The following is a 42,121-nucleotide window of genomic DNA, read 5'->3' on the forward strand; positions in this document are numbered from 1 at the left end:
GTAAAATTTTACGGAAACTTCGGGTTGATCATTCAGAACGCCTCTTAGATATGGCTAAGAAATTAGACATATCTGTAGCATTTTTATCTTCTGTCGAGATTGGCAAAAAATCTGTTCCTGTAGGACAAAAGATAATTGAACTCTATGCTTTAGATCAAGAGAAGGCTTTACTCTTAAGAAAAGCAGCTTATGCTTGTCGCAAAAGTTTTACAATCAAGACTTCTGATCCGTTGAGGCGTGAAGCTGTTGGCATGTTTTCTAGATTTATAGATATTTTTACACAAGAGGATTTAGAAAAATTCAAACAAATACCAGAAGTAATTCGCGAATCAAACAGAGAGAAAAATGCTACCTTTGTAGAGAAATGTTAAAAAACCCTATTCCTCTAACTTTATTCAGACATTCCTCACCGTAAAAAAGATGTATAAATACAGCAAGTTATAGGATAAGAAAAAGAATCTGGTGGGCGTGACAGGGATTGAACCTGTGACCCCTACGATGTCAACGTAGTGCTCTCCCGCTGAGCTACACGCCCATTCATTGATGTTGCATACACCATATAGAATGACAAACGTCAATGCCTAATTTCGTTTTCTCTTTCAACAGATGCAAATAACTTAAAAAATACTTTTTAAGCAGCGATAAGGATCTTTTCAACCTCATTGACGAGTTCACGTAAGTGAAATGGCTTAGAGAGAACCTTTGCATCAGGAGGGGCATCACTATTTGAATTGAGTGCTACCGCTGCAAAACCTGTAATGAACATTACTCGTAAATCGGGGTCAATCTCAGTAGCACGTCGTGCGAGTTCGATTCCGTCCATCTCTGGCATCACAATATCAGTCAGGAGAAGGGAAAATGGCTCTTCTTGTAAACGTTCATACGCGCTAATACCATTATCGAAATCGGCGACTTCGTAGCCTGCACGTTCTAAGGCTTTTACGAGAAAGCGACGCATATCGTTATCATCTTCTGCGAGCAGGATTCGTTTCATGATTATGTTCCAATGGCTCCATTTGTCAGAGTTTTGCCGCATCAATTATACAATATAGAGTATTTATAAAAAAGACGGTAAAATGCTCATAATTGAAATGAATGGCAAAATGGTTAATTCTTACATTCTTATTCAGAATACAGCATATTCGTTGTGAGTTGGTTAAATTCAAAATATATGTGATTTTGAAAAAAGAAGGGGTTCTCTAGAACTTTTAAGGTGATTCATTCTATATCGAGAAATTAGAAGAATATTATGTTAATTTATTGTTTTTAAAAAGTTCTCCTAAAAATAGAAATTTTATAGTTATTTGTTTTTATAGAGATTTGTAATAAATATTATAAATGCGCTTTATTTTCAGTTTTTTTTCCTTAAATAGATAAAAACTATTATTTTTCTAAATATAATATTAAATTAACACTTAATAATATATCAAAAATAGTATTTTGATGATTTATTTATAAATATGTATCATGCTATATTAAGATAGATTTATTATCTTCATTTTTATTAATTATACAAAATATTTTTATTTATATAATAGTTTTTATTAGAATGCCTGGTGAAATATTTAGGTCATGGCTTGCCTGTAGAGGCTAGAAAACGAATCATATGAGTGGTTGGAAAGTAAAATCCGTTGTATTAAGAAGTGTTTGTAGATCCAACACTCGTAGAAATTTTTTATGGGGCGGAGTGGAAATTAAGATTTAGTGTTATTTTACAGATACATTATCGGGAATAAATGCATCAAATGCAGCCCAAAATTGCTTTTTATAATTTTCATTAACCATGATTGTGTCCAGTTCAGCGCCTGTAATAGTAATACTTTCTGTCAGGTGTGTGTGTTGGCATAATTGCCGCACTTCAATGTTATTTGCAATATTGTTTTGATTGGCAAGAATAAAGAGTGTTGGAATTCGTAAATCTCCGTGGAGTACATTTCTTTTCATAGAATCGATCGCATTAAATACCGATGCCATCCATTGGGATGTTGGGGGCTTAATGGAATGGAACGGCACTTTATGCATGTGTCCCAATTGTATATTGTTTTGTTTTGTTTTGTTTAATTTTTTCCCATCTTTCGCTGGTATAAAGCCAAGACCTATATCAGAAAGAAATTGTGTTAATTTATGTTGAAAACCATTCGTTTTATTACCGAATGGAGCAAAAAGGGGAGAAACACAGAGCAATTTATTAAACCGATGATTAATGAGATCTAATCCGCTAAGTGCCATCAATCCACCTATACCATAGGCGAGCATAGAGTAAGGAGGCGGACAATTAGGATAAACAATATTTTTAAGAAATTCATATAAGTCATTAATATCAATATTTATATCAAAACAATGATGTCGGCTTTGTTTTCTTATCTTGAAGGATTTTTTTTCTTGATCAAACCAGTCAAATATTGCTGTATGAAAACCGCGGTTAGAAATTTCATTTATTAATAAAAAATATTTTTCTAAAGTACTTGCGTAGCTTTTGAGAATAACAATTGTTCCCTTAGATTTTTCCACCTCAGGATATGTTATCGCAAAACGAATTTCGTGATCTATTGCTATTTTAAGAGTACCATGATGGATATTAGGAGGAGTGGAAGCCCAGTCTATGGGATAAATAGGTGTTTCCAATTGAAATCCTTTACAGTGTATTTGCCGCTTAGTGCAACGTGAGATAATGAGAGGACTTTGACATTTATGTAATGAAGAAAAAGGATTTTAAAAGGGGTATATTGCTTTTTAGATAGTTTTTATCAATTTAGGTTCCAAAGAGTTGAAATAAAGAAAAACAATTACCAGATAATATAGTGTGGTTGCCATGATGGGGCCGCAGGTTCACAAGTAAGTTTGCCATTTGGGAACTTTGTGAATTGATTGTTAAATTATAGTCGCTCTAGAGGAGGGCAATATTATGCGTCAGGTAGATTTTTCACCATTTTATCGTTCCACAGTAGGTTTTGATCATCTTTTTAACTGGTTTGATTCTAGAACACAACCAAATGAAGTTTCTTCTTATCCCCCTTATAATATCGAGCGTTTAACTGAAGATTCTTATAGAATTTCTATGGCTGTTGCTGGTTTCTCTCAAGATGAAATTGATATTGAAACGCATTGTAACCAGCTGATCGTTAAGGGAGACAGAAAGTCTGAAAATGATGATGAAGAGCGAGAATTCCTTTATCGAGGCATTGCTTCGCGTGCTTTTGAACGGCGTTTTCATTTGGCTGATCATGTTAAGGTTATTGGAGCAGAACTTGGAGATGGGCTTCTTCATATTCAGCTTAAAAGGGAAATGCCAGCTGAATTAAAACCCAAAAAAATAACCGTACAGATGTCACCATCCATTACAAAAAATGATAACAGTGATATTGTCGTGTAGGAAAATTTAGAAAATATGAGACCGAATAATTATAAATTTTTCTGAAGAATAAAAAACGCGAGGCAAAAGGTCTCGCGTTTTGTGTGTGTTCTCCTCAGAACGAAGCTTATTTTAATAAAACCGCTTATTTCGAGTTTATGATAAAATGTTATTGAACATTATTCTACGTTGAAGAAAAAATCCATGTATGTGCTAATTGAAATGCATGATAATCCACTTTTTAAGTAAGCTTATTTTTTTATTTTATAGCATTTAAAAAATGGTCGGAGCGGCGGGATTTGAACCCACGACCCCTTGACCCCCAGTCAAGTGCGCTACCAAGCTGCGCTACGCTCCGAGTTTGTGTAAAACGATTAAATGACTGTTTCTTTAAAGGCAAGAGAAAAAATAAACAGAATAAAATCTAAAATGCTCTTGCACTTAGAGCTTTTGAAAGTAAAAATTTTAGACATCACTATTTTGTTATCAATTCAAGATACATAACGAATCTGTAAAATTCTTTGTAATCATTAAATTTTTAGCTCTATAGTTAATAGATCTATGCATTTAATTACTTTTGCAGATTGTGAAGGGTAAGATTGGTGGCTTTAGGGGTATGAATTGGAGAAGGGGGGAGCAAATGAGTACGGGAGGTATATTTTTTCCTTATCTAATCGTTACTTTTCTAAAAAGATAAAGATTTTCAAAAGGAGAGGAGGGAATGTATGGTATTGAAACGTTTTCCTTTGTTTAGAGTTTTTATAGACGAGGTATTTTGCGTTTTATGTGGACAAAAAATTGTAAGTTCTGGATTGTATAATCATAAATCTCATTTTACGGGTACGCGTTTTTATCCAAATAAACAAGGTCAGAATACTTTAATTTATGTTTTGTTGTTTTTTTCTAAAATACTATAGAGGAAAAACTTTCAAAGTGTCTATTGAACTAAGAAAAGAGTAAATGATGAGCCGTTTTTCGGTAATAAATTTGACAGAAGCAGCAGTGGATCGTGTTAAAGCGATTATGGATGCAAAAGATGCACAGGGTATTCTTGTTGGTATCAAAAAAGGTGGTTGTGCAGGGATGGAGTATACAATTACTCTTGTCAAAGAAAAGGGGATAGATGCGGATGTTGTTGAAGTGAATGGTGCCCGTGTTTTCGTAGCACATGATGCGGTGTTATTTTTATTAGGGACGCAGATGGATTATGAAGTGACAACGCTTCGTTCTGGTTTTGTCTTTAAAAATCCTAATCAAGTTTCAGCATGTGGGTGTGGCGAATCGGTGGAACTTCGTCCTGCTACGCAGGATCAATATAAAACAAATTGAGCTGAGCTGAATTATAATTCAGTAATTTTAGAGGAACTTGTTCTTTGAGGTAGAAGAAATCTAGTATTTTTTATTGTTCATTTTTAGCTTGCTTCCAAAGCGCTTCCATTTCATTCAGGGATGCGTCAGTGAGTGTTTTAGATTGAGTGGATAGCTTTTCTTCAATATAGGCAAAACGGTTTCGAAATTTTATATTCGTTTTTTTTAATGCTTTTTGTGAATCTATCCCTAAGTGGCGTGCGAGATTAAGGAGAATAAAGTAGAGATCTCCAAACTCTTCTTCTATCTCTGAATTTTGTTTATTTTTGATGGCTTCTTTAAGCTCTTCGAGTTCTTCTTCTATTTTTTCAAAAACTTTATCACTTTTTTTCCAATCAAAACCTACTTTAGCTGCTGCTTCTTGTAAAGAAAGTGCCTCTTGGTTTGCTGGCTGGATTTGTTTTACTTGTGCGAGTATGCTTGTGGAGGAATTGTTGTTTTTTTCTTCGCACAAACTTTTTTGTTCAACCTGTTCTCTTTTTTTTATATATTCCCACTCCTCTTTTATAAATCCTCGTTTTTTTTGCTCGGCATTTCCAAAAACGTGAGAATGGCGTCGAATCATTTTTGCCGTGATTGCATAAACAACATCTTCAAAAGTAAAGCTGCCTTCTTCTTGTGCAATGGTAGCATGATAGATAACTTGTAAAAGGAGATCTCCAAGTTCTTCACAGAGATCCTTTCGGTTTTTTCGTTCAATGGCATCGATGACTTCGTAAACTTCTTCGAGCATATAGGGTATGAGGGATTCAAAAGTTTGTTTTTTATGCCAGATACAACCGCTATCAGAATTTCGTAATGCAGTGATAATTGCAACGAGATCTTTGATGTCTTTTGAGGCTAACATTTGCACTTCCTTTGTAAGCAATAGAGCCTTATGTTAGATGTCCCAACGTCTATGTAACCACATCCATTGTCCAGGATATTCACGGACCCAAGATTCAACAATATCATTTAATTTTTGCGTAGAAGCAGCTATATCGATATCATTTTTTTCATCACGTGGAAGTTCTATATGTTCATATAATTCTAAACGATGACGTCCATTGGGCAAACGAATACAACGTGCTGGATAAATATCACAGTCATATTGTCGAGCAAGTTTTATAATTAAGGGATTTGTTTTAAGAGGTCTGTTAAAAAATGTTCCCATGATACCGCGGCGAAATTTTTGATCAACGAGCATACCAACATTTTCACCTTCTTCTAATTTGGCTGCTAGTGCCCATGCTGCACCGGCCTTGGAGGGAATAAGATGCCCCATAGAAGTTTGTCGTGCTTTAAGGACTCGTTTGGCAACATAGGGATTATTGGGTGGTCTAAATAATACCGTAACATTAAGATCAAAACTTTGTGCACAAATAGGCAGAAGTTCAAAATTTCCAGTATGTGCGGTGAAAAAAATATGTGGTTTTTTTTCATTTTTTAATCGCTCAAATATTTCAACGCCTTTAACTTCAATGAAACCTGGCTCGTCCGCATGAGGATCAAAATCAAAAATTTTATCAAGAAAAATATATTCGGCTAGGAAACGTCCTATATTTTCCCACATTTCTATTGCAATCGCATGGAGTTCTTGCTCTGTTTTTTCTGGATATGCACCTCTAAGATTTGTAAGTGTGATTTGATGACGATGTAAAAGGGGACCAATTTTTTTTACCAACCAAGAAAAAAAAGAGACTCCCATTTTGGCAGGAAAGCATTTTAGAATAAATAAAGAACCAAAGAGCAGATACGCCCATAACAAGTAGGATATTTTTTTAGCTATAATTTTAATAAGATATATGAGATTTTTAAGAGAAAGCTTCATCATGATTTAATCGACTTTAAGGATAATTTTACCAAAAACATCACGACTCTCCATTCGTTTTAAAGCTGTATCAATTTCATCCAGCCCAACAATTGTATCAATGACAGGGTGTACGGCTTTTTGTGCCATTTTTTGCATGGCATTTTTCATATTTTCCATACGGCAGCCAAATGAACCGAATATCTTAAGCTGTTGCTGGAATAATTGCATGAGATTTATTGGTGCTGAAACACCAGAGGTAGAACCGCAAGTCACTAAGCGTGCTCCTTTTTTCATACATAACAAAGAACCGTTCCATGTATCTACACCAACATGCTCAAAAACAACGTCAACACCTTTTTTTTGGGTTAATTTACGCACTATACCTTCAAAACGATCTTTACGATAATTAATCACATGATCTGCTCCAAGAGAGTGTGCTTTTGCAATTTTTTTATCTGAACCTACAGTTGTGATAACTGTACAGCCCATGTGTTTTGCAAGTTGAATGGCTGCAGAGCCAATACCTGAACCACCAGCCTGTATCAGGATTGTTTCTCCTGCTTGTAGTTTTGCGTTATCGAAAAGCATATGTTCTACGGTACCAAAAGTAATTGGAGCAACCGCTGCCTGCAATTCATCACATTGAGGAGGTGATGGAACTAATAAACGTGCTGGCAAATTGACAAGCTCACACGCAAATCCATCAAGGTGAAAACCGTAGACTCCCTTTACATGGCTGCAAAGATTATCCCGTCCTTCATGACAAGCTTGGCATACTCCGCAGGTTTGTGCACCATAAATTGAGACAATCTGTCCAAGTTGGAGATGTTCAACGCCATCTCCTATTTGTATAACCTCACCAGAGGCTTCTGCACCAATGATGAGTGGCATTTTTCTTTTCGCAAAAGCCATGCCACGCCATCCCCATACATCAATATGATTAAGAGCAACGGCTTTTATCCGCACAGTTACTTCACCTAGACTAGGTGAAGATGGCGGGGAAATATTAGTGATTTCAAGCCGACGATCATCGAAGAGCTGCAGTGCACGCATTACCATCCCCTTTAAATATGTTATTAGGTTAGCGTTATAAAATTTTATTATTAAAGGATTATCCTTTATATGCAGTGATGACAAGACTCATATTTTGACCACCAAATCCAAATGAGTTGGACAAAACCGCATTGACACAGGCTTTACGGCTATGATGAGGAACAACATCTAAAGGGATAGCAGGGTCAGGATTATCATAATTTATTGTAGGTGGAAGTATCCCCGATTGAATGGTTAAAAGCGAAAAAACCGCTTCTATTGCACCAGCAGCAGTTAATGTATGCCCAATCATTGATTTATTAGAAGAGACTGGAATATGCTCTAAAAGATCACCGAATACTGTTGATAATGCAAGATATTCCATTTTCTCATTTTCAGGTGTTGAAGTTCCATGTGCATTAATATAATCAATTTCATTGATGGTTATTTTTGCATCGTCTAAAGCTTTGCGAACGGATTCAATTGCTGGTGATGCATCGGGTTTTGAACGTGTACGGTGGAAATCATCGGCTGTTTCTCCACAGCCAGCTAAAATTCCTAAAACTGTAGCATTACGGTTTAATGCGCTTTGAAGAGATTCAAGAACAAAAGCACCTGAGCCTTCTGCCATAACAAATCCATCTCGATCACGGCTAAAGGGTTTTGCTGCTTTTTCAGCAGGATCATTTTGGGTTGAAAGAGCGGATAGTAACGAAAAACGGATGAGAGATTCTGCTGAAACTGATCCATCTGTCGCAATTATGAGAGCTCGATTTGTCTCTCCCCGTCTAATAGACTCAACACCTAATTGAATTGCTGTTGCACCAGATGCACAAGCAGTGGAAAGTGTAACAGGAAGTCCTTTTGTGCCAAATGTTTTTTGAAGTTTTTCTGCAATTGCACCAAATTGTGTGGTTTCAAAAAGCGTTTCATGGAGTTTATCCTTACAGACTTTAAGAAGATGTGCATAAGAAGGTTCATTATTGAATTCTTGCTCTTGATCAAGACTAAAACGTGCGGTCCATTCAAGTTCAACAGGAGGAGCTGCTAGAAAGAGTGGTCCATTAAAATTTTTTATATCAATAGCAGCTTGTTCCAAAGCTTCTTCAGCAGCAAGATGTGCAAGCTTCTCAGAAAGAGCTGAAGCACCAAGTGTACTTTCTTTGAGAAAATCAATTGTTCCAGCAATATATGTATTTAATCCCTCAACGGGAAAACGTGTTATTTTGTGGATACCGCTTATACCGCTTGTTAATTTTTGCCAATTTTCATGTTTCCCTTGTCCCAGTGATGTGACAATGCCTGCCCCAGTTATTGCGACAAGTGGACGCCCAAAATGATCATGATATTTCACGATAGAAATCCCCTTCAAACAGCTGTAAGACGCACAATACCTTCAGCTCTTTTTATGCCAATAGTTGTAACAAATATTTCACGTACTTCTTTAGAAAAAGGTTTTTCATGAGGACTTAACGCTGGAAAACAGTGGTTTTTTTCAATTGAAAGTGCTGCAAGAGCTAGAGCTAGAGGAAATTGTGCTTCCCGCATATAACCAAATAATGTTGTAATGCCACGGTAAGATAGATCAGCATCATCAAGAGCATTTTGTTCTGCTTTTGTTGCTTCGTGAGCTCCTGAGGCTGCTGAAATGGCTAGGGCAGATTTAGCACTCGCAGTTTTTAACATTGTTGCAATTGATTCTCTAAGTGGAATTTTGGTTCTATCTGTTTGGTCTGTAATAATTTGGCTAATTTCAGCATAAGCACGTGCGTTGCGCTTTTCTGCATGTTCTCCACTTTCAAGAACTAGGAAGATACCACCAGAACCGGCTATAATACCGCCGCCGGGGTGGATTTCACGATTCCACACTGGGCTCCATCCATTATGGGTTAAAAGACCACCAAGCTCATGCGCCAACAACATATCATAACTTTGTGCATTATAGGAACCTCCTACAAGAGCATGGGTACTTTGACCTGATTTAATACGAGCTACAGCAATTTGAAGCGCAGAAAGCCCACTACCTTCTTCTCCCATAAATGTACGAGATGATCCAGTGACTTTATGAACAATTGAAATGTTTCCTGCCAAAAGGTTTGAAAGTTGTGCTAAAAATAATGTTGGACGAAGTTCGGTTGAAAGAGCAACATTTAACATAGAAGCATGATCGGCAACTGTGCGCGCTTTAGAAAGAATATGTGTATCAACAGTAATATCACGCTCTCCTCCACTTGCTGCTACGATCATATCCATTGTTGAAGTGAGTTGTTCATTATTTTTCATGCCAGCATCATCAAGAGCAAGACCAGCCGCATAGGTACCAAGACGCTGCCATGTTCCCATTTGCCGTTGATCACTTTTTTTAGGAATTTGTAAACTCCAATCAATTTCGGGCAATTTATGAACCGTGTAGGGTAAAAAAGTTGTATAATCTAGGTTTGGTGTACGGATTGGATCATTTAAGAGATTCCAATGTTGATCAGTTCCTTCCCCCAGAGAGCTTATGATTCCTATGCCAGTGATGAATACAGATTGATCATGCATGGTGAAAAAACTATTCCGCCTGTTTTAAGGCAACGAGATCATCAATTTTTGCACAAAGGTTTTTAAGAACAAAGTATTCTTCTGTTGCAACAGTACCTTCGTTGACTTCTTGTGTCCATTGTTCTAGAGGGACTTTTATTCCGAAAGCTTTATCAATAGCGAAAACAATATCAAGAAAATCAAGACTGTCGATTCCTAGATCGTCAATTGTATGACTTTCAGGTGTAATAGTATTGCGATCAATTTCACTGATTTCTGCAATGATATCAGCAACTTTATCAAACGTGGAAGGCAATGTACGGATTCCTTATTATAGAGTTAGTAAATTCAAAATACATTTAATATTGTTCTTCTAGCCTTTTTTTTATTTTAAAAAAAGACTTAATCCAGAATATAGCTGTCTTTATCTATAGAGATAAGAGGTTTACAGTACATGAAACACTATATCTCAATTTTTAAAAAACTTTGAAATTTTATTGCGCATTTATTTTACGAGACTATTTTTTCTATTGGCCGCAAGGACAGCAAGGGCTGTTATATTAACAACTCCCCGTGAAGTTACTGAAGGCGTTAAGATATGGGCGGGACGTGCTGCCCCGATTAGAATAGGACCAACATGGAGTGCATTTGTGAGGCTTTTAACAGTGTTGAGCGTGATATTGGCTGCATCAAGTGTTGGAAAGACAAGCAAATTAGCTTCACTTTTAAGACGAGAATCAGGAAAAACACGATCACGAAAAACTTTGGAAAGAGCAGTATCACCATGCATTTCACCATCTGCTTCTAATTCAGGGTGTAATTTGGCAAGAATTTCTGTTGCACGTCGCATTTTACGCGCACTTTCTGTGTTTTTAGAACCAAAGTTTGAGTGTGATAATAAGGCTGCTTTTGGTGTTATTCCAAATGCTTCAACTTCTTGAGCTGCCAATACAGTCATTTCAGCGATTTCTTCTGCAGAAGGATTTTCATTGACGTAAGTATCTGTGAGGAAAAGAGTACGTTGTTGAGAGATAAGCAAACTCATAGCAGAAAAACGGTGAACATTAGGATCAAGACCAATAATTTGTTCAATTAATTCAAGTTGACGTTCAAAACGTCCTTCTAAGCCGCAAATCATTGCATCTGCTTCTTCACGCATGACAGCAAGGGCAGCAATAGCCGTTGTTGATGTTCTCACTACTGTTTTTGCCATTTCAGGCGTAACACCACGTCTTCCTGTATAATGAAAAAATAAATTAACATAATCACGAAAACGTGGATCATCTTCAGGGTTTGTTAATTCAAAATCTATACCAGGACGAATTCTTAAACCAAAGCGTTTTAATCTTGCTTCTACGACATGTGGACGGCCGATAAGGAGAGGCGTTGCTGTTTGTTCTTCAATGACAACTTGTGCTGCACGAAGGACGCGTTCATCTTCACCATTCGCATAGATGACGCGTTTACGTTTTGCTGTTTTTGCTGCAGCAAAAACAGGTTTCATTGTTAAACCAGAAAGAAAGACAAATCGATTGAGGATATCATAGTAGGCTTCCATATCTTCAATGGGACGAATGGCGACACCAGTTGCCATTGCTGCTTTAGCAACAGCGGGAGCAATACGCAGTATTAAACGCGGATCAAAAGGAGAGGGGATCAGATAGTCTGGTCCAAAATTGGGTGGTTCTTTTGAGTATGCACGTGCTACAACATCTGAAGTTTCTTCACGTGCAAGGGCAGCAATCGCATGAACAGCGGCCATTTTCATTTCTTCATTAATTGCACTAGCACCTACGTCTAATGCACCACGGAAGATATAGGGAAAACAAAGGACATTATTAACTTGATTGGGATAATCAGAGCGTCCTGTACAGATCATTGCGTCTGGTCGTATAGAGCGTGCTTCTTCAGGCATAATTTCTGGTACTGGATTAGCCAGTGCTAAAATGAGTGGATTTTGAGCCATTCTTTTAAGATATTCAGGCTTTAAAACACCACCCGCAGATAGGCCTAGAAAAATATCTGCATCATCAATAATATCAGATAAAGTTCGTGCGTCTGTTTTTTGTGCGTAATTGATTTTCCAACGATCCATAAGGGTCTTGCGATCTTCATAAACAACTCCCTCTAAGTCACTAAGCCAAATATTTTCAACTTTCGCCCCAAGACGAACCAAAAGATTAAGACAAGCTAGGGCAGCAGCACCTGCACCTGAGGTAACTATTTTTGCATTTTCAATTTTTTTTCCTGAAAGATTTAAGGCATTTAATACAGCCGCAGAAACAATAATGGCAGTTCCATGTTGGTCATCATGAAAAACTGGAATATTCATTTTAGCACGAAGCTTTTCTTCGATGTCAAAACATTCAGGAGCCTTAATGTCTTCAAGATTAATACCACCAAATGTAGGTTCTAAGGTCGATATTGTTTGCACCATTTGTTCTATATCGGATGCATCAATTTCAATATCAAAAACATCAATATTCGCAAATTTTTTAAATAAAACTGCTTTGCCTTCCATAACTGGCTTTGACGCCAGTGGACCAATGTTTCCTAAACCAAGAACAGCAGTTCCATTGGATATAACAGCGACTAAATTAGCACGGGAGGTATATTGAGCAGCAAGATTGGGATCTTCATGAATCGCAAGACATGGTGCTGCAACGCCTGGAGAGTAAGCAAGAGCTAAATCACGTTGATTATCAAGAGGTTTTGTTGCTTGTATTTCCAATTTTCCAGGTTTTGGGTATTGGTGATAAAAAAGTGCGGCACTGTCAAGTTCAGCTTTTGGTGAACTGAAATCACTATTTCGTTCTCTAGGCATTTTTATGATATCCAAGTTAGCGTATGTGTATATGAAATGTTCCATCTACGATAAGGTTTTGTCCACTAATAGATCCTCATTTCTCTGAATATCAAAATGCATGAGCATGAGCAAACTCTTCTGGATCGTAAAACCAGTTTGATGATTCTTTTTGTTTGTGTGCATGAATAATTTCATTGATAGCAGCACTTTTCTTTCTCTCTCCTTAATAAAACTCATAAAAATTGATTAGTTTACAAAAAAATAAAATATTTTCTAACGATTACATTATCAAGCCATTATTTTTTTGCAATGTTTACAAAATAAGGAAAGAACAGAAGAACATTTCCTATCAATTTCATCCATTTTTTATAAAATATATATTTTATTTAAAGTTTCATACGGAGGTACAAGAAATTTTAAATAACAATTTGTAATTTATAAATTGTTTATTCAGCTATTTTAAAGGAGACTGGAATGTTGAAAATGGAAGTGGTGTTGTTCATTGTTTAATTGGATTCTTAATAGTGAAAGCTGTATTTTTTATATACTAACAATTATGTGTTTTAATAAACAAAGATGTGGCTGAAATGGCTGTAATTGCGGATTTTATAACATGAAAATCATATATTTTCCATAACGCTTTTCTTTATAATTTATAATGCATCATTTCGTATGTTGGATGGGAAATTTGAATACAATAAGATTCTTTTATTTAAAATTCACCTAATATAATAAAAAATATTTACTTACATAATTCAAACGAGAGTAATGTGTGGATAAAAAACATTAAAAAAATAAATAGAAATGTTTCTATGAGCTATTTTAATGTAAAAGCACGGAATTTTTTCACAATTAGCAAAAATAATTATTACCTATTTTGTACCTTTATGAAACTATGAAAAATAAAGGAGTTAAGAAAAAGATAAGGAAATAGAAAATATGCTTTATCATTCTTAGAATGATATGTTGTTTTATAAGTCATTACGCTTCTTTAGGGTTATTGCTTAGGATATCACAGAAGACCGCACGCCAATTATCCCAGCCTTTGAAGTACAAAGCTGCAGTTAAAAGCAAAGTACTCTACAATGAGCCATTAAAACAACTGGAGAGGAAAAAAGTGGAAAAAATATCTTTTTCCACTTTTTTTATTTTTTATTGGATTCGACCACTTGCATGAGCAAGCATAGTATAAACTTTTCCGGTATCTGATATCAGGTATTTGCGAACTGAGCTGGAAGAACCAGAACTGCGCGATATATCACGTAAGAGTTTTTCAAAATCTGTAACATATTGATTCACTGAACGTTTAAACTCAAAATCGCTCATATATTTTCTCTTAATCATTTCAAATATTTTTTGTCCATTTAAGGTATAAAGGCGTTCTGTTACGATGTTTTTTTGTCCACGTTGATAATGATCCCATAGCTCAACAATGGCATTGTGATTAATAGCTTGCACTATACCAGAAGCTAATGAATTAAGAGAGCAGTTTGCAGGAGATGGTTTTGTTTGCACTGATGTTAAAACATCATCACTAGGGGGAGCATCATAAAACGTTTCTTCACGTGAAGCTCTTTCTAAGAGATTTGACACCCATTTATTTGGTCTTTTTTTGCTTTGATCTTGTTGCAGAATAGGCTTAGGTGGTACGATCTTTTTAACGGACTCAGTGGAATTGTCACTTCTTTGATTAAACATTGATGATGCAGGAAATTCTGATATCAGCTGTTTTTTTGCGCCCTTTTGATCATTTTGTATAACACTGACTAGATCTTGTAACGCTGTAATCTGTTCATTCAAAGCTGTGCGAATTGTTTGCGTTGTTTCTTTTGTCTTTTCCGGAAGTTTTTTAACATTTTCATTGATATCATTATTAATCTTTGAAAGCTCTAAACGAACTTCATCAGCGGAGCGACGTATGTCTTCTGCTGCTTCTGAAAAACGCGCCGATGCTTCACTAACAAGCCTATTAAGTGATTGTTGGAATGAATTTGTGGAGTTACGTGCATTCTTATCAGAGCGTTCAAGTGCTGAGTTGAAGATTTTTTCATAATGCCCAATCATTTGATTAATTTCATGAGACTTTGAAACAAGAGCATCACTTAATACAGAAAGCGTATTATGTTTTTCTTCAAGTGTTGCACTCAGTGAATTTTCAGACTGTTCAAGAACATGAATAGTTTGGGAAAGTGTTTTTGCATGTTCACCAAAACTGCTCGTTATATGATTAATTTGTTCAAAGGTATTCTTTGAAAGTCCTTGCAGAATTTCAACATTATTATTGAGCACTTGATTTGAGGCTGACAGACGCTCTGCTACTTGGTCCGTGTTGCGGAAAAAATTACTCGCACTCTCATTAAACTGACCATCAATATTTTGAACAGCTGATAATAAAACATTACTATTTTCGTGAAAATTGTAAATTGATTGATTCAACTGTGTTAAGACGGATGAGACATTATTAACAAGTTCTTCCTTCATAACCGTTATTGTTTGAAGTGTTTCAGAGTTAGCTTTTGTTAAGCTATTCACTAAAAATTCATTGTGTGCATAAATTCTTTGTTCAGCTTCTTGTGTGGAGAGAGAGAGTTGTTCACCGATATGCTGTGTTAAAGAATCAATTGATTCTGTCGTATTTTGCGCTGCTTGATTTAAGTGATTTGTCAGCTCTGTTATTTTTCCAACATGTTTTGAAATTTGTGTTGCTGTTTGATTTTCTGCAACTTCCAAACGGCTCGTTACATCAGAAAGTTGATAACCTAAATTATTTTTAAAATTTTGCATAGAGTGATGAAGAACATCACAGCGTTCATTAAGAACTTGCTCTATTGCTGTTGTTGATGTGTGAATGGTTTCGTTCAATAATGCTTGTGCATTATGACTGGCTGTTGCGAAAGCTTCGACAGTATGCGCTGTTTGTTCAGACAGAACGGACAGAACTTTTTCACTGGTATCATAAACAGTTTTTTTGACATTTGATACAATGCGATTGCCTGATTCTGAGAGAATATTTTCTGCTTGTGCAGTAACATTTGTAACAGATGAAAGAATTTGTTCACTCGTAGAAGAAAGAATATCAGAAGCTTTTATAATCTTATTATGCAGGTTATCTGTAACTATATTAACAGAGTCTTCTAAGGTTACACGCATATTGTCAACACTGCTTTCCAGTGCTTGTTGAATTATCTGACTTTGCTCATTATTAAGCATGAGAGACGTTTTTAACGTGTCAGAACGTTCCTCAATAACAGATGTTTGCATATCAATGGCTTCACAGATTTGGCTAAATTTTTCAGATAAGGTTTCCTCTAGCGTTGTTGTTCGTTCAAAAATTTTGTGTGCACGATCTTCTAGATCTGTATCGAATGATTCCATACGTGTTTCAAGGGTTTCAAAGAAAACACCACTCGATTGAGAGAGAGTGTTCTTTAAAATTTCGGCATGGTTTTCAAGGTTTTTGATATGATCTTGAACCGTTTCAGTAATGTTCTTATTATTGGCGACAATTGCACTTTCAACTAAATCTATTTGTTGTTTCAATGCAACATCGACACGTATATCACTTTTTGCAATGAGATTATGGATTGTTTCCATGCGTTGCTCAAGTGTGCGTGCTTGATCGGCAAGAACTTCATTGAGAGAAAAACTATTAATCGCTAAAGAGTCACGCAGAGCATCGGCACGGATATCAATGTTTCTCGCTTGTGCTTCTAAAGCATCTTGGGTTGTACTGCAGCTTTGTACAATGACATCTTGTAGTTTTTCAGTGCATTGAATGATGTTTGTAATATGATTTTCAGCTTGTTTATCAACGACTTGAATATTGTCAGCCAAAACTTTTTCAATATGAGAAGTGTTTTGGGACAAGACATCAATTTGATTTCTTAATGTATCCGCAATTTTATTCTTCTCGTTATCGAGCATGTCTGCCATAAGAGCTCGTTGATCAGAAAGTTGTACTTTAAAATCTTGTGAACGTTCTTGGATGATATCAACAATGGCATTGTCGACATACTGAATTTCTTCTCTCAGGCTTTCTTTACTTTTATCAATTGCAGAAAGAATAGCTTCACGTCCATTTGTAAATGCATGGGTAATGTCTGCTGTTTTTTCTTGGAGGTTTTCATTTATTTTCAAGACATGAGATTCCAAGAAGTTACCAAGTTTTTCAGCATTATCCTCTAAAGCCTGACTGCGTTCTATAAAGGAATCAATGATGGAATCACTATGTTCTTTAAGAGAAAGATCAACAGTGGCTAAACGTTGTTCAAAGGCTCCAATTGCTTGCGAGGTTATGTTATCAAATTTAGAAGAGAGTTTATGTGCTTGGTCGTCGAGCTTTAAGATCTTCTCATCAAAATTCTGTAGAGATTGATTATTACGATCAATAAGAGCTTGATCCAAGGCTTTAAACTTTTCATCGACAGCGTGCAAAGTTTGATCTGTTACTGCTTGTATATGTGTGGCAATTTTAGCAACATGTACTTCCGCTTTTTCAGCTGTTTCATTAAAGGTTTTTTCTATTTGCTTTTCATTATGATCAAATCGTTTTGAAAAACCATCGAAGTTTTTTCCTAATTCATGAAAAAATTCTGTGTTTTTCTGCTGAATTTGTGTTGTTGTTTCGTTAAATTTTTCAACAAGCTGATTTGTTACGCCATCACCGGCATAGGAAAGTTTTTCAACAAGGTCTTCACCTTGTTTTTGTAAAGTTTGAGAGAGAGTTTGTGCAAGCTTCTCAACATTGGTTACAATTTTAGAGGTAACTAAACCAAATTCATCACTCAGTTGTTCTTGGGTTCCTTTAATTGTTGATTGTACGCGATCTGCGTGATTCAAAATGGCGATGCGTTCATTGCTCAATTCTTTGATTAATGTGTGAATACGTGATTCATTCTCAGCATAGGCTTGTTCTAGGTTGTGAACTTCACCTTGTATGATTGCTTCAAGTTCAACAGCACGTCCGAGGGTACGTTCAATACCTTCGTTCATTGCCGCTACTTCTTCACGAATGGTTTGCCCTATAGCAATAGCTTGTTTTTCAGATAAATGTTGTGGTTCACTAAGGCGCTGCGCAGCATTTGTCATAAGAAGAGCAATATTATGCAAGTCGTTTGAACGTTTTGTTAATTGAGCAACGCCCCAAGATATAAGGATAGGAATTGCTGTTCCGGCTGCTACAGCGAGTCCTGTTGGGGATGTAACAAAAGTGCTGATATTGGATAAGGAGCTGAGTCCGGTAGGTGCGAGCTTATGCGCAATAAAAGCTCCTCCCGTTGCCCATAAAGCACTAAGCGCTGTTGTATACCAGTAGACTCGAGAGGAAGAACGCTGCTTTAATAGTCCAAAATTTACAGGGGTTGTTATATCATCATTTGCAGGAAGAAGTTTTGTAGATAACAATGTATTATGAACAGTCCCACCTGAAATATCAGGTGAAGGTTTTGGAGCAAAAAGCTGTTCAACAACGGATTTATCAACAACAGCTTCATCATGAATATTAGAAACAAAAGTTGACGTACCGTTTTCAGCAAAGAATTCTTCTTCTGCCATTGCAATTTTTTGAATCAGATCATCGACATTAACAATATTTTCAGAATTATTTGATGATATTGTTTCAAATTCTGTGTCATTGAAATCAAAGTTCATAGCTTTTGTGAGGGCTTCTTCAACTTCAACTTCAAATGTTTGCAATTTGGTTCTGCGTGCCATACTCGCCTCGTACTCTTACAGACGGAAAAGGGATACGTCCTCTTCCACATAATCTCTACATACTAGCTGTTAATTATTTAGAAAGGAATATGCTTAGGGAAAAATTTTAAAAACTTATCAAGATAAAGTTAACGCGGTTTCTTATACCCTGTTTAAAAATGTTATAAAATATAGTAAAAACAATTTATTATTTGAATCTAACAAAAACAAAAATACTGTTTACAACTTGTGTTTATAAAAAACTTTATAAGCCGCTAGTCTTTGAAACAAGGATAATTTAATAGCCGTTATATACACAGTTAAGGTGCGAACACCTCTCTATTAATACCGATGATCGTTAATAAATATTGTTGTCCGTTTACTTTTATTGATTCTAAACGAAGCAGATTCATCATCACATATAGTCTGTAATAGCTTAGGATATATAAAAGTATGCCTTTGGACTGTAAGATTATAAAAGAATAAACGTGGAAAAATTTTTAATTTAATATAGCTTTTTGTAAGTTGCGCTTTATTATTGCCTTAAAGAGCCGTTTTTTCTCTAATTTCAGTTGTTTGTTGCTAAATTTTGAAGCTTCTACGTTGACAATTAGATATTTTTCAGTCGATATGCATGCACGAATATTTTATGCAATCGAGATGAAGGTGTAAGAATAATGGCAGAGCGATCACAACACCTGCAAGATGTGTTTTTAAATACGGTGCGTAAGCAAAAAATTTCCCTTACAATTTTTCTTGTCAATGGCGTTAAACTCACGGGTATTGTAACTTCATTTGATAATTTTTGTGTTCTTTTGCGCCGAGATGGACATGCGCAATTGGTTTATAAGCATGCTATTTCTACGATTATGCCTGGACAGCCTGTGCAGATGTTTGAGGGTGAAAGTCCTGAGTAAACATATCATTTTAAGATAAACCTCTTATCCCATTTTAAAAGTACTTAGATTGCTATGATAAATAAAAATGAGAGATTAGGAGGGGTGTTTTCGCAGAATACAGGGCAGGTGCGCGCACTTGTTTTGATACCGATTTTTCAAGAAAATAGAAGTGAAAGCTCTTTGAGAGAGTGTTCTATATCTTCTCGTGTTAAAGAGTCATTAGGCTTAGCGCGTGCTATAAGGTTAGAAGTTGTTAATTATGAAACGGTTAATATTGCAACGCCTCGCTCTGCGACTCTCTTTGGAAAAGGTAAAGTAGATGCGTTAACCTGTTATATAGATGAATATTCTATTGAGCTTACGATTGTAGATCACTTTTTAACGCCAGTACAGCAGCGTAATTTAGAAAAATTATGGAATTGCAAAGTTATCGATAGAACGGCTTTGATTCTTGAAATTTTTGGGGATCGTGCACGAACAAAAGAAGGAGTTTTGCAAGTAGAGTTAGCGCATTTGTCTTATCAAAAAGGGCGACTTGTGCGTAGTTGGACGCACTTGGAAAGGCAACGGGGGGGACGTGGCTTTCTAGGTGGACCTGGTGAAACGCAAATTGAAGCAGACAGGCGTCTTTTACAAGAGAAAATTATTCGTATTCGACGCGAATTGGAAACGGTTATTAAAACACGTGCACTACATAGAGCAAAAAGGAAAAAAACATCTTATCCTGTTGTGGCACTGGTAGGATATACGAATACAGGAAAATCAACTCTCTTTAACCGTTTAAGTGGTGCAGATGTATTAGCAAAGAATATGTTATTTGCAACGCTTGATCCGACTTTGCGCAAAGTTGTTCTTCCCCATGGAAAAACTATTCTTTTGTCTGATACTGTAGGGTTTATTTCTAACTTGCCAACAAATTTGATTGCAGCTTTTAGAGCAACCCTTGAAGAAGTGGTTGAAGCGGATCTCATTCTTCATGTAAGAGATATGTCAGATCTTGATCATCGTGCACATGCTCAAGATGTTTTAGAAGTGCTTTCAAGTCTTGATATCGATATTGATGATATGGAGCATATCATAGAGGTTTGGAATAAGATTGATATGTTGGATGAGCAGGCATTGAATGTTTTACAAACAAGCGCAAAAACACGATTAAATCCTGCTCTCATGGTATCAGCGCTTAAGGGGGATGGACTCGATCAATTATTAAGAGCCATTGAAAAGCGAATTTTTGGAGAGGTGCAAAGCATTGAATATCTTTTAAAACCTCATGAAATGTCGCTTATCGATTGGTTTTATGAAAACTCTTCGGAAATAATGCAAGAAGGACATGATGATGGGTCTGTTACCATTAGAGCCGTTATTACTTCTGAAGCAAAAAAACAATTAGAGAACATCAAAAAAATATGAATTAAGTTCTTTAAAGCTATTGCTGAACATTTGTGCTTAAATTTTATGTTTTTATTATCTGAAAATAATATGACAGCAAGTTAAGAGGATAGTTACTACTTTCTCTTAATAAAACAATATGAAGAAGTATTTTGCTGGTTAAAATAAAGATGAGTCTTAAGTGTAATAAAAGACTATTCCTACGTACTGTATGGCGAAGCATTTTGATTGTTTTGCTATTACAAATGCTATGTATATCTTTGATTTGGTTGTATTATTTTTTTCAGCCCCGTGGTTACCAAGCAACTTTAATATTTTCATTATCTGATTCTGTAGGAAAACCGTTACCAATCAAAAAGCAAGACAATGTTATCGCTTTTTTGTTTTCACAGCCTATGTTCTTCAATGATTCGCAATTTTCTTTAAGTGCTTTTAATAAGAAAAAAAATCATGAAAATATCCGTTTATCGCGTCGTGGTGATTTTATCGATTTGACTTTTGAAGCTGAGACACTTGAAGCAGCTCAACGTGGGTTGGAAACTTGGTTTTCCGCATTTTCACAAGCAATCATAAAACAGAAACAATTCTTGTTAAATGATAAATTAGAAGACAAACAATATGATAATACTGCAATCGTTAATATCATGCAGGGATTTCGTACATCTGTTGAGTCTTTTATTCAGCAGGGTGTAAAACAAACAGAGCTTCATGATCTTTCTATGCAATTAACGGAAGCAACTTTAAAGCGTATTCATTTAACAAGTTTGAACTCAACGATTAACGCGATGCGTGAAAAGGGACAGTCTTTATTGTCTTTATCGTTTATTGCAGGTAATTCAGCAATTGTTGCTCTGGAATCTAAACGTGATCTTTTGGAAACGCAAAGAGCACATATGGCGGTGCAATTGGGGTGGACACATCCTCAAATTAAAGCAATGACTGCGGAATTAGAAACAGTTTCTCATCAATTAAAAAATAAAATTTTACAAATCGTTTATCAAGTTCATTCAGATGAGGTTATTGCAACGGAATTAGAAAAACAGCTCAAAAAAAGAATGAACTTTTTTGTAAAAGATCAATCCCAATCTTTGAATGAAATATTTAACGAGTTTGAAAATAAAATAAAAGCAGCAGTCGATGCACAAAATAAAGCGATGAGTAAGTCTGCTCAACGAAGAGAAAAAATTATTGGTTCATATCGGAGATTGAGTGATAATCCTCTTCTTTTACAAAACACAAATATCCACGTGGTTATGCCAACAACGTTAGCACCAATTTCTTTTATGGCTCTTTATGGAAAAAATATTTTTGTGAGTGCATTGGCTAGCTTCCTTACTCTTTTACTAGGAATATTGTTATTTTATCCGTGCTTTAAAAGCAAAAAAGATCAACCTTCAGAAGAGGATTTGAGATCAAAAGAAAATGCTCTTAAGAAGAACGAGAGTATTTTAGTCTCTCAAGAAATGAAAAATCTTGAAGCTTTTATTACGATAGAGGGATTATCTGATGTTTTGAAATGGCGTGCTTCAACCATTATTTCAATCATTGGACCAGAGGCTGCACGGACAGCGGCAAAGCTTTCACTTCATCTCACAAAAGAGAACAAAACAATTCTGTTGGTCGATATTTCTGGTCAACAAATAGAGAAGGTCATTGGTCCACATCGCGGACTGAGTGATATTTTAACGGGCAATGCCCAGCTGCATGATGTTATTTACCGTGATTATGATACGGGGGTTGATATTCTTCCTCAGGGGTTAACAAGTGCTATTTCTGCACAAGATTTTTCAAATGACATTTCTCATATATTACAAGAATTTAAAAAAGAATATGATTTTATCATTCTAGAGATGGCAAGCGAACCAAAATATGGATTTGAGCAATTTGCAGAGCTAACAGACTATTATATTTGTAAGACTGTTCTTAATGAACAAGAATGGATGATGCGGATGGTAAGCAGCTTTCCAAAGGCTGTTTATCGCGTTGTTGCATCATAAACTTTATAAAAAAGAAATATGTATCGCATGTTATAGTGGTACGCTTGTTTTTTGCTAAAGTTATAGTACATACTAGAATACACAATGATTTGATGTTTAAATTTTAAAATGCATTGTAGTTGGAGAGAAGCGTGGGGCAATCAGAGATGGCAGTAAAGAGATTAAACAATAGCATTTTAACGCCCGTGCAAAAGAAAAATAGAAAACAAATACAGGTGTGGCTTTACTCTATTTTATTGCTTTGTTTAGCAATTGTCTTAGTAGGTGGCGCTACTCGTTTGACGGGATCAGGATTATCTATAACGGAATGGAAGCCAATACACGGCGTTATTCCACCGATTGGTGTGGATCAATGGCAAGAGGAATTTTTAAAATATCAACAGATAGCACAATATAAGCTGCTTAATCCTGATATGAGCTTAAGTGCTTTTAAGGTCATATTTTGGTGGGAATGGGCGCATCGTGTTCTTGGGCGTCTTGTTGGTCTTGTCGCTTTATTGGGGCTCATTTGGTTTTGGGCGACTAAGCGTGTTGAAAAAAATATCTTACTCCCGCTTATTGTCGTGCCTATTCTTATCGCCTTTCAAGGCTTTATTGGTTGGTGGATGGTTGCTTCAGGGATTGGGCAAAGTAATTTAACAAGTGTGAGCCAATATCGTTTGGCATTTCATCTTATAACGGCATGTTTTGTTATTGTTTTTGTTACTTATTTATCTCGAGGACTTGCAGAATATTCAGAAAAGCCAGCAAATAAAAAGGTGCAATATTTTGCGGCTTGGCTTGTTGTTCTCGTTTTGATAGAGATTTATTTCGGAGCTTTGGTTGCAGGGCTTCATGCTGGAAAAGTCTATAATACATGGCCTCTTATGGATGGGCAGATTATTCCTGATGGTTTGTTGCAGCTTCGTCCTGTTTGGCTCAATTTATTCGAAAATTCATTAATGGTTCAATTTATTCATCGATTTTTTGCTTATTTTGTATTTATTGTTTCAGTTGTTCATGCTTTCTATGTACAAAAAAACATTCCACATTCAACCCATTCTCGTCGTGCATTTCTTATCTGTGTTATGATTATTATCCAAGCACTCTTGGGTATCTTAACACTGTTACATGAGGTTCCGATAAGTTTAGGGCTCATTCACCAAAGTATGGCACTAGCAGTGTTATGTTTTGCGGTTGCGCACTGGCGAGCAACGAAAGGGGCATATCGCGTTGTTGAATAAAAGTTTGTATTTATAGGGAGTTTTAGTTGCTTGAAAGCATTAAATCGAGGTTCTGGATAGCCGCAGCTGATGCGCCTTTTCCTAAATTATCGAATATGGCGCTGAGATTAAAAATACCTTCACGATCATTTCCAAATACGAACAGTTTCATATTATCTTTATTGGCTAAACACTCTGGATTAAGTCTTTGAAGTGAAGCAGTTTCTTCTTGTGATGCAACTAAAATGGTATTTTGTCCATCGTAATGGTTTGCGAGAATTTCGCGCAAATCAGAACAGTTTGCTGATTTTGTGAATAAATGGCGATGCAGAGGAAGATTCACAATCATCCCTTGGGGAAAACGACCAACACTTGGTATGAAAATTGGGGTTTGGTTGATTTGTCCATAGATTTTAATTTCTGGCACATGTTTGTGTTCAAGATTAAGACCATAGATAAAATAATTGTTCTGAATATTTTGTTGAGATTGATTTTCCATTTCTAAAATCAACTGTTTTCCACCACCAGTATAGCCGGAGATTGCATTAATCGAGATGGGATAATAGGCGTCTAGCAGTCCTGCTTCACGGAGTGGGCGAATCAAACTAATGGCACCGGTAGGATAGCACCCGGGATTGGTTACATAATGTGCTGCTTGGATGCGCTTTCTTTGTCCTGTTGTCATTTCAGGAAAACCGTAAACCCAGTCTGGTGCAACACGGTGGGCTGTCGAGCTATCAATAATCCTAATGTTTTTATTTTTTTTAAGCCAATGAACTGTTTCGCGTGCAGCATCATCTGGAAGACACAAAATAGCAATATCGGCTTGATTAAGATAGTCTTGTCGCAGATGGACATTATGGCGATCTTTATGAGCAAGAGAGAGTAGTTTTAAATCTGTACGCCCCTCTAAGCGTTTTTGTATTTGTAGTCCGGTTGTGCCATGTTCACCATCAATAAAAACTTTAGTTAGCATTCTTATTTGCCTTGTATTAACTTTGCCTATTATATTCAGTTTTTCACATTATAAATTATTTTTAATCATTAAATTATTGAATTTCTTTAGATTATAGATACCTTTTGTAAAAGGTGTAAACAAATAAGAGTGTAAAAAAAGAAATGTAATCTCATTTTTTACCATTCTTGAGAGGGAAGTTTTTTGTTTTTTTTATAACAAAGAATAAGATAAATATTTGCGTCATTATTTTTGAGTGTAAGCGGTTTAAAATGTTTGGTTTGCATGGTTTGCTGTGTTATCGTTCAGTGATTTTATTTTTTTATGTTAGGAACGTGTTTTATGACTCAGCAAGAAAATGACGCACAAAAGCGCTTTTTTAATGATAATTTACAAACTGTTGATGGTGCAATCTTTGATGCAATTAGAGGGGAGTTTGAGCGTCAACAACATGAAATTGAGCTGATTGCTTCAGAGAATATTGTTTCAAGAGCGGTTCTTGAAGCGCAGGGGTCTGTTTTAACTAATAAGTATGCAGAAGGTTATCCAAGAAAGCGCTACTATGGCGGGTGTCAATTTGTTGATGTCGTTGAAGATTTAGCCATTGAAAGGGCAAAACAGCTTTTTGGTGCTGCTTTTGCGAATGTACAGCCTAATTCTGGTAGCCAAATGAATCAAGCTGTCTTTTTAGCTTTACTTCAGCCTGGTGACACATTTATGGGATTAGACTTAAATGCTGGTGGTCACCTTACGCATGGTTCATCTGTTAATATGTCAGGAAAATGGTTTGATGTTGTTTCCTATGGTGTGCGTCAAGAAGATCAGATTATTGATATGGATGAGGTTGAGCAACTTGCAAAAGAACGTAAGCCCAAACTTATTATAGCGGGTGGCTCATCTTATCCGCGGCTATGGGATTGGAAACGATTCCGTGAAATTGCAGATAAGATTGGTGCTCATCTACTCGTTGATATGTCTCATATTGCCGGTCTTGTTGCTGGTGGCGTGCATCCTTCACCCGTTCCACATGCGCATATTGTAACAACAACAACACATAAGTCGCTTCGAGGTCCTCGTGGTGGTTTAATATTGACAAATGATGAGTCTTTATCCAGGAAAATTAATTCTGCAATTTTTCCTGGTCTTCAAGGTGGTCCTTTAATGCATGTAATTGCTGCAAAGGCTGTTGCATTTGAGGAGGCTTTGCGTCCCTCTTTTAAGAGTTACAGTGCCAATGTGGTCGCTAATGCGAAAACTTTAGCAAAAATATTACAGAGTAATGGTTTTAATATTGTTTCTGGTGGTACAGATAATCATTTATTGTTGGTTGATCTACGTTCCAAAAATCTAACAGGTAAACGTGCTGAATTGGCTTTGGGGCGCGCTCATATTACCTGCAATAAAAATGGTATTCCTTTTGATCCTGAAACGCCATCTATAACATCGGGAATTCGCTTGGGATCACCTGCTGCCACAACACGTGGTTTTTCAGAAAAAGAGTTTATTCAAGTTGGTCATCTGGTTTCAGAAGTTCTTGATGGTCTTCGGAGCGCAAAAAGTGATGAAGATAATTATGCCGTTGAAATGGCTGTTGAGAAAAAGGTAAAAGATATAACGAGTCAATTTCCTCTTTACTCTTATCTTAGTAATCGTTAAGGACACAAAAGATGCGCTGTCCTTACTGCCAATATGAGGATACACAGGTTAAAGATTCACGTCCAGCAGAAGAGGGGGCAGTGATTCGCCGCCGCCGTGTGTGTTCCGTTTGTGGTGGTCGTTTTACAACTTTTGAACGTGTTCAGTTGCGTGAGCTATTGGTTGCTAAAAAAAGTGGACGATGTGAACCATTCGATCGTGATAAGTTAATGCGATCAGTTGATGTGGCTGTACGTAAGCGCAATATTGATCCTGATCATATTGAACGAGCAATTTCTGGCATTGTGCGCCAGCTTGAAAGTTTGGGAGAACCGGAGATTGCTTCAGAAAAAATTGGACATCTTGTTATGGAAGCATTGAAAAGAATTGATGATATTGCTTATATTCGTTTTGCTTCTGTGTATCGAGATTTTCGTAATGCAAGCGATTTTCACGATGTTATAGATGAATTGTCAAAGGGTATTGCGGATACAGAATCTCGTTTTGATGAATAAAAAATTGCAAGATGAACGGTTTATGGCTGCAGCTATTCGTCTAGCAGAGCGTCATGTCGGTCTTACAGGTGAGAATCCTTCCGTTGGTACGTTAATTGTGCGAAACGATAATAGTGCGGGGGCATTTATTGTTGGCTATGGCATAACAGCTATTCATGGGAGTCCTCACGCCGAAGTGCAAGCTTTACATATGGCTGGTTCTTTGGCTCAAGGAGCGACTGCTTATGTTACTTTAGAACCTTGTGCGCATTATGGAAAAACTTCGCCATGTGTGAATGCACTCATTGATTCAGGTATTTCTCGAGTTGTTGTTGCGTTGACTGATTGTGACAAGCGTGTTGATGGTCATGGTATTGCTCTTTTGCGAGCGGCGGGTATTGAAGTGGTTGAGGGCATTTTAGCTGAAGAGGCTTTTGAATCTTTATGGACGCATTGGTGCATAAGGAAGATACAACGCTGTGCGGTCACTTTTAAAATGGCAATTTCTGCTGATAATGGTGTTGGGAAAAGAGAAAAGGGCAGCGTAAAAATTAGTGGAACACTTTCTCATGCCCATACGCATATTTTACGCGCTCAAAATAATGCTATCCTCGTTGGTATTGGTACTATATTAGCAGATGATCCACAACTTAATTGCCGCTTGCCAGGGATGGAGATGCGCTCACCAATTCGTATTATTTTGGATGCAGATTTATCTATCCCCCTTGATGCAAAAGTTGTCCAAACAGCTATGAAAATTCCTACATGGGTTATTTGTGATGTGGATCTTTCAAAGAAAAGCAAAAAAAATGCATTGGAGCAATATGGTGTGTCTGTTTATTCGGTAGAGATGAACAATGGTTGTGTGGAACCCTTTGCTCTTTTACAGATGCTTTATAAACATGGGATTAATAGTGTTTTATTGGAAGGGGGCGTAAAGACAGGGGAAAAGTTTTTGAATGCTGGTTGTGTTGATCATTTGATATGTTTTCATACCCCCATGGTTTTAGGAAAAAATCGTATTGAAGCCCCTCATTTTGGAAATTATCTCTCGCAGTTTTATGAGATTGAGACAAGAATGTTTGGAAATGACCGTTTTTATAAATGGAGACGTAAGACATTATGTTCACAGGAATTATAACGGATATTGGTTGTATTGAAGATGTTCAACCTTTAAAGCAGGGGATGCGTTTAAAGATTTCTACACGCTATGCTATAGAAAGCTTAGCAATTGGCGCATCAATTGCTTGTTCAGGAATTTGTCTGACAATTGTAGAGCGAGGATTAAAACAAGAAGATTCTAATTGGTTTGTTGTCGAGGCGTGGGAAGAAACATTACGTTTAACGAATCTTGCACAATGGACAAAAGGAACTTTTGTTAATTTGGAACGTTCGCTTCGATTAGGTGATGAAATGGGAGGACATTTGGTTTCTGGTCATATTGATGGTTTGGTTGAAATCATTGATCAAAAAAATGAAGGGGATGCAATTCGTTTTTATTTAAAAGTTGCAAGACAATTTATACCTTTCATTGTCAATAAGGGATCTATTGCACTTAATGGGACATCTTTGACTGTTAATGGTGTTGAGGATTGTGTTTTTGATGTTCTTATTATTCGCCATACACTCGAAATGACAACGTGGGGACAGGCTAGAATTGGAGATCGGGTCAATTTGGAAATTGATCAACTTGCTCGTTATGCTGCGAAACTTTTTGCTTTAAAAAGAGAAGATGAATAAACCAAAACTCTATTGATCGTTTTCAGAATTTTATGCTTTATAACCTTGATTTTTTTGATTCGTTTTTTGTGGAATTCCATTATGATGAAAGAGATACGTAAAAAGCCTCACGTATTGATTGTTGAAGCACGTTTTTATGAGGGGATTTCTGATGCGCTTTTGAGAGGTGCAGTGAATACTTTGCAAAAAGCTGAAGCAAGTTATGATGTTGTAACGGTTCCTGGAGCATTAGAAATACCAAGTGCAATAGCTTTTGCTGAACAAAATAAGATATCTTATGATGGTTATGTTGCTCTTGGTTGTGTTATTCGGGGCGAAACATATCACTTTGAAATTGTTGCTAATGATTCTTGTCGTGCATTGATGGATTTAACTATTCATCAGCACTTGGCTATTGGAAATGGTATTTTGACTGTTGAAAATGAAGAACAAGCATGGGTGCGTGCGAATCTAGATGACAAAAATAAAGGTGGTTTTGCGGCTGAAGCTGCTTTATGTATGATCGCTCTAAAAAAGAGATTTGGAGATAATCGTTAAATATGGCTGATATAAAAAGCAGACATTTTCCGCGTTCAGCCAATAAACGTGGAGCAGCAAGACTCGCTGCAGTTCAAGCCCTCTATCAAATGGATATCGTGGGTTCGGGGGTGATGGAAATAGCAGCTGAGTATGAAGCTTATCGTTTGGGAAAAGATATCGATGGAGACCAGTATCTTGAAGCTGATTTTCAATGGTTTTTGGCTATTATAACGGGTGTTGTAAAAGATCAAAAGCAGCTTGATCCTCTGCTTCATCAACAGCTTTCTGCAGAGTGGTCTCTTTCACGTCTTGATTCTATATTGCGAGCAATTTTACGAGCAGGTTTATGGGAGTTGATCAACCGTAAAGATGTTCCTGTTGCGGTTGTCATGAATGAATATGTTGACATAGCTAAGGCGTTTTTTGAAGGTGATGAGCCAAAACTTGTTAATGCAGTTCTCGACAGTATGGCAAAAAAAGTCCGCCCATAAGAGCTAGAAATCCCCCATTATTAGGTCAGATATTATCAGACCTAATAATATTGAGACGGTATGTAGACTATATGATTTAGTTATGGGGTGGCAAATTCGCAGGGCCTTTTATAATTTGAATTAAAAAAGGATGTTCTTTTGTTACAGTTGGTGTTGTTTGTGCAATAAAATCAAACACTTGACCGTCTTGTAATCCGTAATTAGCAACTTTTGCAACCTGATTATTTTTATTGAAGTAAATGGCTAAAACTTTGCGATCAATAATCTTTGTTTTCATAAACTGCATCCCACGATAGCGTGTCTGTGAGATGTAATAAAAAACTTCATTATCATATTTTGTTTTTAATGAAGGGGTCCCTAAAGTTAAAAGAACTTGCTCTTGACTTGAGCCAACAGAAATAGAACTTAGAGCATTTCTATCAAGAACATAGCCCTCTCTATAAATTTGGCTCGAACCTGAAGAATCGAGAAGACCACATCCAGCAAGCATTCCTATGCTTGTTATTGATAGACCAATCAATAATTTACGTTTGATTAAGGCTATTATGTGAGGCATTTGAAACAATGATATCTCCTTTTTATACTGAGATGTAGGACAAGAAGGCAACCTCAAGTTTTTTCTAATTTTAGCTTAATCTACCGTAGCTTACACTGAGCTTCCCTGTTATAAAGTGAATTATGCCATATAGAATTTCTTTAGAAAAGAAAAAAATGCATGAATACTTGATATAAATAAAAACACAGTGCTTTATGCGTTTTTATCTTTGGGAGTTGTCAATGAATGTTAAAAATATTCCTCAAATGACATTTGCTTTGGCTTATCCAATATCCGTACGTTCTCTACCTGCTAAAGGTATAAGGGTTCATTTTTGTGCAAACAAAAAAGAATGTACAAATTTAGCTCAGAACCATGATTTAATTGAAGTAAAATCTTGTGAGGGAAATTTCCATATTTTCCCGTGGAAAAAACGCGGAGTACGTATAAAAGGTCTGTTGCAAGCGCGCATACTACAGTTATGTGTTGTTACATTAGAACCATTAGAAAATATCCTTTGTGAAAATATTGAGGTTGTTTTTGTTCCTGAAGATTCAAATTTGATGAAGCCCAAAATATCAGAGGATACAGGAGAATTGTTTTTAGATGTGGAGGGGCTTGATACTCCTGAAGTGTTTTATGATGATAAAATTGATATTGGTGCAATCATGGAAGAGTTTTTTGAGTTGTCTATTAATCATTATCCACGTAAAGAGAGAATAAAGATGGATATGGTTGAAAATTTAGAAGAAGCAGAGCAAAAATTCTCGCCATTTTCTGTTTTGAAAAATTGGAAGTGATTGTAAAAACATAAAATATCTATTGTATGCTAAACGATATTTTCTGCGGAGCGATTTTTGCAAGATTTGCTTTGTGAGTGTTCAGGAGCCAAAAATCATAATATGTGTTTAAAGATGTAAATGAAAAGATGTGGGATATGCAAGCGTGATTAGAATTTCTGTGGATGTCATGGGCGGTGATTACGGTCCAGAAGCAGCTATTGCAGGAGCAGCAATTGTACAAAAATATTTATCAAATATTTATTTTCTGTTTTATGGAATAGAGGAGGACGTTCGTCCAGTTTTAAAAAAATACCCTTGTTTGGATTCTGTATCGCGCTTTTGCCCTACAGAAAGTTATACACGCATGGATGAAAAGCCAAGCCAAGCACTTCGTAATGGACGTGGTAAATCATCAATGTGGTACGCCATTGAAGCGGTAAAAAATGGTGAAGCTGATGCTTGCATTTCTGCTGGTAATACGGGTGCACTCATGGCCATGTCTTATTTTTGTTTGAAAATGCTCGCAGAGGCTGAACGTCCTGGTATTGCGGGTATCTGGCCAACACTTCGCAGTGAGAGTATCGTTTTGGATATTGGGGCAACAATTGGTGCCTCTGCTGGTCAGTTGGTTGATTTGGCGGTTATGGGAGCGGGTATGTTTCGCGCTTTATATCACACTGAAAGACCAAGTGTTGGGCTTTTAAATGTGGGGGTGGAAGAGGTTAAAGGACTTTATCAAATAAAAAAAGCAGGAATGATATTGCGTGAAGTGCAATTAGAAGGATTGGAATATAAAGGATTTGTTGAGGGCAATGACATTGGAAAAGGAACAGTCGATGTTGTTGTAACAGAGGGGTTTTCTGGTAATATTGCTTTAAAAACCGCAGAAGGAACCGCGCGACAGATAGGAGAGATTTTAAACTCCGCACTGCGCAGTTCTTTTTTAACATCTCTTGGCTATTTTTTATCGCGGGGTGCTTTTCGTACGCTGAAACACAAAATGGATCCCGATAGGGTGAATGGAGGAGTGCTTTTGGGGTTGAATGGTGTTGTGATCAAAAGCCATGGGAGTGCTAATGCTAACGGTTTTGCTTCTGCTATCCGCGTTGGTTATGAGATGGTTAATAATGGACTTTTGAAAAAAATAACAGCTGATTTGCGACGGTTTCATGAGAATAAAGAAACACTTTTTGATCAAGAAGGTGAAGAGACAGTGAATGGAGAGTCCTTATGATAAGCTCTTATAATAGAAATGAAAAATTTGAAGAAAAGGTAAGAGCTTAATGATTCGGTCAATTATACGTGGTGTAGGAAGTGCTTTGCCGAAGAAAAGTTTATCAAATGATGAGATTGCAAAGTTTGTTGAAACGTCAGATTCATGGATTGTTCAGCGTACAGGAATACGCCAACGTTATATTGCCAGTGAAAATGAAACAACTGTTTCTTTAGGAGTTGAGGCTGCGCAAGCAGCACTTACAAATGCTGGTTTAACAATAAAAGACATTGATTGTATTATTTTAGCAACGTCCACCCCGAATCGTACTTTTCCTGCTTCTGCTGTTGAAATTCAGCGTGCTTTGGGAATGAGCCATGGATTTGCTTTTGATATTCAAGCTGTTTGCTCTGGTTTTATTTTTGCTTTAACAACAGGAGATTCTTATTTACGGTGTGGAGCGGCTAAAAGAATTTTAGTTATTGGATCCGATACATTTTCTCGAATTTTAGATTGGGAAGATCGTACGACATGTGTTTTGTTTGGTGATGGTGCGGGTGCTGCTATTTTGGAAGCACAGGAAATTGAGGGGGGTATTGCTTTTGAGCGTGGTATATTGTCTGCGAAATTGCGCTCTAATGGTGCTTATATAGATAAGCTATATGTTGATGGTGGACCTTCAACAACACAAACGACAGGCTATTTGCGTATGGAAGGACGAGAAGTTTTTAAATATGCTGTTGGTATGATAACGGATGTGGTTGATGATTGTTTTGCAGCTGCAGGTATGGATTCTTCACAACTAGATTGGTTTGTACCTCATCAGGCTAATAAGCGCATTATTGAAGCATCTGCTAAAAAACTGGGAATTTCACTAGATAAAGTTGTGATTACCGTTGATCAACATGGTAATACGTCTGCGGCATCAGTTCCGTTGGCTTTAACAACAGCTGTTTGCGATGGAAAAATAAAAGAAGGAGATCTTATCATGTTAGAGGCCATGGGAGGTGGATTTACATGGGGAGCAATTCTTATTCGTTGGTAAATTATGGCTACTTGACCATATTTCAAGAAAACGTATAAGTCATTTTGTAATTTTTAATATTTTAATAGGTGGTTATAATGACAAGTAAGACAGTAACGCGTGCAGATTTAGCGAGCGTAGTTTGTAAAAGAGTGGGCTTGTCACATACTGAATCAGCAGCTTTAGTCGAATTGGTTTTGGATGAGATTTGCAACTCACTTGTAAGAGGTGAAGCGGTTAAATTATCCTCTTTTGCAACTTTTCAGGTTCGCAGTAAAAATGAACGTGTTGGACGTAATCCAAAAACAGGTGTTGAAGCACCTATTCCGCCGCGACGTGTTGTAACGTTTAAGGCTGCCAATGTCCTTAAACAGAGAATTTTAGATTCGCATCGTGCAAGACAGAAAAAATGATATCTCATAAATAAACGCTATGGTATGTTTGGTATTTGTTAAAAAAACGATAAAATAAAGGTCTTTGTTTTTTAGAAAAAGACAGTTGTGTAAGTCGTCAATGATGGTCTTATTTTTGACTAATCTTGTTGAGAAATTGAGACGGAATGAGTCATTGTAAAGTAATTTATTTTGTTTTAAATAAGGTGTTGCAAAATGGATAAAAGCTCTGATGCTTTTCGCACAATTAGCGAAGTAGCCGAGTTATTGGAGCTTCCGCAGCATGTGTTAAGATTCTGGGAAACACGTTTTAGGCAGATTAAACCAATGAAACGTGGGGGAGGAAGGCGCTATTATCGTCCGGTCGATGTTGATTTGCTCAATGGTATTAAGCAGTTATTATATGATCAGGGTTATACGATAAAAGGTGTGCAACGCCTTTTGAAAGAAAATGGTGTTGCTTTTGTGACTGCATTGGGTAATGGTGATCTTGATGCTATGAATGTGGTCATAGAGAAGAAACATGCAGGACAAACTTCTGAAAATGCTAGCAATAAGCCTAAAAAATCTTCTTTTGGGCTTTTGAATTTCATGAGGAATGAAGGAGAAACATCTGTTGGTTCTGTGAATCTTTACAAAGATAAAACTGATAAAGCATTGTTGCAAGAAATCCTATTTGAACTCATTGAATGTAAGCGTGTTCTTGATAGAGCTCGATAGCAATAATGTTTTTTGTTTTATATGTGTTGCTTTTTTAGCAAAATATGTGTTTTGAAATTGTTTTACAAATCAATATCTTGCGTCTAGCATAGCAATGTGTTTCGTAGATATTTAGATGTTTTATGGGTGTGCCCAGAGTTTTATACGTTTAACGAGTAGTAATGTATCGTATGTGTATATTTAACGAGTTTTTTATAAGAGTTTTTAATTTGGTAAAATATGAAGAGGGGAAAGAATAGGCGCTGAGTTTTGCCATTTTTCTCTGATTTGACTTTATGAAAGCTAATGCAATATCTCATCAGTGTAGATTGCAGGATGTAGAATGCCATTGATTCACCAATTCATCTGCTTGTTTTAAAGAGATGTTTCTTAAGGCTTCTTAAGCTTATTTCACCATGATTTCTCGTGAATGATATAATGGTAAACCCGTTGAGTACTGTTATTTTTACATTTATGAAGGAGCAAGTCGGCATCAGCATTATAGTTTAGCCTACCCTCAATGATTGCAATAATCCTTAGCACTTTAGGCGGTTCATTGTGGGCATTTTAAAAGTCCTTTCTCAATAATTTTTAACCACACACTCATTCCGCTTGTCTCGTGCCAAAAAATAATTTTGATAGATTCAACATAAACATATCTAAAATGAGACAATCCTATGATATTCGAAACCTTATTTAATATGAATAAAGATATATTATCATTATAAATCAATATCTTGTCTTTTTATAAGAGCTTATCTTACGAATAAGACATATCATTGTTCAGCTAATTTTACATATTTTTTATTAATAAATATAATCTTGTTTTCAGCCTTCTTGCTTGATGTTGCTATAATTATCGTAATGATCTATCCATGATAATAGCACCATCTTTGCATTATAAAGGTAAAAGATTAATGTTATTATTAATATTCAATTGTCTATGATTTTTGCATTAAAAAAGCTCATAGCTTACATTGATTTTTTTCATCAATCTACCTTGTAGAGAGTGATCACGTGATTCTTTCTGGTGATAGGTAATTGTGCATGAAACCAAAACACACTAGAATATCAAACCCTCTCATTTTGTACAAAATTTGAAGATTTATAGTAAAAAATTAACGTATTACCACCTTCTGCGATGTTATGCATTTATTACACGTTGCAAATCCGGAGGTGTTGCCTCATTTGAGAGTTGTTTAATCACATCTTCTACAGATAAAAGGGTTTTATTCGTACTTCCTAAACGGCGCATATTTACGCTGTTTGTTTCAGCTTCACGTTTACCACATACCAAAATTACGGGGACTTTTTGTAAAGAATGTTCTCGTATTTTATAGTTAATTTTTTCATTGCGGAGATCTGTTGTTGCGGAAAGTCCAATAGCTCTAAGTTTTGCTGTTATTTTTTGGGCATATTCATTTGCTTCGGACGTAATTGTTGCAACAACAACTTGTTCAGGAGCAAGCCAAAGTGGCATATGTCCAGCAAAATTTTCGATTAATATACCAAGAAAACGCTCCATTGATCCAAAGATAGCACGGTGGATCATAACAGGTTGACGTTTTTCTGAATCTTTATCAATATAGAATGCACCAAAACGTTCGGGGAGATTAAAGTCTATTTGTGTTGTTCCACATTGCCATTCACGACCGATAGCATCCTTTAATGTATATTCAAATTTTGGACCATAAAATGCTCCTTCACCTGGAAGGATGCTTGTTCTGATTTGTCCTGCAAATTTTGTTTCAATCGTTTTAAGGACAGATTCCATGATACTTTCTGCATGATCCCATAATGCATCAGACCCAACTCGTTTTTCTGGACGTGTTGAAAGCTTAAGACTAATTTCTTTAAAACCAAAATCAGCATAAGTTGATAAAATAAGATCATTAATACTGAGACATTCATCGGCTAATTGTTCATCAGTACAAAAAATATGCGCATCATCTTGCGTAAAACCACGCACACGCATAAGACCATGTAAAGAGCCCGAAGGCTCATAACGATGAACAAGTCCAAATTCAGCAAGTCTGATAGGCAAATCACGATAAGATTTTAAACCATGTTTAAAAATTTGCACATGACCAGGGCAATTCATTGGTTTAAGGGCATAAATATTCCCATGATCTGAATCTTCTGCTGCTGGAGTTACTTTGAACATATTCTCCTTATACCAGCCCCAATGGCCAGATATTTCCCAGAGTGACCTATCGAGAACTTGTGGTGCATTAACTTCAGCGTATTGATGATCATCAAGGCGTCTACGCATATAGTTGATCAAATTTTGGAACATTTTCCAACCTTTTTTGTGCCAAAAAATCATTCCTGGCCCTTCTTCTTGAAAATGAAATAAGTCCATTTCACGTCCCAAGCGGCGATGATCACGTTTTTCAGCTTCTTCTAGCATATGGAGGTAGGCTTTTAAGTCATTTTCATTTGCAAATGCTGTTCCATAAATTCTTGTGAGCATTGGATTATTGGCATCGCCACGCCAATAAGCTCCTGCGACTTTCATTAATTTGAAAGCATTCCCAATTTGCCCTGTAGATTGCATGTGCGGTCCGCGGCAAAGATCAAACCATTTTCCTTGATAATAAATTTTTAAATCTTGATTTTCAGGAATGCTATCAATAAGTTCAACTTTATAAAATTCCTTTTTCTCAGAAAAAATTTTTCTCGCTTTTTCACGAGACCAAATTTCTTTTCTGAAAGGTTTATTGCGTTGGATAATTTCACGCATTTTCTTTTCAATGACGGTGAGATCATCTAATGTAAAAGGTTGTTGGCGTGCAAAATCATAATAGAATCCATTCTCAATGACAGGACCTATTGTTACTTGCGTTTCAGGAAAGAGTTCTTGCACTGCTTCAGCAAGGACATGGGCGCAGTCATGCCTTATGAGTTCAAGAGCGCGTGAATCTTCTCGGGTAATAATCTCTACTTGACCAGATTGTTCCAATGGATCCGATAAGTCTCGCGTGATACCATCAAGCCTATAGGCGACAGCTTTTTTTGCGAGTGATTTAGAAATGGATTCTGCTAATTCCAAACCAGTCATTTCGGAGGGGTAATTACGTTTTGAACCATCAGGAAAAGAAAGAGAAACAGAGCAAGACATAAAAACACCCTTTTAATCCAATTCCGCTAACGATTGCGGATGGTTTCGTGAAAATTGAGTAAAAAGCTTATAGACTGATTTTTTATCAATACATACGAAAAAAGAAAAGGATTATTTGTTGTGTTTGTCAGAAATTTTCCAGTAACGCCAAGGTTTATAAAAACAGCAAGAATTTCCAAGAGAAATAGGTACTGGGTCAAAGCCATCTGTTCCAAAGGGCCCACAACGTATGATACGAAAGAGTCCCATCCATGCACCAGCCCAAAGCCCATGGCGTGCAATCGCTTCATATGTATATTCTGAACAAGTCGGGGCATGGCGACATTGATTGCCTATAAGATTTGAAAGTGTTATTTGATAGAAACGTATTAAGAAAATACCCAATAATCGTCCAGGTGTTTTTTGCCAATTGCCTGTGTAATTTCGAGTCAATTTTTTTTGTCGAGATTGTGATTTGAACATTTATTTTTCTTCAATTTTTTGAATGCAGTCTATCGTTGCATCAAAGGGTAGTAGTGTTGCTGCATGGCGCATTTTATAATCTTTAATGGGCTGTAAGCAAGAAAAATCCTTAAATGGAGCTTGAGGAGAAGGACCATTTTGCGTTAGCATTTGATAAATAACTTCACGCAATATTTTAAGATCTTGTGTTGTTTGTCCGATGATATGAGATGCTAAAAGTGAAGCCGATGCTTGCCCTAGCACACATGCGTGTATTTCATGGGCAAAATCCGTAATAATACCATTTTCCACTTTTAAATCTACAGTGATTGTCGAACCACAAAGGTGTGCATGTTTTTTTGATGTTGCATCAGGATTATTAAGACGCCCAATTTTTCCTATATGTGCAGCATATTTAAGTATTTTATCATTATAGATATTATCAATCATGCGCTATTGCCTGAAATTTTGAGAGTCGTGATTGTTTAAACTTTTAATTCGCTTATATAGAGATTATACAAAATGAAATAGGTATGGAGCAAATGCTTTGTATAGAGTAAGCTTGGAGTTTTTGAATGCGTAATGTTGTTAAAGAAGACGCGAAGGATTCTTTTTTATCTGAAGAAAAGCGTCCGAGTATTGAAGAGGTGGAAGAAGCGATTCGTACATTACTCTTATGGATAGGGGAAAATCCAAATAGAGAAGGGCTTTTAGATACTCCAAGACGTATAGCCAAGGCATATCGCGAGCTTTTTAGTGGTTATAGTCAATCGGTTAAAGAAACCTTAGGTACAGTTTTTGAAGAGGTTTCAGGATATAATGAAGCCGTAATCGTAAAAAATATACCTTTTTATTCACACTGTGAGCATCATATGATCCCAATTATTGGGAAAGCACATATAGCATATCTTCCTAATGAAAAAATTGTTGGCCTTTCAAAAATTGTGCGTGTTGTAGATATTTTTTCTCGTCGTTTACAAACACAAGAAGCCATGACAGCGCAAGTGGCTCACGCGTTAAAAACGTATCTGAAGCCTCATGGTGTAGCAGTATTGATTGAGGCGGAGCACATGTGTATGGCTATGAGAGGAATCCAAAAACAGGGCTCTACAACAATTACAAAAAACTTTCATGGTTATTATGAAAAAGATCAAGCTGCACAAGCACACTTTATGATGATGATTCAAAGATCGTAGTAAAGTCGATATTTTTAGTAATCTCTATTAAGTTATAAATCGTTCGGATAAAAATAAATTATGAGAAAGAGAAAATTGGCTTGTACCTTTCTTTATGATTTGTTAAAGGCTAAAAACCAGAATGTTTTTCTTCCCACGTGCGGTCGTGGCGGAATTGGTAGACGCGCAGCGTTGAGGTCGCTGTGGGGCAACCCGTGGAAGTTCGAGTCTTCTCGACCGCACCAGTTAGCGGTGAGTCTCTGTAATGAGATGAAGTTATGTAGAGAGAGGGGATTTATGCGCATTATAGAAAAATCTTTTTTGTATGTTATTTGTTGATGTGTTGCTAATAATGTTTCATTTTTTATTACTTTATCTGTGCATTTGAAATGTTATATTTTTATAGGGTGGGGGTAAAGTTGCAGTGAGAAGTATAATGATTTTGAGATATTTAACACTTCTTATTTGTATTTCTTTATTGTCAGCATGTAGTGATTCACGCGCTGTGCTTTGGCATGGAGTGCATGCAACTCCTTCTATGACTGCAGTAGAAAGAGAAGTTGAAGAGAACCCAGTTTCTCCAAAAGCCATCATTCCAGTGTATGTTGCAACAAGTCGTATGATGCAAAATAATTACGCTCAACCTTATGGTGCAGAGCGATCAAATAAAGTACATTACAATCGCGTTGACGTAGGAATTCCTCAGCAACATACAAAGGGAGTTGTTGAAATAAATGCCTATAAACCTACGCATGATAAGTATTTTGCAGCAGTAGCATTGCAAAAATACGATAATAAAGAACAGTTTAAACAGCAATTAAATGCTGCTTTAGAAAAAAAGCCAAAAGGAAAAAGAGAAATTTTTCTTTTTATCCATGGGTATAATAATAATTTTGCAGATGGTACATTTCGTACAGCACAGTTTGCACATGATTATTCTTTAAATGTTGTCGCTGTGCATTATTCTTGGCCTTCTGCCGGATCTGTTCCTCTTTATATTTATGATCGTGACAGTGCTAATTTTGCCCGTGACGGATTGATAGAGCTTTTAACACTTATTAGTGAAACCAATGCTGATCAGATTTCGGTTATTGCGCATTCTATGGGCAATTTTGTTATAATGGAAGCATTTAGAACTTTAGCCTTACAGAAAAAATATAAGCCTATTCGTCGTATTACAAGTTTATTAATGGCGGCACCAGACATTGATGTTGATGTATTTGAGCGCCAACTTAATGATATAAAAAAACTCCCGCAGCCAACAGCTATTTTAGTATCTAGAGCGGATAAAGCTCTCGCGGTTTCAGGACGTCTTACGGGTGGACATCATCGTGTGGGCGATGGCTCAGATATTGAAATGTTGCGTAAAAATGGAATAGCTGTTCTTGATTTCTCTCATGTGGATGGGGGAGCACACAATGTCTTTGCATCTTCACCAACGTTGATGGCTCTTTCTCGAGAAGGTTCTTTGGCTTCCACAATTATGCAAGGTACAGAATTGTCACCTAGTCAAGCTCTTCTTGCTGATGGTAGTAGTGTGTTGGAGAAAACAACACATCTTATCCTTTATACACCTGTACGTTTTCTCTCTCCACGGATTCCACGTTGATAGTGAAAAGAGAGAAGGGGACATCGAATAATGCATTGGAGGTAATATTTTTTAGCACTTTCTTTAGAATGGCTTTGTAAAATGGAAAATAAATAGCGGGATGAATGTAAAAAACAGTCATTAGGTGAGTTTGTGATGATTGCACGGAAACGCTATGTTAATACGCCTACAGTTGTTGATTATTTATCTCATTCCGCAATTAAGTTGTTAGATATTCATGCTATGCTTGTGAAGGTGAGAAAAGGTGATATGGGGGAAAAACCAAATTTATTGCGTCAAATTGATTCTACAAAAAAACAGTTAGATGAGATAAGCCATGCTCTTATTTTAGAATATCGTAAACGCCAAGAAAATGAGCGTTTTTTAAAACAAATTCTGCTATCCATTTCCGATCAACTTTTTGCACTTAACAATGGTTTTAAGGAAACAGGACGTCTTTTTTTTCAAGAAGTTAGAATACTTCAATCTCAGATGCAATGTTTATATGAGGGAAAGGAGAGGCTGCATTTGTTGAATAGCCAAGAATCTTTTTGTTCTCCTTCAAAGATTGATGAAGTTATTAAACAGTTACAAAAAGCACGAGAAAAGCTTATTCTTGAAAGCCCACATCTCTTTGAAAAAAGCACAAAAGCTAAACAATAAAGTTCTTTTAGTTGAACAGACAGATAATTTGAGTTTTACAGCAAAAAACGCTGTTAAATAGAAGGCTATAATCGTTTAAAAGAAAAAAATTGCTTTAATAAATGAAACGCATGTATTTTATAATCATACTCCTTATCCGATTAAAGCTTTAAAAGACTTTAAGGCTGATTCATTAGGTGGTTTTATTGAAGAAAATGTTTGTGGTAAGAACTTTACAAAAAACTTTCTGATTCTTAATAATGGCTCACCGGATAATTTTGCCAATGTTACGGAGTTGTTAGTATATTCATTAGAAACTTAAACTCTAACCTATTTTCTTAATAGGAATTAGTTGAATTTAAAGCATTAAAAAAGAAGTTTGATAAAATAATACGTTTTATAAATTCACGTTTAGCTCTACCTTCTCCTGAATTTAAAAAGGATCGGAAAATGAATAAGCTACACGTAATTAAAAAATCATATGGTGCCCCCAGAGAGCGAATCAGGCTTTAGCAACAAGATTCAAAGTATATAAAGATGTGTAAGGGCGTATTGATGTCTATAGCTTTTTATGATTCAATAAAAAAAGTAAGCATTAAAGGAAAAATCTCAAATCAGAAATTA

36 protein-coding genes and 3 tRNA genes are annotated in these 42,121 nt (G+C 36.4%); 22 read left to right on the forward strand and 17 right to left on the reverse strand.

Features of this window, described 5'->3' with window-relative positions:
* The coding region (locus tag ACFIJK_RS07155; protein WP_375627348.1) for an XRE family transcriptional regulator at nucleotides 1-371 on the forward strand (371 nt) is incomplete at its 5' end.
* 89 nt (nucleotides 372-460) lie between these two features.
* Here the strand turns inward: ACFIJK_RS07155 and ACFIJK_RS07160 are convergent.
* The 3 genes from ACFIJK_RS07160 to ACFIJK_RS07170 form a co-directional block, all read right to left on the reverse strand.
* A tRNA-Val gene (locus ACFIJK_RS07160) sits at nucleotides 461-535 on the reverse strand.
* Nucleotides 536-631: 96 nt separating this feature from the next.
* Complete coding sequence (cpdR, locus tag ACFIJK_RS07165) at nucleotides 632-994, reverse strand: cell cycle two-component system response regulator CpdR (RefSeq protein ID WP_005773448.1); 363 nt, start codon at nucleotides 992-994, stop codon at nucleotides 632-634.
* 713 nt (nucleotides 995-1,707) lie between these two features.
* Nucleotides 1,708-2,625 (reverse strand): alpha/beta hydrolase, encoded by a 918-nt coding sequence (locus tag ACFIJK_RS07170; RefSeq protein WP_375627349.1) that lies wholly within the window; start codon nucleotides 2,623-2,625, stop codon nucleotides 1,708-1,710.
* 280 nt (nucleotides 2,626-2,905) lie between these two features.
* Here ACFIJK_RS07170 and ACFIJK_RS07175 point away from each other — a divergent pair, with 280 nt between their 5' ends.
* Complete coding sequence (locus tag ACFIJK_RS07175) at nucleotides 2,906-3,373, forward strand: Hsp20 family protein (protein ID WP_375626440.1); 468 nt, start codon at nucleotides 2,906-2,908, stop codon at nucleotides 3,371-3,373.
* A gap of 260 nt (nucleotides 3,374-3,633) precedes the next feature.
* Here ACFIJK_RS07175 and ACFIJK_RS07180 read toward each other — a convergent pair.
* A tRNA-Pro gene (locus ACFIJK_RS07180) sits at nucleotides 3,634-3,710 on the reverse strand.
* A 605-nt stretch (nucleotides 3,711-4,315) separates the two neighbouring features.
* Between ACFIJK_RS07180 and ACFIJK_RS07185 the strand changes: the two genes are divergently transcribed.
* Complete coding sequence (locus ACFIJK_RS07185) at nucleotides 4,316-4,681, forward strand: iron-sulfur cluster assembly accessory protein (protein ID WP_015856470.1); 366 nt, start codon at nucleotides 4,316-4,318, stop codon at nucleotides 4,679-4,681.
* 70 nt (nucleotides 4,682-4,751) lie between these two features.
* Here ACFIJK_RS07185 and mazG read toward each other — a convergent pair whose 3' ends face one another.
* From mazG to ACFIJK_RS07225, 8 genes are all read right to left on the reverse strand, one after another.
* Nucleotides 4,752-5,567, reverse strand: a complete 816-nt coding sequence (gene mazG / locus ACFIJK_RS07190) for a nucleoside triphosphate pyrophosphohydrolase (protein WP_375626442.1) — start codon at nucleotides 5,565-5,567, stop codon at nucleotides 4,752-4,754.
* 33 nt (nucleotides 5,568-5,600) lie between these two features.
* Nucleotides 5,601-6,530 (reverse strand): lipid A biosynthesis lauroyl acyltransferase, encoded by a 930-nt coding sequence (locus ACFIJK_RS07195; RefSeq protein ID WP_375627364.1) that lies wholly within the window; start codon nucleotides 6,528-6,530, stop codon nucleotides 5,601-5,603.
* Nucleotides 6,531-6,536: 6 nt separating this feature from the next.
* Nucleotides 6,537-7,565 (reverse strand): zinc-binding dehydrogenase, encoded by a 1,029-nt coding sequence (locus tag ACFIJK_RS07200; protein WP_375627350.1) that lies wholly within the window; start codon nucleotides 7,563-7,565, stop codon nucleotides 6,537-6,539.
* A gap of 58 nt (nucleotides 7,566-7,623) precedes the next feature.
* Complete coding sequence (locus ACFIJK_RS07205) at nucleotides 7,624-8,898, reverse strand: beta-ketoacyl-ACP synthase (protein WP_375626446.1); 1,275 nt, start codon at nucleotides 8,896-8,898, stop codon at nucleotides 7,624-7,626.
* Nucleotides 8,899-8,912: 14 nt separating this feature from the next.
* The gene (locus tag ACFIJK_RS07210) at nucleotides 8,913-10,088 is read right to left on the reverse strand and encodes a beta-ketoacyl-ACP synthase (RefSeq protein ID WP_375627351.1); all 1,176 of its coding nucleotides are present in this window, start codon (nucleotides 10,086-10,088) and stop codon (nucleotides 8,913-8,915) included.
* A gap of 10 nt (nucleotides 10,089-10,098) precedes the next feature.
* A complete protein-coding gene (locus ACFIJK_RS07215; protein ID WP_005773457.1) occupies nucleotides 10,099-10,383 on the reverse strand; it encodes an acyl carrier protein in 285 nt (94 codons plus the stop codon).
* A 189-nt stretch (nucleotides 10,384-10,572) separates the two neighbouring features.
* Nucleotides 10,573-12,891, reverse strand: a complete 2,319-nt coding sequence (locus ACFIJK_RS07220) for an NADP-dependent malic enzyme (protein ID WP_375627352.1) — start codon at nucleotides 12,889-12,891, stop codon at nucleotides 10,573-10,575.
* Between the two features lie 1,134 nt (nucleotides 12,892-14,025).
* Nucleotides 14,026-18,585, reverse strand: a complete 4,560-nt coding sequence (locus ACFIJK_RS07225; RefSeq protein ID WP_375627353.1) for a hypothetical protein — start codon at nucleotides 18,583-18,585, stop codon at nucleotides 14,026-14,028.
* A 656-nt stretch (nucleotides 18,586-19,241) separates the two neighbouring features.
* Between ACFIJK_RS07225 and hfq the strand changes: the two genes are divergently transcribed.
* From hfq to ACFIJK_RS07245, 4 genes are all read left to right on the forward strand, one after another.
* On the forward strand, nucleotides 19,242-19,481 hold the full coding sequence (gene hfq / locus ACFIJK_RS07230) for an RNA chaperone Hfq (RefSeq protein WP_005773461.1): 240 nt from the start codon (nucleotides 19,242-19,244) through the stop codon (nucleotides 19,479-19,481).
* A gap of 54 nt (nucleotides 19,482-19,535) precedes the next feature.
* On the forward strand, nucleotides 19,536-20,873 hold the full coding sequence (gene hflX, locus ACFIJK_RS07235) for a GTPase HflX (RefSeq protein WP_375627354.1): 1,338 nt from the start codon (nucleotides 19,536-19,538) through the stop codon (nucleotides 20,871-20,873).
* A gap of 149 nt (nucleotides 20,874-21,022) precedes the next feature.
* Nucleotides 21,023-22,849, forward strand: a complete 1,827-nt coding sequence (locus ACFIJK_RS07240) for a hypothetical protein (protein ID WP_375627355.1) — start codon at nucleotides 21,023-21,025, stop codon at nucleotides 22,847-22,849.
* Nucleotides 22,850-22,980: 131 nt separating this feature from the next.
* On the forward strand, nucleotides 22,981-24,072 hold the full coding sequence (locus tag ACFIJK_RS07245) for a COX15/CtaA family protein (protein WP_375627356.1): 1,092 nt from the start codon (nucleotides 22,981-22,983) through the stop codon (nucleotides 24,070-24,072).
* Between the two features lie 22 nt (nucleotides 24,073-24,094).
* Here ACFIJK_RS07245 and argC read toward each other — a convergent pair whose 3' ends face one another.
* On the reverse strand, nucleotides 24,095-25,027 hold the full coding sequence (gene argC, locus ACFIJK_RS07250) for an N-acetyl-gamma-glutamyl-phosphate reductase (protein WP_375627357.1): 933 nt from the start codon (nucleotides 25,025-25,027) through the stop codon (nucleotides 24,095-24,097).
* Between the two features lie 321 nt (nucleotides 25,028-25,348).
* Here argC and glyA point away from each other — a divergent pair, with 321 nt between their 5' ends.
* The 6 genes from glyA (at nucleotide 25,349) to nusB (ending at nucleotide 29,885) form a co-directional block, all read left to right on the forward strand.
* Entirely contained in the window at nucleotides 25,349-26,662 is a 1,314-nt protein-coding gene (gene glyA, locus ACFIJK_RS07255) for a serine hydroxymethyltransferase (RefSeq protein ID WP_375626463.1), read from the forward strand.
* A gap of 11 nt (nucleotides 26,663-26,673) precedes the next feature.
* Entirely contained in the window at nucleotides 26,674-27,156 is a 483-nt protein-coding gene (gene nrdR, locus ACFIJK_RS07260; RefSeq protein WP_015856456.1) for a transcriptional regulator NrdR, read from the forward strand.
* Nucleotides 27,149-28,276: a bifunctional diaminohydroxyphosphoribosylaminopyrimidine deaminase/5-amino-6-(5-phosphoribosylamino)uracil reductase RibD gene (gene ribD / locus ACFIJK_RS07265; protein WP_375627358.1), complete on the forward strand. Its 1,128-nt coding sequence runs from the start codon at nucleotides 27,149-27,151 to the stop codon at nucleotides 28,274-28,276. The genes nrdR and ribD overlap by 8 nt, the downstream gene beginning before the upstream one ends.
* A complete protein-coding gene (locus tag ACFIJK_RS07270; protein ID WP_375626467.1) occupies nucleotides 28,258-28,875 on the forward strand; it encodes a riboflavin synthase in 618 nt (205 codons plus the stop codon). Before ribD ends, ACFIJK_RS07270 begins: the two co-directional genes overlap by 19 nt.
* An 81-nt stretch (nucleotides 28,876-28,956) precedes the next feature.
* Nucleotides 28,957-29,412, forward strand: a complete 456-nt coding sequence (locus ACFIJK_RS07275; protein WP_375627359.1) for a 6,7-dimethyl-8-ribityllumazine synthase — start codon at nucleotides 28,957-28,959, stop codon at nucleotides 29,410-29,412.
* A gap of 2 nt (nucleotides 29,413-29,414) precedes the next feature.
* Nucleotides 29,415-29,885, forward strand: a complete 471-nt coding sequence (gene nusB, locus ACFIJK_RS07280) for a transcription antitermination factor NusB (protein WP_375626471.1) — start codon at nucleotides 29,415-29,417, stop codon at nucleotides 29,883-29,885.
* 76 nt (nucleotides 29,886-29,961) lie between these two features.
* Here nusB and ACFIJK_RS07285 read toward each other — a convergent pair whose 3' ends face one another.
* Nucleotides 29,962-30,441, reverse strand: coding sequence for an outer membrane protein assembly factor BamE (locus ACFIJK_RS07285; RefSeq protein ID WP_375626497.1), 480 nt, complete (start codon nucleotides 30,439-30,441; stop codon nucleotides 29,962-29,964).
* Nucleotides 30,442-30,662: 221 nt separating this feature from the next.
* On the opposite strand from ACFIJK_RS07285, the gene ACFIJK_RS07290 reads away from it, so the two are divergent.
* From ACFIJK_RS07290 to ACFIJK_RS07310, 5 genes are all read left to right on the forward strand, one after another.
* The gene (locus tag ACFIJK_RS07290) at nucleotides 30,663-31,220 is read left to right on the forward strand and encodes a DUF177 domain-containing protein (protein WP_375626473.1); all 558 of its coding nucleotides are present in this window, start codon (nucleotides 30,663-30,665) and stop codon (nucleotides 31,218-31,220) included.
* Nucleotides 31,221-31,365: 145 nt separating this feature from the next.
* Nucleotides 31,366-32,436 carry a phosphate acyltransferase PlsX gene (plsX, locus tag ACFIJK_RS07295; protein WP_375626475.1) on the forward strand — a complete coding sequence of 357 codons (1,071 nt, stop codon included), beginning with the start codon at nucleotides 31,366-31,368 and terminating at the stop codon, nucleotides 32,434-32,436.
* Between the two features lie 49 nt (nucleotides 32,437-32,485).
* Nucleotides 32,486-33,460 carry a beta-ketoacyl-ACP synthase III gene (locus ACFIJK_RS07300; RefSeq protein WP_375626477.1) on the forward strand — a complete coding sequence of 325 codons (975 nt, stop codon included), beginning with the start codon at nucleotides 32,486-32,488 and terminating at the stop codon, nucleotides 33,458-33,460.
* Between the two features lie 77 nt (nucleotides 33,461-33,537).
* On the forward strand, nucleotides 33,538-33,852 hold the full coding sequence (locus ACFIJK_RS07305) for an integration host factor subunit alpha (RefSeq protein WP_015856447.1): 315 nt from the start codon (nucleotides 33,538-33,540) through the stop codon (nucleotides 33,850-33,852).
* A gap of 195 nt (nucleotides 33,853-34,047) precedes the next feature.
* Nucleotides 34,048-34,551 (forward strand): MerR family transcriptional regulator, encoded by a 504-nt coding sequence (locus ACFIJK_RS07310; RefSeq protein ID WP_375627360.1) that lies wholly within the window; start codon nucleotides 34,048-34,050, stop codon nucleotides 34,549-34,551.
* A gap of 1,123 nt (nucleotides 34,552-35,674) precedes the next feature.
* On the opposite strand, the gene thrS is transcribed toward ACFIJK_RS07310, so the two are convergent.
* The 3 genes from thrS to ACFIJK_RS07325 form a co-directional block, all read right to left on the reverse strand.
* Complete coding sequence (gene thrS, locus ACFIJK_RS07315; RefSeq protein WP_375627361.1) at nucleotides 35,675-37,651, reverse strand: threonine--tRNA ligase; 1,977 nt, start codon at nucleotides 37,649-37,651, stop codon at nucleotides 35,675-35,677.
* A gap of 111 nt (nucleotides 37,652-37,762) precedes the next feature.
* Nucleotides 37,763-38,113, reverse strand: coding sequence for a membrane protein insertion efficiency factor YidD (gene yidD / locus ACFIJK_RS07320; RefSeq protein WP_375627362.1), 351 nt, complete (start codon nucleotides 38,111-38,113; stop codon nucleotides 37,763-37,765).
* A complete protein-coding gene (locus tag ACFIJK_RS07325) occupies nucleotides 38,114-38,542 on the reverse strand; it encodes an iron-sulfur cluster assembly scaffold protein (RefSeq protein ID WP_375626485.1) in 429 nt (142 codons plus the stop codon). It abuts the gene before it with no gap.
* A 125-nt stretch (nucleotides 38,543-38,667) separates the two neighbouring features.
* Here ACFIJK_RS07325 and folE point away from each other — a divergent pair, with 125 nt between their 5' ends.
* The 4 genes from folE to ACFIJK_RS07345 all read left to right on the forward strand — a co-directional run bounded on the left by folE (nucleotide 38,668) and on the right by ACFIJK_RS07345 (nucleotide 41,518).
* Nucleotides 38,668-39,288: a GTP cyclohydrolase I FolE gene (gene folE, locus ACFIJK_RS07330; RefSeq protein ID WP_375620182.1), complete on the forward strand. Its 621-nt coding sequence runs from the start codon at nucleotides 38,668-38,670 to the stop codon at nucleotides 39,286-39,288.
* A 139-nt stretch (nucleotides 39,289-39,427) separates the two neighbouring features.
* Nucleotides 39,428-39,512, forward strand: a tRNA-Leu gene (locus tag ACFIJK_RS07335).
* A gap of 191 nt (nucleotides 39,513-39,703) precedes the next feature.
* On the forward strand, nucleotides 39,704-40,876 hold the full coding sequence (locus ACFIJK_RS07340; protein WP_375627363.1) for an alpha/beta hydrolase: 1,173 nt from the start codon (nucleotides 39,704-39,706) through the stop codon (nucleotides 40,874-40,876).
* Nucleotides 40,877-41,011: 135 nt separating this feature from the next.
* Nucleotides 41,012-41,518: a hypothetical protein gene (locus ACFIJK_RS07345; protein ID WP_015856440.1), complete on the forward strand. Its 507-nt coding sequence runs from the start codon at nucleotides 41,012-41,014 to the stop codon at nucleotides 41,516-41,518.
* Nucleotides 41,519-42,121: the final 603 nt, after the last annotated feature.

Source organism: Bartonella sp. PS17NMGDW (assembly GCF_042193555.1).
In the GTDB taxonomy this organism is placed as follows: Bacteria; Pseudomonadota; Alphaproteobacteria; order Rhizobiales; family Rhizobiaceae; genus Bartonella; species Bartonella grahamii.

Coding starts and splice junctions, on each gene's coding strand:
- cpdR (WP_005773448.1), bottom strand. CDS start 994: ATGAAACGAATCCTGCTCGCAGAAGATGATAACGATATGCGTCGCTTT.
- ACFIJK_RS07175 (WP_375626440.1), top strand. CDS start 2,906: ATGCGTCAGGTAGATTTTTCACCATTTTATCGTTCCACAGTAGGTTTT.
- ACFIJK_RS07185 (WP_015856470.1), top strand. CDS start 4,316: ATGAGCCGTTTTTCGGTAATAAATTTGACAGAAGCAGCAGTGGATCGT.
- mazG (WP_375626442.1), bottom strand. CDS start 5,567: ATGTTAGCCTCAAAAGACATCAAAGATCTCGTTGCAATTATCACTGCA.
- ACFIJK_RS07195 (WP_375627364.1), bottom strand. CDS start 6,530: ATGAAGCTTTCTCTTAAAAATCTCATATATCTTATTAAAATTATAGCT.
- ACFIJK_RS07200 (WP_375627350.1), bottom strand. CDS start 7,565: ATGCGTGCACTGCAGCTCTTCGATGATCGTCGGCTTGAAATCACTAAT.
- ACFIJK_RS07210 (WP_375627351.1), bottom strand. CDS start 10,088: ATGCATGATCAATCTGTATTCATCACTGGCATAGGAATCATAAGCTCT.
- ACFIJK_RS07220 (WP_375627352.1), bottom strand. CDS start 12,891: ATGCCTAGAGAACGAAATAGTGATTTCAGTTCACCAAAAGCTGAACTT.
- ACFIJK_RS07225 (WP_375627353.1), bottom strand. CDS start 18,585: ATGGCACGCAGAACCAAATTGCAAACATTTGAAGTTGAAGTTGAAGAA.
- hfq (WP_005773461.1), top strand. CDS start 19,242: ATGGCAGAGCGATCACAACACCTGCAAGATGTGTTTTTAAATACGGTG.
- hflX (WP_375627354.1), top strand. CDS start 19,536: ATGATAAATAAAAATGAGAGATTAGGAGGGGTGTTTTCGCAGAATACA.
- ACFIJK_RS07240 (WP_375627355.1), top strand. CDS start 21,023: ATGAGTCTTAAGTGTAATAAAAGACTATTCCTACGTACTGTATGGCGA.
- argC (WP_375627357.1), bottom strand. CDS start 25,027: ATGCTAACTAAAGTTTTTATTGATGGTGAACATGGCACAACCGGACTA.
- glyA (WP_375626463.1), top strand. CDS start 25,349: ATGACTCAGCAAGAAAATGACGCACAAAAGCGCTTTTTTAATGATAAT.
- nrdR (WP_015856456.1), top strand. CDS start 26,674: ATGCGCTGTCCTTACTGCCAATATGAGGATACACAGGTTAAAGATTCA.
- ribD (WP_375627358.1), top strand. CDS start 27,149: ATGAATAAAAAATTGCAAGATGAACGGTTTATGGCTGCAGCTATTCGT.
- ACFIJK_RS07270 (WP_375626467.1), top strand. CDS start 28,258: ATGTTCACAGGAATTATAACGGATATTGGTTGTATTGAAGATGTTCAA.
- ACFIJK_RS07275 (WP_375627359.1), top strand. CDS start 28,957: ATGATGAAAGAGATACGTAAAAAGCCTCACGTATTGATTGTTGAAGCA.
- nusB (WP_375626471.1), top strand. CDS start 29,415: ATGGCTGATATAAAAAGCAGACATTTTCCGCGTTCAGCCAATAAACGT.
- ACFIJK_RS07285 (WP_375626497.1), bottom strand. CDS start 30,441: ATGCCTCACATAATAGCCTTAATCAAACGTAAATTATTGATTGGTCTA.
- ACFIJK_RS07290 (WP_375626473.1), top strand. CDS start 30,663: ATGAATGTTAAAAATATTCCTCAAATGACATTTGCTTTGGCTTATCCA.
- ACFIJK_RS07300 (WP_375626477.1), top strand. CDS start 32,486: ATGATTCGGTCAATTATACGTGGTGTAGGAAGTGCTTTGCCGAAGAAA.
- ACFIJK_RS07305 (WP_015856447.1), top strand. CDS start 33,538: ATGACAAGTAAGACAGTAACGCGTGCAGATTTAGCGAGCGTAGTTTGT.
- ACFIJK_RS07310 (WP_375627360.1), top strand. CDS start 34,048: ATGGATAAAAGCTCTGATGCTTTTCGCACAATTAGCGAAGTAGCCGAG.
- thrS (WP_375627361.1), bottom strand. CDS start 37,651: ATGTCTTGCTCTGTTTCTCTTTCTTTTCCTGATGGTTCAAAACGTAAT.
- yidD (WP_375627362.1), bottom strand. CDS start 38,113: ATGTTCAAATCACAATCTCGACAAAAAAAATTGACTCGAAATTACACA.
- ACFIJK_RS07325 (WP_375626485.1), bottom strand. CDS start 38,542: ATGATTGATAATATCTATAATGATAAAATACTTAAATATGCTGCACAT.
- folE (WP_375620182.1), top strand. CDS start 38,668: ATGCGTAATGTTGTTAAAGAAGACGCGAAGGATTCTTTTTTATCTGAA.
- ACFIJK_RS07340 (WP_375627363.1), top strand. CDS start 39,704: ATGATTTTGAGATATTTAACACTTCTTATTTGTATTTCTTTATTGTCA.
- ACFIJK_RS07345 (WP_015856440.1), top strand. CDS start 41,012: ATGATTGCACGGAAACGCTATGTTAATACGCCTACAGTTGTTGATTAT.